54 protein-coding genes (1 of these 54 only partly in view) are annotated in these 55,665 nt (G+C 73.3%); 34 read left to right on the top strand and 20 right to left on the bottom strand.

All coding sequences use genetic code 11. From position 1 onward, the window contains the following. The 10 genes in view from AC156L_RS39160 to AC156L_RS39115 are tightly spaced (at most 11 nt apart) and all read left to right on the top strand, a layout consistent with a single transcriptional unit that may run on beyond the window. On the top strand, positions 1 to 577 hold the 3' portion of the coding sequence (locus tag AC156L_RS39160) for a polysaccharide deacetylase family protein (RefSeq protein ID WP_330873734.1). It extends 389 nt beyond the left edge of the window; only the last 577 of its 966 coding nucleotides appear in the window; its start codon lies off the left edge, out of view; its stop codon occupies positions 575 to 577. Then, positions 574 to 1,791 (top strand): O-antigen ligase family protein, encoded by a 1,218-nt coding sequence (locus AC156L_RS39155; RefSeq protein ID WP_330873733.1) that lies wholly within the window; start codon positions 574 to 576, stop codon positions 1,789 to 1,791. Before AC156L_RS39160 ends, AC156L_RS39155 begins: the two co-directional genes overlap by 4 nt. Continuing rightward, positions 1,760 to 2,824 carry a glycosyltransferase gene (locus AC156L_RS39150; RefSeq protein WP_330873732.1) on the top strand — a complete coding sequence of 355 codons (1,065 nt, stop codon included), beginning with the start codon at positions 1,760 to 1,762 and terminating at the stop codon, positions 2,822 to 2,824. Before AC156L_RS39155 ends, AC156L_RS39150 begins: the two co-directional genes overlap by 32 nt. After that, positions 2,821 to 3,732: a YveK family protein gene (locus AC156L_RS39145; protein ID WP_330873731.1), complete on the top strand. Its 912-nt coding sequence runs from the start codon at positions 2,821 to 2,823 to the stop codon at positions 3,730 to 3,732. Before AC156L_RS39150 ends, AC156L_RS39145 begins: the two co-directional genes overlap by 4 nt. After that, complete coding sequence (locus AC156L_RS39140) at positions 3,729 to 3,938, top strand: hypothetical protein (RefSeq protein ID WP_330873730.1); 210 nt, start codon at positions 3,729 to 3,731, stop codon at positions 3,936 to 3,938. The genes AC156L_RS39145 and AC156L_RS39140 overlap by 4 nt, the downstream gene beginning before the upstream one ends. Next, entirely contained in the window at positions 3,935 to 4,117 is a 183-nt protein-coding gene (locus AC156L_RS39135) for a hypothetical protein (protein WP_330873729.1), read from the top strand. Before AC156L_RS39140 ends, AC156L_RS39135 begins: the two co-directional genes overlap by 4 nt. Beyond that, positions 4,114 to 5,367, top strand: coding sequence for a glycosyltransferase family 87 protein (locus AC156L_RS39130; protein ID WP_330873728.1), 1,254 nt, complete (start codon positions 4,114 to 4,116; stop codon positions 5,365 to 5,367). Before AC156L_RS39135 ends, AC156L_RS39130 begins: the two co-directional genes overlap by 4 nt. Further along, positions 5,364 to 6,785, top strand: a complete 1,422-nt coding sequence (locus AC156L_RS39125; RefSeq protein ID WP_330873727.1) for an oligosaccharide flippase family protein — start codon at positions 5,364 to 5,366, stop codon at positions 6,783 to 6,785. Before AC156L_RS39130 ends, AC156L_RS39125 begins: the two co-directional genes overlap by 4 nt. Positions 6,786 to 6,796: 11 nt before the next feature. Further along, positions 6,797 to 7,888 (top strand): glycosyltransferase, encoded by a 1,092-nt coding sequence (locus AC156L_RS39120; RefSeq protein ID WP_330873726.1) that lies wholly within the window; start codon positions 6,797 to 6,799, stop codon positions 7,886 to 7,888. Then, entirely contained in the window at positions 7,885 to 8,979 is a 1,095-nt protein-coding gene (locus AC156L_RS39115) for a glycosyltransferase family 4 protein (protein ID WP_330873725.1), read from the top strand. The genes AC156L_RS39120 and AC156L_RS39115 overlap by 4 nt, the downstream gene beginning before the upstream one ends. 52 nt (positions 8,980 to 9,031) lie before the next feature. Here AC156L_RS39115 and AC156L_RS39110 read toward each other — a convergent pair whose 3' ends face one another. Next, positions 9,032 to 10,228 carry a putative glycoside hydrolase family 15 protein gene (locus tag AC156L_RS39110; RefSeq protein ID WP_330873724.1) on the bottom strand — a complete coding sequence of 399 codons (1,197 nt, stop codon included), beginning with the start codon at positions 10,226 to 10,228 and terminating at the stop codon, positions 9,032 to 9,034. A 44-nt stretch (positions 10,229 to 10,272) separates the two neighbouring features. Beyond that, positions 10,273 to 11,694: a sugar transferase gene (locus tag AC156L_RS39105; protein ID WP_330873723.1), complete on the bottom strand. Its 1,422-nt coding sequence runs from the start codon at positions 11,692 to 11,694 to the stop codon at positions 10,273 to 10,275. Between the two features lie 415 nt (positions 11,695 to 12,109). Here AC156L_RS39105 and AC156L_RS39100 point away from each other — a divergent pair, with 415 nt between their 5' ends. Together AC156L_RS39100 and AC156L_RS39095 are read left to right on the top strand one after the other, a co-directional pair. Next, positions 12,110 to 12,937, top strand: coding sequence for a glycosyltransferase (locus AC156L_RS39100; RefSeq protein ID WP_330873722.1), 828 nt, complete (start codon positions 12,110 to 12,112; stop codon positions 12,935 to 12,937). 6 nt (positions 12,938 to 12,943) lie between these two features. Further along, a complete protein-coding gene (locus AC156L_RS39095) occupies positions 12,944 to 14,263 on the top strand; it encodes an NAD(P)/FAD-dependent oxidoreductase (RefSeq protein ID WP_330873721.1) in 1,320 nt (439 codons plus the stop codon). A 43-nt stretch (positions 14,264 to 14,306) separates the two neighbouring features. Here AC156L_RS39095 and wecB read toward each other — a convergent pair whose 3' ends face one another. Next, positions 14,307 to 15,368: a non-hydrolyzing UDP-N-acetylglucosamine 2-epimerase gene (gene wecB, locus AC156L_RS39090; RefSeq protein WP_330873801.1), complete on the bottom strand. Its 1,062-nt coding sequence runs from the start codon at positions 15,366 to 15,368 to the stop codon at positions 14,307 to 14,309. Positions 15,369 to 15,547: 179 nt separating this feature from the next. Between wecB and AC156L_RS39085 the strand changes: the two genes are divergently transcribed. Further along, positions 15,548 to 16,477 (top strand): lysyl oxidase family protein, encoded by a 930-nt coding sequence (locus tag AC156L_RS39085; protein WP_330873720.1) that lies wholly within the window; start codon positions 15,548 to 15,550, stop codon positions 16,475 to 16,477. Between the two features lie 6 nt (positions 16,478 to 16,483). On the opposite strand, the gene AC156L_RS39080 is transcribed toward AC156L_RS39085, so the two are convergent. After that, positions 16,484 to 17,902, bottom strand: a complete 1,419-nt coding sequence (locus tag AC156L_RS39080; protein WP_330873719.1) for an FAD-dependent monooxygenase — start codon at positions 17,900 to 17,902, stop codon at positions 16,484 to 16,486. A 45-nt stretch (positions 17,903 to 17,947) separates the two neighbouring features. Here AC156L_RS39080 and AC156L_RS39075 point away from each other — a divergent pair, with 45 nt between their 5' ends. The 3 genes from AC156L_RS39075 to AC156L_RS39065 all read left to right on the top strand — a co-directional run bounded on the left by AC156L_RS39075 (position 17,948) and on the right by AC156L_RS39065 (position 22,505). Next, on the top strand, positions 17,948 to 18,562 hold the full coding sequence (locus AC156L_RS39075; RefSeq protein ID WP_330873718.1) for a TetR/AcrR family transcriptional regulator: 615 nt from the start codon (positions 17,948 to 17,950) through the stop codon (positions 18,560 to 18,562). A gap of 80 nt (positions 18,563 to 18,642) precedes the next feature. Beyond that, positions 18,643 to 20,070 (top strand): FAD-dependent oxidoreductase, encoded by a 1,428-nt coding sequence (locus AC156L_RS39070; RefSeq protein ID WP_330873717.1) that lies wholly within the window; start codon positions 18,643 to 18,645, stop codon positions 20,068 to 20,070. A gap of 152 nt (positions 20,071 to 20,222) precedes the next feature. Further along, positions 20,223 to 22,505: an NACHT domain-containing protein gene (locus AC156L_RS39065; RefSeq protein ID WP_330873716.1), complete on the top strand. Its 2,283-nt coding sequence runs from the start codon at positions 20,223 to 20,225 to the stop codon at positions 22,503 to 22,505. On the opposite strand, the gene AC156L_RS39060 is transcribed toward AC156L_RS39065, so the two are convergent. The 5 genes from AC156L_RS39060 to AC156L_RS39040 form a co-directional block, all read right to left on the bottom strand. Then, on the bottom strand, positions 22,492 to 22,698 hold the full coding sequence (locus tag AC156L_RS39060; protein WP_330873715.1) for a DUF397 domain-containing protein: 207 nt from the start codon (positions 22,696 to 22,698) through the stop codon (positions 22,492 to 22,494). The two genes, AC156L_RS39065 and AC156L_RS39060, sit on opposite strands and share 14 nt — an antisense overlap. A 26-nt stretch (positions 22,699 to 22,724) precedes the next feature. Then, positions 22,725 to 23,573 (bottom strand): helix-turn-helix domain-containing protein, encoded by an 849-nt coding sequence (locus tag AC156L_RS39055; protein WP_330873714.1) that lies wholly within the window; start codon positions 23,571 to 23,573, stop codon positions 22,725 to 22,727. A 253-nt stretch (positions 23,574 to 23,826) separates the two neighbouring features. Continuing rightward, positions 23,827 to 25,515: a phytoene desaturase family protein gene (locus AC156L_RS39050; protein ID WP_330873713.1), complete on the bottom strand. Its 1,689-nt coding sequence runs from the start codon at positions 25,513 to 25,515 to the stop codon at positions 23,827 to 23,829. A gap of 442 nt (positions 25,516 to 25,957) precedes the next feature. Next, positions 25,958 to 26,737, bottom strand: coding sequence for an ABC transporter permease (locus tag AC156L_RS39045; RefSeq protein ID WP_484407756.1), 780 nt, complete (start codon positions 26,735 to 26,737; stop codon positions 25,958 to 25,960). Beyond that, entirely contained in the window at positions 26,734 to 27,693 is a 960-nt protein-coding gene (locus tag AC156L_RS39040) for an ATP-binding cassette domain-containing protein (protein WP_414719775.1), read from the bottom strand. The genes AC156L_RS39045 and AC156L_RS39040 overlap by 4 nt, the downstream gene beginning before the upstream one ends. 55 nt (positions 27,694 to 27,748) lie before the next feature. Between AC156L_RS39040 and AC156L_RS39035 the strand changes: the two genes are divergently transcribed. Both AC156L_RS39035 and AC156L_RS39030 read left to right on the top strand, forming a co-directional pair. Then, complete coding sequence (locus AC156L_RS39035; protein ID WP_330873711.1) at positions 27,749 to 28,489, top strand: TetR/AcrR family transcriptional regulator; 741 nt, start codon at positions 27,749 to 27,751, stop codon at positions 28,487 to 28,489. Between the two features lie 141 nt (positions 28,490 to 28,630). After that, on the top strand, positions 28,631 to 29,503 hold the full coding sequence (locus tag AC156L_RS39030) for a LuxR C-terminal-related transcriptional regulator (RefSeq protein WP_330873710.1): 873 nt from the start codon (positions 28,631 to 28,633) through the stop codon (positions 29,501 to 29,503). A gap of 12 nt (positions 29,504 to 29,515) precedes the next feature. On the opposite strand, the gene AC156L_RS39025 is transcribed toward AC156L_RS39030, so the two are convergent. Beyond that, on the bottom strand, positions 29,516 to 30,493 hold the full coding sequence (locus AC156L_RS39025; protein ID WP_330873709.1) for an NsdA family TPR-like regulatory protein: 978 nt from the start codon (positions 30,491 to 30,493) through the stop codon (positions 29,516 to 29,518). Positions 30,494 to 30,726: 233 nt separating this feature from the next. On the opposite strand from AC156L_RS39025, the gene AC156L_RS39020 reads away from it, so the two are divergent. Further along, complete coding sequence (locus AC156L_RS39020) at positions 30,727 to 31,593, top strand: hypothetical protein (RefSeq protein WP_330873708.1); 867 nt, start codon at positions 30,727 to 30,729, stop codon at positions 31,591 to 31,593. A 105-nt stretch (positions 31,594 to 31,698) separates the two neighbouring features. Next, positions 31,699 to 32,283, top strand: a complete 585-nt coding sequence (locus tag AC156L_RS39015) for a copper resistance CopC family protein (RefSeq protein WP_330873707.1) — start codon at positions 31,699 to 31,701, stop codon at positions 32,281 to 32,283. A gap of 7 nt (positions 32,284 to 32,290) precedes the next feature. Here AC156L_RS39015 and AC156L_RS39010 read toward each other — a convergent pair whose 3' ends face one another. Next, entirely contained in the window at positions 32,291 to 32,707 is a 417-nt protein-coding gene (locus AC156L_RS39010; RefSeq protein ID WP_330873706.1) for a hypothetical protein, read from the bottom strand. A 230-nt stretch (positions 32,708 to 32,937) separates the two neighbouring features. Here AC156L_RS39010 and AC156L_RS39005 point away from each other — a divergent pair, with 230 nt between their 5' ends. Continuing rightward, positions 32,938 to 33,717 carry a PRC and DUF2382 domain-containing protein gene (locus AC156L_RS39005; protein ID WP_330873705.1) on the top strand — a complete coding sequence of 260 codons (780 nt, stop codon included), beginning with the start codon at positions 32,938 to 32,940 and terminating at the stop codon, positions 33,715 to 33,717. Between the two features lie 114 nt (positions 33,718 to 33,831). On the opposite strand, the gene AC156L_RS39000 is transcribed toward AC156L_RS39005, so the two are convergent. Continuing rightward, on the bottom strand, positions 33,832 to 34,695 hold the full coding sequence (locus AC156L_RS39000) for a GlxA family transcriptional regulator (protein ID WP_330873704.1): 864 nt from the start codon (positions 34,693 to 34,695) through the stop codon (positions 33,832 to 33,834). 101 nt (positions 34,696 to 34,796) lie between these two features. Further along, the gene (locus tag AC156L_RS38995; RefSeq protein ID WP_330873703.1) at positions 34,797 to 35,885 is read right to left on the bottom strand and encodes a DNA alkylation repair protein; all 1,089 of its coding nucleotides are present in this window, start codon (positions 35,883 to 35,885) and stop codon (positions 34,797 to 34,799) included. 124 nt (positions 35,886 to 36,009) lie between these two features. Between AC156L_RS38995 and AC156L_RS38990 the strand changes: the two genes are divergently transcribed. Together AC156L_RS38990 and AC156L_RS38985 are read left to right on the top strand one after the other, a co-directional pair. After that, entirely contained in the window at positions 36,010 to 36,363 is a 354-nt protein-coding gene (locus AC156L_RS38990) for an ArsR/SmtB family transcription factor (protein WP_330873702.1), read from the top strand. After that, positions 36,360 to 36,818 (top strand): SRPBCC family protein, encoded by a 459-nt coding sequence (locus AC156L_RS38985; protein ID WP_330873701.1) that lies wholly within the window; start codon positions 36,360 to 36,362, stop codon positions 36,816 to 36,818. The genes AC156L_RS38990 and AC156L_RS38985 overlap by 4 nt, the downstream gene beginning before the upstream one ends. 58 nt (positions 36,819 to 36,876) lie before the next feature. Here the strand turns inward: AC156L_RS38985 and AC156L_RS38980 are convergent, their stop codons facing one another. Then, positions 36,877 to 39,675: an AfsR/SARP family transcriptional regulator gene (locus AC156L_RS38980; RefSeq protein ID WP_330873700.1), complete on the bottom strand. Its 2,799-nt coding sequence runs from the start codon at positions 39,673 to 39,675 to the stop codon at positions 36,877 to 36,879. Between the two features lie 309 nt (positions 39,676 to 39,984). On the opposite strand from AC156L_RS38980, the gene AC156L_RS38975 reads away from it, so the two are divergent. From AC156L_RS38975 to AC156L_RS38965, 3 genes are all read left to right on the top strand, one after another. After that, the gene (locus AC156L_RS38975) at positions 39,985 to 40,497 is read left to right on the top strand and encodes a sigma-70 family RNA polymerase sigma factor (protein ID WP_330873699.1); all 513 of its coding nucleotides are present in this window, start codon (positions 39,985 to 39,987) and stop codon (positions 40,495 to 40,497) included. Positions 40,498 to 40,900: 403 nt separating this feature from the next. Continuing rightward, complete coding sequence (locus AC156L_RS38970) at positions 40,901 to 41,383, top strand: RidA family protein (RefSeq protein WP_330873698.1); 483 nt, start codon at positions 40,901 to 40,903, stop codon at positions 41,381 to 41,383. A gap of 62 nt (positions 41,384 to 41,445) precedes the next feature. Then, positions 41,446 to 42,282: a helix-turn-helix transcriptional regulator gene (locus AC156L_RS38965; RefSeq protein ID WP_330873697.1), complete on the top strand. Its 837-nt coding sequence runs from the start codon at positions 41,446 to 41,448 to the stop codon at positions 42,280 to 42,282. On the opposite strand, the gene AC156L_RS38960 is transcribed toward AC156L_RS38965, so the two are convergent. Beyond that, positions 42,279 to 42,794: a hypothetical protein gene (locus tag AC156L_RS38960; RefSeq protein ID WP_330873696.1), complete on the bottom strand. Its 516-nt coding sequence runs from the start codon at positions 42,792 to 42,794 to the stop codon at positions 42,279 to 42,281. The two genes, AC156L_RS38965 and AC156L_RS38960, sit on opposite strands and share 4 nt — an antisense overlap. Before the next feature lie 222 nt (positions 42,795 to 43,016). Here AC156L_RS38960 and AC156L_RS38955 point away from each other — a divergent pair, with 222 nt between their 5' ends. Further along, positions 43,017 to 43,145, top strand: a complete 129-nt coding sequence (locus tag AC156L_RS38955; RefSeq protein ID WP_330873695.1) for a hypothetical protein — start codon at positions 43,017 to 43,019, stop codon at positions 43,143 to 43,145. Between the two features lie 92 nt (positions 43,146 to 43,237). Next, a complete protein-coding gene (locus AC156L_RS38950) occupies positions 43,238 to 43,468 on the top strand; it encodes a hypothetical protein (RefSeq protein WP_330873694.1) in 231 nt (76 codons plus the stop codon). Positions 43,469 to 43,498: 30 nt separating this feature from the next. On the opposite strand, the gene AC156L_RS38945 is transcribed toward AC156L_RS38950, so the two are convergent. Beyond that, entirely contained in the window at positions 43,499 to 44,065 is a 567-nt protein-coding gene (locus tag AC156L_RS38945; RefSeq protein ID WP_330873693.1) for a DUF3455 domain-containing protein, read from the bottom strand. 416 nt (positions 44,066 to 44,481) lie between these two features. Between AC156L_RS38945 and AC156L_RS38940 the strand changes: the two genes are divergently transcribed. The 3 genes from AC156L_RS38940 (at position 44,482) to AC156L_RS38930 (ending at position 48,944) form a co-directional block, all read left to right on the top strand. Continuing rightward, on the top strand, positions 44,482 to 45,204 hold the full coding sequence (locus tag AC156L_RS38940; protein WP_330873692.1) for a TetR/AcrR family transcriptional regulator: 723 nt from the start codon (positions 44,482 to 44,484) through the stop codon (positions 45,202 to 45,204). Then, positions 45,201 to 47,618, top strand: coding sequence for a PEP/pyruvate-binding domain-containing protein (locus AC156L_RS38935; protein ID WP_330873691.1), 2,418 nt, complete (start codon positions 45,201 to 45,203; stop codon positions 47,616 to 47,618). The genes AC156L_RS38940 and AC156L_RS38935 overlap by 4 nt, the downstream gene beginning before the upstream one ends. 129 nt (positions 47,619 to 47,747) lie before the next feature. Further along, positions 47,748 to 48,944, top strand: coding sequence for a cytochrome P450 (locus tag AC156L_RS38930; protein ID WP_330873690.1), 1,197 nt, complete (start codon positions 47,748 to 47,750; stop codon positions 48,942 to 48,944). Here AC156L_RS38930 and AC156L_RS38925 read toward each other — a convergent pair. Together AC156L_RS38925 and AC156L_RS38920 are read right to left on the bottom strand one after the other, a co-directional pair. Continuing rightward, positions 48,924 to 50,015 carry a threonine aldolase family protein gene (locus tag AC156L_RS38925; protein ID WP_330873689.1) on the bottom strand — a complete coding sequence of 364 codons (1,092 nt, stop codon included), beginning with the start codon at positions 50,013 to 50,015 and terminating at the stop codon, positions 48,924 to 48,926. The two genes, AC156L_RS38930 and AC156L_RS38925, sit on opposite strands and share 21 nt — an antisense overlap. Positions 50,016 to 50,047: 32 nt before the next feature. Further along, a complete protein-coding gene (locus tag AC156L_RS38920; RefSeq protein WP_330873688.1) occupies positions 50,048 to 50,737 on the bottom strand; it encodes a hypothetical protein in 690 nt (229 codons plus the stop codon). A 366-nt stretch (positions 50,738 to 51,103) separates the two neighbouring features. Between AC156L_RS38920 and AC156L_RS38915 the strand changes: the two genes are divergently transcribed. Further along, complete coding sequence (locus AC156L_RS38915) at positions 51,104 to 52,246, top strand: alanine--tRNA ligase-related protein (protein ID WP_330873687.1); 1,143 nt, start codon at positions 51,104 to 51,106, stop codon at positions 52,244 to 52,246. Between the two features lie 63 nt (positions 52,247 to 52,309). After that, positions 52,310 to 53,347, top strand: a complete 1,038-nt coding sequence (locus tag AC156L_RS38910) for a zinc-binding dehydrogenase (RefSeq protein WP_330873799.1) — start codon at positions 52,310 to 52,312, stop codon at positions 53,345 to 53,347. 18 nt (positions 53,348 to 53,365) lie between these two features. Here the strand turns inward: AC156L_RS38910 and AC156L_RS38905 are convergent, their stop codons facing one another. Then, complete coding sequence (locus AC156L_RS38905; protein ID WP_330873686.1) at positions 53,366 to 54,163, bottom strand: SAM-dependent methyltransferase; 798 nt, start codon at positions 54,161 to 54,163, stop codon at positions 53,366 to 53,368. Between the two features lie 63 nt (positions 54,164 to 54,226). Beyond that, positions 54,227 to 54,700, bottom strand: coding sequence for a DUF2000 domain-containing protein (locus AC156L_RS38900; RefSeq protein ID WP_330873685.1), 474 nt, complete (start codon positions 54,698 to 54,700; stop codon positions 54,227 to 54,229). 113 nt (positions 54,701 to 54,813) lie between these two features. Between AC156L_RS38900 and AC156L_RS38895 the strand changes: the two genes are divergently transcribed. Then, entirely contained in the window at positions 54,814 to 55,296 is a 483-nt protein-coding gene (locus AC156L_RS38895; protein ID WP_330873684.1) for an Lrp/AsnC family transcriptional regulator, read from the top strand. Positions 55,297 to 55,665 lie beyond the last annotated feature (369 nt).

Genomic DNA, 55,665 nt, shown 5'->3' with positions numbered 1-55,665 from the left:
GCTGCTGGAACTGCTGGTGGAGCGCGGCTACTCCTACGACGCCAGCACGTGGCCGACGTGGATCGGCCCCCTCGCCAGGGCGTACCACAACCGGTCGGTGTCCGAGGAGGCCGCGTCGGACGAGCTGTTCGGCGGCGTGTCCCGCGTCCTCGCCCCCGTCGGCGCCTACCGGTGGCGCGTCGGCACGTCGGCGTCGCTGGTGGAGCTGCCGGTCACGACCATGCCGCTGCTGCGCACCCCGATCCACGCGTCCTACCTCCAGCAGCTCAACCAGGCGTCGCCGACGCTGGCCCGCGCCTACTTCCGCACGGCGCTGCGGCTGTGCCTGCTGCGCGGGGTCGGCCCGTCGCTGCTGCTGCACCCCACGGACGTGCTGGACGCGACCGAGGCGCCGGGCATGGAGTTCTTCCCCGGCATGGCCGTGCCCAGCGCCCGCAAGACCGACCTGCTCGGCTGGGTGCTCGGCGAGCTGCGCCGCCACTTCGACCTCGTCGGCACCGGCGAGCACGTGGCGCGGGCGCGCCGGGCCGGGCTGGACCGCGAACGGGACGCGCGCCGTCTGGGGTCACGGGGGTGACGGCACTGGTGGCGGCGCGGCGGGACCTCCTGATCCCCGAACGGTCCCTGCGCGTCTTCGCGTGCGCGACCGTGGCGCTGGCGCCGGTCGAGGGCTACCTCCTCGCCGCGCACGGCCAGCTCGCGAAGCTGGCGCCCGCGCTGCTCGCGCTGGCCTGGCTCGCGATCCGCGTCCGGGACCGCCAGTGGCCGAAGCCGCACCCGGTGCACGCGCTGCTGGCGCTGTTCGCCGTCGTCGTCCTCGTGTCGGCCGGTGTGCACGTGGCCGAGCCGTTCGCGCTGGAGTACACCCAGCGCTGGCTGCCGTTCCTGCTGGTCACCGCGATCCTGGTCGACGTCGCCTCCCGCGAGGTGCCGGTCAGGGCGCTGCTGGTGTCCGCCGTCGCAGGCGCCGCCGTCGCGGGGACGGGCGCGCTGTACAGCCTCGTCGCCGAGGGCGAGTCGCGGGCGAGCGGCCCGCTGGACGACCCGAACGACCTCGCGCACGTGCTGGTCGCCGCGCTGCCGCTGGTGCTGCCGATCGTGGCGGCCCGCCGCAGGCCGGTGTCGGCGCTCGCGCTGCTCGCGGGCGCGGTGCTGGTGGCGGGCGCGGCGGCGACGTTCTCGCGCGGCGGCGGGCTCGCGCTGGGTGCCGCGGTGCTCTGGCTCGTCGCTCGCCGCGCGCTGTCGCCGCGCGTGCTGGCCGCCGCGGTCGGCGTGCTCGCCGTGCTCGCGCTGGGCGGCGCGGCCGTGGCCCAGCAGGAGCTGGACAAGGCGTTGCGGGAGAAGAGCTTCATCGCCTCGACCAACGTGGACACCCGCGAACTCCGCTGGCAGGCCGCCGCCCGCATCCTCACCGACAACCCGGTCTTCGGCGTCGGGCCCGGCGGGTTCCGCGCGGAGTACCCGGCCTTCTCCCACAACGCCGAGGTCGACGAGCAGTCCCCGGTGGCGCACAACATGTACCTGGAGGTCGCGGCCGAACTCGGCGTGCCCGGCTTCCTGCTCTTCGCCTGCCTGATCGGCACCGCCGTCGTGGCGAGCGAGAGAGCGCTGCGCCGCGGCGCGGACCGCACGCAGATGATCGCCGTCCAGGCGAGCCTGCTGGCGACCGCCGTCGCGTCGACGTTCCTGTCCGAGCAGTACTACCTGCCGCTGTGGCTGATGATCGCGGTCGCCTGCGCGGCCGAACTACGAACCGGGAGTGGGAGTGCGGGTCCTGCACGTGATCAGTGAGATGGGCACCGGCGGCGCCGAGGCGCTCGTCGCGGGCATGGCGGGGGCGGGTGAGCGGTACGGCTGGGAGTCGGCCGTCGCCAGCGGCGGCGGCCACCGGGCCGACGCCCTGCGGGTACCGCACTTCGAGGTGCCCGTCGCCCGCCGCCGCGCGGGCGGCGTCGTCCGCGCCGCCAAGGCGACCAGGACCGCGTACCGCGCGTTCCGGCCGGACGTCGTGGTGGCGCACAACGTCGGCGCGTCCGCCGTGGCCAGGCTCGCGATGGCACCGCTGCGCCGGGCGCCGCTGATGACGGTGTTCCACGGCGTCTCGGCGACCGACCACGGCAGCGCCGTCCGGGTGCTGCGCCGCACGTCCGACACCGTCGTCGCCGTCGCCTCGTCGACCGCGGACCGCCTGCGCGCGGCCGGGCTCGACGAGGTCGTGGTGATCCGCAACGCGGTGTTCCCCGCACCGCCGCGCGTCGACCGCTCCACGGTCCGCTCCGCGCTCGGCCTGTCCGACGACGTACCGGTCGCGCTGTGCCTGGCCCGGATGGAACCCCAGAAGCGGCACGACGTGCTGCTCGACGCGTGGGCCGCGCTCGGGGGCCGGGACGCGGTGCTGCTGCTGGCCGGTGACGGCAGCCTGCGCCCCGACCTGGAGCGCCGGGCCCGCGACCTGGGCGTCGCCGACCGGGTCCGGTTCCTGGGCAACCGCTCCGACGTGGCCGACCTGCTCGCCGCGGTCGACCTCACCGTCCTCACCAGCGACTGGGAAGGCATGCCCATCGCGGTGCTGGAGTCGCTGGCCGCCGGGGTCCCGGTGGTCGCGACCGACGTCGACGGCGTCGCCGAGGCGCTCGCCGACGGCGGCGGCGTGGTGGTGCCGCGCGGCGAGCCGACGGCCGTCGCGGACGCCCTGCGCGCCCTGCTCTCCAACGCCGACACCCGTGCCGCCGTCGCGGTGGCCGGGACCGAACACGACGGGCACACGCTGATGAAGTCCTACGACGAACTGCTCCGCACGATGGTGGACGGGGGCAGGCGGTGAGGCTCCTGACCCGACGCACCGCGGAGTGCGCCGCCGTCGCGCTGGCCGTGGGCGCGCTCGTGCTCGTGGTCGGCGTGCTCCGGCCCGCCGAGCACCAGGGCCGGGTCGGCCTGCTGGCCGAACCGGTGGTGGCCGCGGACAGCGGGACCACCGCCCAGTACGGCGAGGTCGTCTCCCTCGCCCTGCCCGCGCTGGTCGAGCTGTCCCGCAGCCCCTCCGTGCTCCAGGCCGCCGCGGGCGTGTCCGGGTACCCGCCGGCCGAACTCGCGGCGCACGTGTCGGTCGAGCTGGTGCCCGCCTCGGGTCTGGCGCGGCTGTCGGTGCGGGCGAGGTCCCCGCAGCAGGCGGGTGCCGCCGCGTCCGCCATCGCCAGGAGCCTGGTCGAGGCGGACCTGCTGGCTCCCGTCGGCAGGCTGAAGGTGCTCGACGACAAGCCCGACGTCGTCCAGGTCGCCCCCGACGGCCCGCTGTCGATCGGGCTGGCGCTGGCCGCGGGCGTGATGGCCGGTGTCGCGCTGGCCGTGGTGCGGCGACTGCGCACCACCAGGGGGCAGGAGGACGTCCGCAGGGCGCTCGCCGCCGCCGGGACCCGCCACCCCGTGCTGACGGCCGACTGGGCCGACCCGGCGCTCGCCGAGCGCCTCGCCCTGCTGTGCCGGGCGGCCGGTCGTCCCGCACGGGTCGTCGCCGCCACACCCGAGCTGGTGGCGCGCGCGGAGGAGCTGTCCGACCGGCTCGTGCTGGCCCACCCCGCGCGGGTGCTCGTGCCCGACCTCGGGGGCCGCCACGAGCGGGGCCGCGGCGACGCCGTGGTCGCGCTGACCCGCCGGGGCGCGCAGGACGACCTGACCGCCGCCGTCGGCGTGCTGCCCGAGGACGCCGTGCTCGTCGCGGTGGTGTTCGCGTGACCGCCCGCGGAGGCCTGGGCAGCGCGTTCGCCGCCGCCGTCGGCGAGTGGCCCACCGCGTCGAAGCGCGTGGTGCGGGTGACGGCCACCCCGGAGGGGGGCTGGCGGGCGCTGCTGACCGAGCCCGTCCCACCCGTGCTGCCGGATGTCCTGGACATCCCCGTCCCGCCCGTTCGTCCCCAGCCGAGCACGGAGGTGTTCGCATGACCGCCCGTGGGTTCGCGACCGTGGTGGGCGTCTGGCCCGCCGCGTCCAAGCAGGTGGTCCGGGTGACCACCGCGCCGGACGGGGGGTGGAGGGTGATCCCGGTCGGACCCGTTCCCCCCGTGGCCTCCGACGTCCTCGACGTGCCCTCGCCACCGCGGCAGGGCCCGGTGACCGGATGACGCTGCGCGAACTCCGCAGGCCGGGTTCCGCGGTCGCGGTCACGACGGTCGTGCTGGCCGTCGTGGGCGCGGTGAGCGCGTGGTGGGCGCTGCGGCCGTCCTGGCAGGTGCCGCTGCCGACCTCGGCGACCAAGGCCGAGGTGCGGATGCAGGACTTCCGCGACGCGACGTACTACCCGCTGCGGGAGTTCCTCGCGGGGGGCAACCCCTACGACCCGTCGGTCATGTTCGCGCACTGGCCGGTGCGGCAGGACTTCAACCTGTACCAGCCGTACCACCTGGTGCTGCACCTGCCGTTCGCGCTGCTGGACTACCGGGCGGGCGCGGTCGCGTTCGTGCTGGTGTCGCTGCTGCTGCTGGTGTCGCTGTCGTTCCTGGCGGCGTACGGGATCCGGCGGCACGCCCCGCTCGCGCTCGGCACGGCGGGCATCGCGACGCTGCTGGTGACCAGCCAGGTCGGCAAGGCGCAGCTCTACCTCGGGCAGGTCAACCCGCTGGTGGCGCTGGGCGCGGCGGGCGCGCTGGCCGGTCGGGACCGGCAGCCGCGCTGGGCCGCGGTGGGGCTCGCGGTGGCGTGGCTGAAGCCGCAGTTCGGTCTGCCGCTGGCGGTCCTGCTGTTCGCGCGCGGATCGCGGCGGGTGGCGCTGGCGGGCACGGCCATCGCGGCGGTGGCGAGCCTGCCGGTGGTCCTGCTGCTGGTGTTCCGCGGCGGCGGGCTCGGCGCGTTCGTCGACGTGGTCGCGGCCAACCTGGCGCACGCCACCAGCACGGACTACGGCGCCGTGGACTCGATGACCGCGCAGCGCGTCGACCTGCCCGCGGTGTTCTTCCGCACCACGGGCTGGCTGCCGCCGCTCGTGGAACCGGTGGCGCTGCTGGGGGTCCTGGCCGGGAGCGCGGTGCTCCTCCGCAAGCTGGACCGGCTCGGCGACGGCGTCGTGGCGGACCTGCTGACCTGCCTGGCCGTCGTGGTGTGCGTGGTGCACCAGCCCGGCGACGTGCTGATCGCCGTGCCCGCGATGGCCGCGCTTGCGGCGCTGTGGTGGCGCCGCCGCCGCGAACCGGGGTGGTGGGCGGCCGGGGTCGCGCTGACGGCGACGGCCTTCCCGTTCCTGCACCTGCACGTCGTGGACACCGCGATCGTCTCCCTGTTCGGGGCGAGGGTCGGGGTCACCGCGGACGGGCTGGCCCTCGTGGCTGCGTGGGTGCTGCTCGTCGTGTTCGCCGCTCGTCGGCGGGGCGGTTCGTGACCGGCGGCCTCGCCGTCCGCGGGTCGCTGTGGCTCGGCGCGGTCAACCTGGTCAGCAAGAGCAGCCAGGTGGTCGTGACGCTGGTCCTGGCGGCGCTGCTGACCGAGGGCCAGCTCGGCCTGGTCGCGCTCGCCGTGGCGCTGGTGAACCTCGGCCAGGTCGTGCAGTCGATCGGCGTCTACGACGTGATCAGCCGCACCGAGCACGACCCGCGCCGGATGGCGGGCACGGTGCTGGTGATGAGCGTCGGCGCGGGCGCGCTGCTGGCCGTGGTGCTGGCGTCGGCCGCCGGGCCGATCACCGCGCTGCTCGGCTCGCCGGAGGCGGAGCCGCTGGTGCGGCTCGCCGCGCTGAGCCTGCCGTTCTCGGCGGCGGGCGGCGTGCAGATGGGCCTGATGCACCGGGACCTGGACTTCCGCCGCCGGATGCTGCCGGACGCGGGCGGCGCGGTGCTGGGTGCCGTCGTGACGGTCGTGCTGGCGCTGCGGGACACCGGTCCCGCAGCGCTGGTGGTCGGTCTGCTGTGCACGGCCGTCGCGCAGCCCGTCCTGGGCGTGCTGGCGGGTGGCGGGGTGCGGCCTGGCTGGCACCCCGCCGCGGCGGCCGAGGCGCTGCGCTGGATCTCGGTGGTGGGTCCGGCCGCCGTGGTGGCCGCGCTGGTGGTCAACGTGGACTACCTGGCGATCGGGCACGTGCTCGGGCCGGAGGCGGTCGGCGTGTACTCGCTGGCCTACCGGATCGCGTGGGTGCCCTACGTCATGGTCGCCGTCGTGCTCGGCGCGGTCGCCTTCCCGTTGTGCGCCAGGCTGGTCCGGGCTGGCGAGCGGGACGGGATCACCGCCGTCATGGACCGCTTCACCCGTGCCGTCCTCGTCGTCACGGGCGGGCTGTACCTCGCCGTGGCCCTGCTCGGCGACCGGGTCGTCGTGCTCGGCGCGCGGTGGGAGGCCGCCGCCGCGCCGCTGGTGCTGCTGAGCGGCTACGGGCTCGGCATCAGCGTGCTGCACATCTGGTACCAGGCCGTGAAGGCGACCGGCCACGCCGTGCTCTACCTCGTGCTGGAGGTCACCCACCTGGTGCTGGTCGTCGTCGCGCTGGTCGTGGCGACCGGCCACGGCGTCACCGCCGTCGCGGGCGCGCAACTGGCCGTCGCGTGGGTCGTGGTGCCGCTCACCTGGTTCCACCTGCGGCGGCTCGGCGTCGCTCCGGCCGTCGGCGGTGCGGCGGCACGGGTCGCGGTCGCCGCGCTGGTCGGCGCGGTCCCCGCGGTGCTGCTCGACCGGTTCGGCGTCTTCGGCCCGGCGGACTCGCCGGTCGGCGCGCTCGCCGAGGGCGCCGTGCTGCTGCTCGGCTACGGCGTCGGCACGCTGCTCGCGCACCGCGCGGCACTGGACGAACTGCGCGGAGGTCTGCGGTGAGGGTCGTGCACGTGACGCAGCCCGTGGAAGCGGGGGTGGCGGCGGTGGTCCTGGACCTGGCGGTCGCCCAACGCGCGCGCGGGTGGTCGGTCGTGGTGGTGTGCCCGCCGACCGGCTGGCTCGCCGACCGCGCCAGGGGGCTCGGCATCGACGTGCGGGCCTGGCGCGCCACCCGCGGGCCGAGCCCGCTGCTGGTGAAGGAGGTCGTGTCCCTGCGGAGGGTGCTGGCGCGCCTGGCGCCGGACGTGGTGCACCTGCACAGCTCCAAGGCCGGTCTCGCGGGCAGGCTCGCGGTGCGCGGGCGGGTGCCGACGGTGTTCCAGCCGCACCTGTGGTCGTTCCAGACCGCGCGCGGGGCCCTGCGCGCGGTGAGCGAGGTCTGGGAGCGCCGGGCGTCGCGGTGGACGGACCTGGTGGTGTGCGTCAGCGACGACGAGCTCGTCATCGGCCGCGACGCGGGTGTGTCGGCCCACGCCGAGGTGGTCTGCAACGGCGTCGACACCGACCGCCTGCGCCCCCGTGACAGCGCCTCGGCACGGGCGTCGCTGGGACTGGGGCCCGCAGGGCCGCTGGCCGTGTGCGTCGGCAGGCTCGCGGTGCTCAAGGGCCAGGACCAGCTGCTGTCCGCGTGGCCCGAGGTGCTGGCCCGCGTGCCGGACGCCCGCCTGGTGCTCGTCGGCGACGGTCCGGAGGGCCACGGCTGGCGCGGCTCCCACCCGACGGCCGACCACGGGTCGGTGCGCTGGTGGGGCCACAGCGACGACCCGGCCCCGTTCTACACCGCCGCGGACGTCGTCGTGCTGCCCTCCCGCGCCGAGGGCATGGCGCTGGTCCCGCTGGAGGCGATGGCCTCCGGCCGCCCCGTCGTGGCGTTCGACGTCGGCGGCGTGCGGCAGAGCGTCGGGGACGCGGGCGCGGTCGTGCGGGCGGGCGACGTCGGGGCGCTCGCCGCGGCGGTGGCCCACCGGCTGGCCGATCCCGCGCTCGCCGCCGCCGAGGGCGGACGCGGCAGGCAGCGCGCCGAGCTCCTCTTCGACCGGAGCCGGATGGCGGACCAGATCGCCACGCTCGTCGACGAACTCGCCAGGGGACGGATCTCATGAGTGGACGGCTGCGCGTCGCTTACCTGCTGACCCAGGACCGCGGCGGGCCGGTGGACGTGACCGTCCGCCTGGCCACGACCCTGATCGACTCGGGCGCGGTCGACGTCCGGGTGTTCGGCCCCACCCCGGCGCGCGGGGCCGACCTGCTCGCGGGCCACCACGAGGAGATCACCGTGTCCCGCAAGGGGGACGTGGCCGCGGGCAGGCGCACCAGGGGCGTCGTGCGCGCGTGGCGGCCCGACGTCGTGCACGCCCAGGACCGGCGGGCGGGCCTGGTGTGCACCGGGCTGCGCTCGGCCGCCGTCGTGCACACCTACCACGGGGTTCCCGACGACGTGGGCGAGCCGTGGTTCCGCGGCATCCCCGGAGCGTCCTCGCCGTCGGCCTACACCCGCGCCGTGCTCGCCGCCGACGCCCTGGTCGCCAGGGCGCTGCACCGCACCGTCGTGCCCGCGCCCGCGATGGGCCGGTTCCTGGCGGACCGCCTGCGGGTGCCCGCACGGCGGCTGACGCAGATCGACAACTGCGTCGCGCCCAGCGCCGTCCGCCTCCCGGCGGGACCGGTGCGCAGGCTCGCCTTCGTCGGTCTCCTGGTGGCGCGCAAGGGGGTGCTGGACCTGCTGACGGCCCTGGCCATGCCCGGTGTGATGCCCGCCGACGCCCGGCTGTCGGTGATCGGCGACGGTCCGCAGCGCGCGGCGGCCGAACGGCTGGCCGAGGAGGAGCCGCTGCGCGGGAAGGTCGACTTCCTCGGCTTCCGCGCCGACGTGCCGGACCTGCTGCTCGCGTGCGACGCGCTGGTGCTGCCGTCGAGCATGGAGCAGCAGCCGCTCGTGGTGGCCGAGGCGATGGTGGCCGGGAAACCGGTCGTGGCGACGGACACCGGGGGAGTGGCGGACATGGTCGGCGCCTCCGGCTACCTCGCGCAGCCCGGTGACGTGCCGGGGCTCGCGGACCGCCTGCGCACCCTGTTCGCCGATCCGGACCCCGCGGGGACGGGCCGGGAGCTGGCCACCCGCGCCAGGGCCCGGTTCACGCCGGAGGTGTGTGCGCGCAGGCACCTGGAGCTGTACGAGGACCTGCTGGGGTAGGGGCCGCGTCGGTCGGTGGTCCAGCGGACTGGACCACCTCGGCCGGGTGCCGCTACGACCTGGGCTTGAGCAGGACGACGCCGTCGGCGGCGGGGAGTTCCAGCGTGGTCACGGGGTCGCCGTCCGGGGTGACCAGCCCTTCGGGGGGCGTCACCGCCAGCGGCGTGGCCGTCGGGTTCACCGCCACCCAGCCGCCGGTGAACCGCCTGCTCCACAATCCGTCGGCCCGCCTGGTGGCCGTCTCGACGGCCTCGCCGAGGCCGGACGCCTGGAGCTGCGACCACTCCGGGTCGCGGTAGTCGTCGGTGGTGGCCGAGGTCCAGCACGTGCGCGGCCCGGCCAGCAGGGCCGCGCTGGCGTACCCGGCCCTGTTCTCCCGTTCCTCGCGGGTGCGCGTCACCAGCAGCAGCAACGACTCGCCGAGCGCGGCCTGGGCGCGCAGCTCGTTGAACTCGTTGCCCCGGAACGTCAGCAGCTCGCCCGTCCCCCCTGCGTCCCGGAAGCCGAAGTTCTCCTCCACGGCCCCGCCGAACCGCGAGTGCGCGGTCCAGCGGCCGGGTGTCAGGTGCGTCTCGGACACGTTGGGCACGAACAGCTTCCCGGCGCCGGTGAGCGCGTCGCCCGCCACGCCGAGGAACTCGTCCAGCCCGTCGCGCAGCAGCCGGTCGGTCGCCCTGACGTCGGAGGTGCCCGCCAGGACGGCGGGGGAGTAGTGGCTCAGCGAGTTGAAGTCGTTGTCCGCCAGCACCCCGTCCCACCCCTCGCGGGTCACCTCGGCGGTCACGGCCTCGGTCCACGCCCGCTGGTAGGCCTTGTCCCACACCGTCATCTGCCAGTGCATCGGGTAGCCGTTCCACTCGATGCGCTTCCCGGCCGTGTCCAGCGCGAACCACTCGGGGTGCTCGCGCTGGGAGCTCTGGTGGCCGAGACCGGACGGCAGGTAGGCCGCGTCCTGGTCGCCGACGACCGCGCCCTGGTAGTTGCGGGTGCTGGAGAGGTCCTTGTACACCAACACCTTGATCTTCGGGTTCAGCTGGTGGAGCTGCCGCATGGCCGCGGTCTCCACCGCGTTGAGCACCACGACGTCGTAGCGCTGCGCCGCGAGCCGGACGTCCCGCGCCGTCGGCGAGTCGCCGATGCCGTACCACCACGCGCACGGGGCCGCCGCCTTCGACGGCGGGCCGTCGTTCCCGGTGGCCGCGCCGAGCGCGCACGCCTGCGCGGAGAGCAGCGCGGCCAGGGCCGCCACCCCGGTGACGACCCTCCGCGTCCTGGAGGGGCCACCGCACCGGGCTACCGCTGTTTGCGACACACCAATTCCCCCACCGTCAGCACCAGGATCTTCAGGTCCAGCCACAGCGACCAGTTCGCGATGTAGTAGTTGTCGTACCGGGAGCGGTCGGCGATCGAGGTGTCGCCGCGCAGCCCGTGCACCTGGGCCAGGCCGGTGAGGCCCGCGGGCACCCGGTGCCGCGCCCAGTAGAGCTCGTGGATGGCGGAGAACTCGCGCACGAACACGGGTCGCTCCGGCCGGGGGCCGACGATGGACATGTCGCCGCGCACGATGTTCCACAGCTGCGGCAGCTCGTCGAGCGACGTGCCGCGCAGCAGCCTGCCGACCGGGCCGACGCGCGCGTCGCCCTGCACGGACCACTTCGTCTGCGAGTCGTCCGTGGTGCCCGGCCGGACGCTGCGGATCTTGTAGATCCGGAACTTGCGGCCGTCCATGCCGATGCGGACCTGCCGGAAGATCACCGGCCTCCCGCTCTCCACGAGCACGGCGAGCGCGCACAGGCCGATCACGGGGGACAGGACGGCCAGCGCCACCGCGGCCAGCAGCACGTCGATCGCGCGCTTGAGCCACCAGCTCGGCCTGCTCGTCGGGGCGGTGCCCAGGCGCACCAGCGGGTAGCTGCGCAGCCGCTCGACGTCGTGGTTGTCCTGGTACAGCTCGAACATCCGCGGCACGACGAGCGTGGTGCAGCCGAGCCGGTGCGCGGTGATGGCCGCGTCGACCGCCGAGGTGTCGCGGGTGTCGGAGAACGCGAGGATCACCGTGCCCACGCCGAGCCGGGTGATGGCCGACGCCAGGTCGTCCGGCAGCAGGTCGACCGGCAGGTCCTCGTGGTCGAGGACGGGGTCGTGGTCGACGAACCCGACGGGCCGCAGGCCGAACTGGGGGTGCTCGATCATCGTGGTCACGAGGTCCACGCCGACCTTGCCCGCGCCGACGACGAGCGTGCGGTCGCAGCGGCCGAAGCGGCGGCGGCCCCAGCGGCCGAGCCAGAACATGGCGAACCGCACCGGTTCGCCGCAGACGACGAAGAGCACCAGCAGGTGCTGGAGCGCGGTGATCACCTGGCCGGGCTGGCCGGTGACCACGGCCCAGGACGCGAGCAGGGCGAACGTCGTCGCCGTCGTGGCCAGGGAGCGCGGCAGGTCCTGGAACCACGAGAGCCACAGCCGCCTGCGGTAGATCCGGCCGCTCGACCGGACGACGAGCAGCAGCACCGCGGTGAGCACCGCCGCGCCCCACCCCGGCCGCGTCCACAGCGCCGCCGCGACGAGGGCGCCCGCGTCGACCAGACCGAGGGCCAGGGCGACCGCGTTCACCCGCGCGGAGAGGGGCCGCGTTCGGGAACCGCCCGGCGCCTTCAGCGCGTGCCGCCCTTTCCCGTGCGCGGGCGAACTGACGGCCGAGACCAGATCAGTCATCGAAATTCACCCTTTCGTGGGAATTCCACAGTGCCACGCGATGGGTTGTTCCCGGTATTCGCGGCGGCAGCCACGCCGCGCCATGCCACATCCCGAACGACTTCCTCTCGAATTCGGCTCGGAGGCTGCTTCGGCAGCCGTTCCCGCGCCATATCCAGGCACCCGATGGAGTTCACCCATTCGGTGTTATCGGGCCTCCTTGGCGCGGAAACTGGAGAACAATCGAGCAAAAATCACTCTTTCGATGGACAAGGAGCCCTCCTAACGGTGATGGATGTGTGTGTTTCTGTTGCCTCGGTTACCGCGCTTGTCCGGACCAGGTTAAAGAAGGGTCGGAACGTGGCCGAATATGACTCGACGACGCGGAGCGCGATTGTCTCCGCCGTCGGACCAGCGAGCAATGGTGAGGGGCACTGTGGCACTCGAAGAGGCCGAGGTGCGGATCAGGCCGGTGTCGGTCGTTCCGCAGGCGGGCAGCACGACGCTGACCTGCGGGCGGGCGCACGTCGTGCTGCCCGCGTTCAACGAGGAGGGTTCGCTGCCGCCGCTGCTGCGCAGGCTGGCGGACCTCTCCCTGGCGGGCGGGCTGACGGTGTGGGTCGTCGACGACGGCTCGTCCGACTCGACCGCCGCCACCGCCGAGCGCGGTGCCGAGGGGCTCGACGTCCGGGTCGTGCGCCACCGGGTCAACCTCGGCCTCGGCCGGGCGCTGCACACCGGTCTGCGCGCGGCCATCGAGGCGTCCGGCGACGACGACGTGGTGGTCGTGATGGACGCCGACGACACCCACGACCCCGGCCTGATCCCGTCGCTCCAGAAGAAGATCGCGGCGGGGGCCGACGTGGTGATCTGCTCGCGGTTCGCGCGCGGCGGCGACGACGCCACCGCGCCGCTGGGCCGCAGGGTGCTCTCGCGCGGCGCGGGCGCGGTGTTCCGCCACGCGCTCGACGTGGACGGCGTCCGCGACTACACCAGCGGGTTCCGCGCGTACCGGGCGTCGCTGCTGCGCCGCGCCTCCGACCACTGGGGCGAGCGGCTGGTCGAGGAGCAGGGCTTCGCCTGCATGGTGGAGCTGCTGCTCAAGCTGCGGCACTGCGACCCGGTGATCGCCGAGGTCCCGCTGCCCCTGCGCTACGACCGCAAGAAGAGCGTCAGCAAGCTCAGGCTGCGGCGCACGATGGGCCAGTACGCGAAGTTGCTGATGCGCGACCGGCTGAGCCCCGCGCCGTTCCGGAAGCTGTGACGCCTGATGAGTGATTCGACCCGCCACGTCGTGGTCGTCGGCGGTGGCATCTGCGGCCTCGCCGTCACCCACCGCCTCGCCCGCGCGGGCACCCGCGTGACGCTGCTGGAGAGCAGCGATCAGCTCGGTGGCCTCGGCACGTTCTTCCCCTCGGGCGACCGCTGGGTGGAGCGCTTCTACCACTGCGTGATGCCGACGGACGACAGCCTGCTGGCCCTGCTCGGCGACATCGGCGCGCGCGACGCGGTCCGCTGGAAGCCCACCCGCATGGGCATGGTCGTCGACGGCGACTTCTACGGGTTCAACTCCGCGCTCGACCTGCTGCGGTTCACGCCGCTGCGGCTGCGCGACCGGGTCCGCTTCGGAGCCGTGTCGCTGCTGCTGCGCAGGCTGGGCAAGGGCAAGGACCTCGACAACCTGCGCACCGAGGACTGGCTGCGCGCGCTGTACGGCGAGGCCATCTGGTCGCAGCTGTTCGGGCCGATGTTCGGCTCGAAGTTCGGCGACGCGTTCGGCGACGTGCCCGCGCTGTACCTGTGGCAGCGGCTGGGGCGCGAGAGCAACGTGGCCACCCGCGGGTACCCCGAGGGCGGCTACAAGGCCGTGATCGACGCGCTGCGGGCCTCCATCGAGGCCGCGGGCGGCGTCGTGCGGACGAGCGCCCCGGTGCGGGGCCTCACGAGCACGCCGGAGGGCTCGTGCGTGACGCTCGCCGACGGTGAGGTGCTGGAGGCCGACCAGGTCGTGTCGACGGTCCCGCTGCCGCTGCTGCGCGGGCTGGCCGACGCCGAGCTGGCCGACCGGCTGCCGACGCTCTCGCTGCCGTACCAGGGCGTCGTGAACGCGCTGTTCTTCCTGAAGCGACCGCTGACCGGCAACTACTGGGCCCCGGTCCTGAGGTCCGGCACGGAGTTCGACGGCGTCATCGAGATGTCGGCGCTGTCGGGGGCCGAGACCTACGGCGGCAGGCACCTCGCGTACGTCATGCACTACACGAGCCGGACCTCCGCGCTGTACCAGGAGGACTCGGACGCCATCGCCGAGCGCTGGACCCGGCAGTTCCTCGACCTGCACCGGGGGCTCGGGCTCACCGAGGACGACGTCGACGAGGTCAGGGTGTTCAAGGCGCCGTTCGTGGAACCCGTGTACCCCTTGGGCTTCCTGGAGCAGCGGCCGTCGGTGGACGTGCCGGGGACGTCGGTCCTGCTGGCGACCACCGCGCACATCTACCCGGACGTGACGAGCTGGAACTCCAGCGTCGCCCTGGCCGACCAGGTGTCCGCGAAGATCCTCGCGGCCGTGGACCCGGTGACCGAGCGGGTGTGACGGCGGTGCGCGCGGCGGGGGTCGGTGAGCGACCCCCGCCGCGTCAGAGCAGCTTCTCCACGGCCATCGCGATGAGCTTCGACGTGGAGTTGTCCCCGTAGGGCGAGGGGATCCCCGCCAGCCGCGTCCGGTGGCCCGGCACGTCGTCCAGCCACCGCAGCACCTCCTCGCGCAGCCGCGCGGGCGGGACGAGCGTGCCGAACGTGCCCTCGATCTCCGGCCGCTCGGTGCTCCTGCGCACCACGACGACGGGCCGCTTCAGCACGCTCACCTCCTCCTGGATGCCACCGGAGTCGGACACCACGACGGCGGCGCCCCGCGCCAGCGCGAGGAAGGCCGGGTACGCCTGGGGTTCCACCACGCGCACGCCCTCCAGCAGCCCCTCCAGCCCGAACTCCCGCACCCGCTTGCCGGTGCGGGGGTGCAGGGGCAGCACGACGGGCAGCGGCAGCGCCGCCAGCTCCCGCAGGACGGTCTCCAGGTTCGCGCGGTCGTCCACGTTCTCCGGGCGGTGGATCGTGGCGACCACGTAGCCGTCGGCCACGAGACCGTGCCGCGCCAGCTCGGCGCACTGTTCGTCGGTGTCCGGCAGCGCCGCGTCCAGCGCCTCCACGACCGTGTTGCCGGTGAGCGCGATCCGTTCCGCCGCAACGCCTTCCGCGAGCAGGTTGCGCCGGTTCACCTCCGTCGGCACGCAGCACAGGTCGGCGACGTGGTCGATCATCACCCGGTTGTGCTCCTCGGGCATCGCGCGGTCGTGGCTGCGCAGCCCGGCCTCGACGTGCACGAGCGGCACGCCGTTCGCGTTGGCCGCCAACGCCCCGGCCAGGGCGGACGTCGTGTCGCCCTGGACGATGACGGCGGTCGCCGCGTGGGCCGCGAGCACCTCGTCGACGGCCTGCACGGCCCGGCCGAGCTGGGCGCCGCGGCCGACGCCGCCGACCGCGAACTCGTGGAACCGGCCCGGTTCCGGCAGGTCGTCCAGGATCTGGGAGTACATGGACCTGTCGTAGTGCTGCCCGGTGTAGACCAGTGCCGCGCCCTGGCCGAAGTGCCGGAGCAGCGGAGCGAGCTTGATCAGCTCGGGGCGTGTCCCGCACACCATGGTGATCACTAGGTGTTTTCCTTTCGCCCCAACGTGATGCTGACACGCTACTGAGTGGTGCACGGTGATTTCCCCCATCTCAGCCCATCGGGTGAACGGCGGCCTTCGCGTGCGGGTGCGGGGGCGCGGGCTCTCTAGGGTTGGGGAGGAACGTCGACTACGGAACGGGAAGTCTCAGCGTGTGGAGGAAGTACGGGGCGCTCCTGGGCGTCGTCGTGGCCGCGGCGGTGGCGGTGCTCGTGCCGCGGGCGGCCGCGGCCGCCTCGCCGATGCTGCCGGACCTGCGGCAGGCCCCGGTCGGCTGCCCCGGCGGGTTCGGCGGTGACCCGCTGACGTGCTCCGACTGGGACGTGTGCCTGGTGTCGGGGCCCGCGGCGCCGCGCGACGAGTGCCTGCGGTCCGGGCCCGCCAAGTCCGCCCGCCTCCGCTTCACCAGTTCGGCGGACAACGTCGGCGACGGGCCGCTGCTGCTGTTCGGCCGCCGCGACAGCACGGACGAGCCGACCATGCGGGTGCGGCAGGCGTTCCAATCCGGTGTGGACGGTCCGATCCCGGACGGGTTCGCGACCGCGCAGGGCCCCACGACCGCGTTCGCCCACTACGACGCGGAGGTGCCGCACGAGCACTGGCGCCTGATGGGGTTCGAGCTCTTCCAGCTCCGCACGGCCGAGGGGGCGTCGCTGTCGGTCGACCGCAAGAACGGCTACTGCCTCGGCGACCGCTACCCGGCGCACGACGTGGGCAGGCTGACCTACACGCCCGCGCACGGGACGCCCGCGGGCCGGGTCGCGGACCTGCTGGGCGGCAACGCCTGCGGGCACGGCGACCGGGACCGGCTCGACGTCGTGGAGGGCATCTCCGTCGGCTCGGGCGACGACCACCGCCACGACGTCGACCTCCAGTGGCTCGACATCACCCACGTCCCGTCCGGCGTGTACGACCTCGTGCACACGGTGAACCCGGACCGGTCGCTGCTGGAGAAGGACTACGCCAACAACTCCTCGTCGGTGTCGGTGTCCGTGCTGTGGCCGGACGAGCCGGGGCCGCTGACGACGCCGCCGCGCGTCGAGTTCCTGCGGAGCTGCCCCGGCCAGGCGCGCTGCTCGTGACCCGCGTCAGTCCGCGAAGGTCGTCCCCAGCCCGGTGAGACCCGCCGCCACCTCGGTGTCGTCGTCGGTCGCCCACCACACGTGCCCGTCCGGCCGCACCACGACCGCGCGGGCGTCGGGCAGGTCGGGGCGCACGGCGGTCTCGAAGCCCAGCCCGGCGGCCACGGCGGAGGCCTCCGGCAGCGCGGTGCGGGTCAGCAGCAGCGGACGGCCCTCGGGCAGTGCGACCGAGGGCACCCGCGTGCCCGTCAGAGGGTGCGCGCCCGCCACGGGGTAGGCGACGTCGAGCGCGGCGAGCTTCTCGGCCAGCGCCGCGGCGAACGCCGGGACGGTGCCGACGAGGTCGTTCACGAGCGTCCGCAGGGCGCGCTGCTCGGGTGTCGTCGCGCTGATGAGGGCGGTCTGGGCCAGGGTGTGCTCGGCGAGCGCGAGCCCGACGGGGTGGCGCTCGGCGTGGTAGCTGTCGAGCAGGCCGGGGGCCGCGCGGCCCCGGACCTCGGCGGCCAGCTTCCAGCCGAGGTTCGTCGCGTCCTGCACGCCGACGTTCAGGCCGACGCCGCCCGCCGGGAAGTGCATGTGCGCCGCGTCGCCCGCGAGCAGCACGCGGCCCTTCCGGTACGCGGCGGCGATCCTGGTGGCGTTGCCGAACCGGGAGAGCCAGCTCGGGTCGTGCATGCCGAAGTCGTCGCCCGCCACGCGCCGGGTGGTGGCGCGCAGGTCGTCCAGGGTGAACGGGTCGTCGCGGTGCTGGCGGTGCGCGTCCATGCCCGCGATGCGGTACCGGCCGCCGCCCAGCGGGACGCTGATGAGCGCACCGTCGTCGGTCTGGGCGCTCACCACCGGAGGCTCGGTCAGCGCCACCTCGCCGACGTACCCGAACGTGGTCGCGTCCGAGCCGGGGAACTCGATCCCGGCGGCCTTGCGGACGGTGCTGCCCGCGCCGTCGGCCCCGACGACGTGGGCGGCGGTGAGGGTGCGGCCGTCGTCCAGGGTGAGGGTGACCGACGAGGAGTCCTGCGCCAGGCCCGTGACGGCGTGGCCGCGCAGGACCCGGACGCCGAGGTCGAGCGCGCGCCGCTCGAACACCTCCTCGGTGCGGACCTGGGGGAACGCCAGCATGTACGGGTAGGGCGTGTCGAGGCCGCTGAAGTCGAGCCGGTTCTCCAGCATCCCGAAGTGCCAGTTCGGGCGGGGGACCCCGTCGGCCAGGAACTCCTCCTCCACGCCGCGGAGGGCGAGGACCTCGATCGTGCGCGGGTGCATCCCCATCGCCTTGGAGTGCGGGCTCCGCTCGACGGCGCGCTCGACCACGAGCGTCGACACGCCCGCGAGCGCCAGCTCCGCCGCGGTCCAGAGCCCGACCGGGCCCGCGCCGACCACGATGACCTCGTACGTCTCAATTGATTGGTTAGAACCTAGATTCATAGTAATGACCATACTCTGAAATCAGGTGGGCCCTATCATCGGCCCATGGCAACGCGGGAGTACCGGTCGTCCGTGCGAGCCCGGCACGCGGAGGACACGCGGCGCACGATCGTGGACGCGGCGGCCGCCCTGTTCGCCGAGCAGGGCTACGCGCGGACCAGCGTGGCGGCGGTCGCCGCGGCGGCCGGGGTCGCGCTGAACACCGTGTACACCAGTGTCGGCGGCAAGTCGGCGCTGGTCATGGCGTTGAGCGACGACGGGGCCGAGGACCCGGTCGCGGTCGAGACGGTGCGGCGGATCGTGGAGTCCGACGACGCGGGGGAGATCCTGCGCCTCACCGCCGAGGGCACCGCACGGGTGCGCCGCGCGCGCTGGCGGGCGGTCGGGATCCTGCTCGACAACCGCACGTCCGACCCCGACGTGGCCGCCGCGGCGACCGCCGCCACCCGTGTCGTGCGCGACCGGCTCGACCGGGTCGCCCTGCGGCTGGTGGAGGTCGGCGGCCTGCGGCCGGGCCTGGACGCCGACCGGGTGGGGCAGGTCCTGTGGTTCTACTTCGGGTTCGAGGCCTGGCGGACCGCCCGCGACCTGGGCTGGGACTGGGACGAGGCGGCGGGCTGGCTCGCCGACCAGGCCGCGGGCGCGCTGCTGGCCCCCTGACGGACGGGGTCCGGCCGAGCGCTCCGGGGCGGACGGCTACGGTCGGGGGTCCACGTGATCAACACCTCGGAGGGGCCCGCATGCCCGAGTCCGCCGCCCGCGTCTTCGACCGGCTCGCCACCACCGAGCCGCCGACGCACACCAGGACGCTGTTCGACCGGGCCGTGGTGCTCGGCGGCAGCGTGGCGGGCCTGCTGGCCGCGCGCGTGCTCGCCGACCACGCCGAGCGGGTCGTGGTGGTCGAGCGCGACGAGCGGACCGAGCGGGCGGAGGAGCGCCGGGGCGTGCCGCAGTCGGCCCAGGTGCACACGCTGCTGCCCGGTGGGCGCAGGCAGCTCGACCGCTGGTTCGAGGGGTTCTCGAAGGAGGCCGTCGCCGAGGGCGCGGTGCTCGCGAAGCCGGGCCGCTTCCGCGCCTACTTCAACGGCGAGGAGAAGGTCGACGACCCGACCGCGGAGCTGATCACCGGGAGCAGGCCGTTCCTGGAGTCGCTCGTCCGCCGCCGGGTGCTCGCACTGCCGAACGTCACCGCGGCGCGGGGCAGGGCGACCGCGGTCGACGTCGTCGACGGGCGTGCCGTCGGCGTGCGGCACACCGGTGACGACGGGGTGGAGGTCACCGAGGAGGCGGACTTCGTCGTCGACGCGATGGGCCGGTCGAGCAGGCTCGGCGACTGGCTGGAGGCGACCGGGTGGGAGAAGCCGTCGATGGAGCGGATGCCCATCGACATCAACTACACCACCGCGTACTTCCGGCGCTCGGCCGAGCCCGAGGTCGTCGCGGGCATCTCGTTCTGGGACGAGGACGAGAGGCCGGACGGCGTCGCGCCCGCCGCGTTCCAGGCGGTCGAGGGCGGTCGGTGGATGATCATGTTCGGCGGGTACGGCGACGACAGGCCCGGTGCCACGCCGGAGGAGTTCCGCCGGATCTGCGACCGGCTGCCGGAGCCGTTCCGCACCGCCGCCTCGGAGGAGATGCTCGGCGACGTCCGCCAGTACAAGCAGGCGGACAGCAGGAGGCGCGCCTACCACGCGCTGGAGCGGTTCCCGGCGCGGCTGGTCAGCGTCGGCGACGCCGTGGCGTCGTTCAACCCGATCTACGGCCAGGGCATGACGTCGGCCGCGCTGCACGCGTCGTGCCTGTCCGAGTGGCTGCGCTCCGAGCCCGCCCTCGACGCGCCCGCGACGGGGTTCTTCGCCCTCCAGAAGGTCGTCGTGGACTCGGCGTGGCAGACCTCGGCCACCCCGGACCTGGCGCTGCCGCACATCGGGGGTCCGTACCCGCGCGGCTACCGGGTCGCGCGGTGGGTCACCGGGCAGATCCTCGACGCGACCGTGACGGACGTGGAGGTCGCGAAGCGGTTCAACGCCGTCACGTTCATGACGGCCCACCCGAACACGCTCGCCACGCCGGGCACCGTCCTGCGGGCGGTCAGGACCAACCTCGGCAGGCGCCTCGGGCGCCGCTCCTCCCGCCGGGCAGGCGAGCCGCGTCCGGATAGGGGTTGACGTCGCCGGAACGCGGCCGGCGACAATGACCGGGTAGTAGTCGACCGCCCGATTCGGCCGCGCGCAGCGGCCGATCGGGCTATCGAGTCGCGCGCACCTACCACCGATGGCCGGTTCGCCACTACGGTCGGTTTCCGACGTGGGAGGTGATCATGGTGTGGAGATCCGCGGCCAGGACTGTGCGGGTAGTCGCGTTCGTCGTCGTGGGGGTCGTGACGATCCTCGGGCTGCTGCCGGTCGCCATCAACGTGGCCACCGGAGGAACGGCCCCCGAGGTGCTGGGGCCGGTGGTGGACTGGCTCTGGCCCGTGATCGTCCTGCTCACCGGGGTCATGGTCGGGCTCGTGCTCTGGGACCGCGGCAGCGACCAGGGCGTGCGGTTCATCCCGAGGCGCCCCGGTCACCCGTCGCACCGGGTGGACGCGGTGGGTCGGGTCGAGGGCGAGGTGCTGCGCCGCAGGCACGGTTCGTTCGCCGAGCAGATCGTGGTGAAGCTGGGCCTGACGACGCCGCCGCACCCCGTGCTGGCGCGGATCGACAGCGGTGAGAGGCCCGACCCGGACGAGCCGCCGTCCGGGATCGCCGAGGTGTTCGCCGAGACGCGGGAGGTGCTGCTCGTGCTGGGCGCCCCCGGTTCCGGCAAGTCCACTCTGCTGGTCGACCTGTGCGCCGACCTGCTCAGCCGGGCGCGGGCGGACGACGACCAGCCCGTGCCGGTGCTGGTCGACCTGTCGTCGTGGTCCGCGACCGCGCTCAAGCCCAAGGACCGCGGTCGGTCCGCCACCCCCGACGACTTCGTCGAGTGGCTGCTGCGCGAGGTCCAGCGCCACTACCGCATCCCCGTCGCCGTCGGCCGCGTGTGGCTCGCCGAGGGGAGGCTGGCGCTGCTGCTCGACGGGCTGGACGAGGTGGCGCCCGACGACCGCGACCGCTGCGTGGAGCAGATCAACGCGCTGGGCAAGCGGTCCGCCGTGCCGCGCATCGCGGTCGCCAGCCGGATCTCGGAGTACGAGCGGCTGAAGACGGCCCTGCGCTCGCAGCACGCCGTGCGGGTCGAACCGCTCGACCGCGACCAGGTCGAGGAGTACCTGGAGTCGGTCAGCCCCCGGCTCGACGGCCTGCGCAAGGCGCTGGAGCGCGAGCCCGAGCTGTGGAACACCGTGAAGACGCCGCTGATGCTGGACCTGCTGGCGCTCACCTACCGCACGGGCCGGGTCGGCCGCGACGTCCACGTCGGTGACGAGCGCGACCTGCTCGACACCTACCTGGTGGAGATGGTCGCGCGCGACTCGGCGTCGATCTCCGCGCCGTCCCCGGAACGCGCCTTCCGCTCGCTGCGGTTCCTGGCCAGGCTCGCCGCGAGTCCACTGTGGAACGACCTGGTCGCGCGCGGCAGGCTGCCCAGCAGGGTGGCGTGGCTCGAACTCCTGCCCGCGACCCCGATCTGGCTGCTGTTCCAACGGGTCCAGCCCGCCGTGCTCGCGGGGGCCGTCGGCGCGCTGACCACCGTGGTGGGACTCCGGCTCGGCCTGCTGTCCGGGCTGCTGACCGGGGCGAGCCTGACCGCGCTGGTCATCGTGGTCAACCACTTCCTGGTGACGCACCTGTTCGTCTTCAAGCGCCCGGACGGCACCAGGACGTGGGGGCTGCTCGCCGCGGCGGCCGGGCTGGTGCTGGGCGCGCTGGTCGGGCTGGTGCTCGGCGTGGTCGGCTCGTGGATCGGGCTGCTGCTGCACCAGCTGCCGGTGCCGCTCGCGTTCGCCGCGGTCATCGTGATCACGTTCCTGGTGGCGCTGAGCGCCAGCGTCCACCTGGAGGCGGTGAAGGACGCGCCCTACTGGGCCGTCGCGGTGTCGCTGCTGCCCGCCGCCGTCATGGTGTGGACGGGTCCGTCGCGGGAACTGCTGGTGGGGCTGGGGATCGGACTGCTCGCGGGGCTCGCGACGAGCCTGTTCGTCAGCGGGTTCTTCGGGGTGTGGCGGGCGCTGCACGTCGACCAGTCGACGGCGCTCGCGGGCCGGGGCCGCTGGTGGCTGCTGGTCGCGCTGCCGTTCGGCGGGATCGGCACGCTGGTGGGGACGGGGCTGGCGTTCTGGTCCGGCGCGTCGCTCACCACGGCCGTGCTGGGGCCGATGACCGGCGTGCTGATCGGGCTGTTCAGCGCGCCGACGTCGGCGCGGGAGCACCTGCTGCCGTTCGAGATGATCTCCACCGGCATGGCCGAGGCGCTGTCCCGGCCGCTGGTCCTGGGGGAGTTGCCGTTGCGCCGCAAGGCGTTGCTGAGCTTCGCGGGTGACCGGATGCTGCTGCTGCACGTGGAGGGGCAGTACCGGTTCGCGCACTCCCTGCTGCGCGACCACATCGCGACCTGCGACCCGGCTGAACTCGGCGCGGCGGTCGAGCGGCGCCGCGCCGAGCTGGTCAAGTCCGGGTGACCTGCGACAGGAACCGGACCCAGGCCCCCTTCGGGAACGCCAGGGTGCCCGCGGTCCGGTTCTTGGTGTCGCGCACCCCCACGGCGGCACCGAGGTGGCCGATCTCGACGCACGACTGGTCGGGGTTGCTGTAGGTCGCCTTGCGCCACCCGGAGATCGTGGGGGCTCGCGGCGTCGGGCGGGTGTCGGTCATGTGCGGGTCACGTTCCTTCCTGGATGTCACCTCGCGAGCAGGAAGGTGCGGGACTGCTCGGGCCCCAGTGCGGCGGCCTTCTGCTGCTCCCACACTTCGAGGAAGTCGGCGACCTCTTCCTCCTCGGCCGTGACCTTGCCGTCCCTGACCCCTTCTACGTGGACCACCTCGACCGGTGGCTCGCTGTCGAACCCGAAGACCGTGTAGTTCGACTCCTGGCCCCAGTAGTACCCGACTTCCCACGGCACGATCTGGACCTCCACGTTGGGACGGTCGATCATCCCAGCGATGTGGTCCTTCTGACCACGCCGAATCGCGTTGCTGCCGGACATGTTGGCCATGCGCTCGAACGCGGCCTGGTCGATGATGAACCAGAACCGGCGGTCGGGGTTCTCCAGCACCTGTTGGCGCTCCAGCCTGTTCACCGTCGCCTCCTCTATCGCCTCGGCTGTTCGCGACGGTCGGACCGAGCGCATCAGGTGCCGCGTGTAGGCCTCGGTCTGGAGCAGCCCCGGAATGGTCATCGAGGTGTGCTGCCACAGGTAGTGCGCGCTGTTCTCCAGGTCGACGACCTCGCGCATGGTGCCGTGGAAGCGGGCGCGCAGGGACTTCGGGGAGTACCTGCCCTCCCGGCCGCGGGCCATGTCGAGCAGGTCGTGGCGGAGGGGGGCGTCGGTGTGGTAGCCGTCGAGCAGCGTCGTCAGGTCGGGGATCTTGACGCCGCTCTCGCCGCGCTCGATGTTGCCGATCTTGTTCTGCGTGCAGTCGAGCAGCTTGCCCGCCTCCGCCTGGCTCATCGAGCACGCGTTGCGCAGTGCTTCGAGCTTGCGCCCGATGATGATGTTGACGACCCGCTTGGGGATGGCGGCGGTCATCGGGGCCTCCGTGGTACGTGTGCGTCACTGGTGATGACGGAAAGTAGCAGGCCACGACGCCGGATCGGATGAGGATTCGGCTTGGTTAAACGGATTCAGGAGCGCGCGCCGGAGCCGCCGGGGAAGTCGCAGGTGACGTGCGGACCCGGTGGTGCGATTCCACCGCGGGAGGGGAATCGCGGCCCGAACGCCGGGCACGCCGAAACGGGGGACCGCCGAGGCGGTCCCCCGTTGGACGGGAGGGGCGGTGCGGTCAGGCCAGCGTGGCCAGGCCGCGCGCGTTGGCGCGGGCGGCGCCGCGCGAGACGGCCACCGGGTCCCAGCCCGCCGGGCGCTCCGGCAGGAGTTCCCTGTTGCCGACGACCGAGCCCTTCGCGATCTCGCCGAACAGCAGGGGCCTGCCGATGATCTGGCCCGCGCACACCACGCCGCCCGCCATCACGCCGGTGATGCCGCTGCCGAACTGCGTGCTCTGGCCGACGACGTACAGGCCTCCCACACCGGTCTCGAACACCGGCCGCTGGCCCGCGTCGCCCCACTTGGCCATGCCGAACGGGGTGCCGCCGGACGAGCGGGTGTAGCGCTCCTGCGTGAGCGGCGACGCCATCTCCAGGTGCACGATGCTGTCGCGGAACGGGCCGAGCGCCCGTTCACCGGCCTTCACGACGGCCTCGGTGAAGCGCTCCTTCTCGGCCAGGTAGTTCGGGTCGCGGCGGTACTTCCCGCCGTCGGCGGGGCCGCTCTCCACACCCCAGCCCTCGTAGCCGGGCGGGCACAGCGTGATCAGCTGGAACGTCGAGTGGCCCTTCGGGTGCATGTGCCGCGAGTCGCCGTCCTTGCGCGAGGCGAAGGAGATGAACAGGTGCTTGATCTCCTCCGGCTGCCCGTCGTTGTGCAGGCTCTCGTACAGGTGCTCGATGTCGTCCCCGGCGTACCACCACATGTTGGCGTCCTCGGGCCGCGTGTCCAGCTCGCGGTCCAGCGCCACGTAGACCGTCGCGAACGGCAGGCCCATCGACGCTTCCTCGGTGTCGCGCACCAGTTCCGGCGAGAAGTGCTCGGGCCCCACCAGGTCGAGGATCGTGCGCCGGTAGTCGGCGTTGGAGATCACCAGCGGGGACGTCAGCTCGGTGCCGTCCTCCAGCACCACGCCCCTGACGGTGTTGTCGACGACCTGGATCCGGTCCACCTGGGAGTTGGTGCGCATCTCGCCGCCGTGCGCCTCGATGACCTCGGTCAGCGTGGCCGCGATCATCTGGCCGCCGCCCACCGGGTGGTAGGCGCCTCGGATGTAGTGGTCGGTGATCATCGAGTGCGTCGCGACGGACACCTCGGTCGGGCCGAGGCCGTAGTTCGGGGACTGGGCGGCCAGCACGGTCCGCAGCCGCGTCGAGAGCTTGCAGTGGTCGAACAGCGTGACCAGCTTGTGCCAGCCCCAGCCCTGGAGGTACTGCGTGCCCTCCATGATCTCCTCGAACGGCATGTCCGGCGCCCAGCCGAGCGCGAAGTGCTGCTCGCCGCCGGTCGCCCGGACGACCTCGCAGTACTCGCGGATCCCCTCGACCTCGTCGGGGAACGCCGCTTCCAGGCGCTGCCGGTACTCCTCCCAGTCCGACGGCACGTCGAACGTGAGGCCGGGCATCACGATCTTGTCGAACCCGTCGGGGTTGAGCTGGTGGAACTCCACCCTGCCCTCGGCCCCGAGACCGCGCAGCACGGTCGGGATGATCCCGTCCTCCCCGCAGTCGCCGAGGTAGTGGACGCCGACGTCGAACTCGTACTTCCTCCGCCTCCGGAACACGTGGCTGTTGCCACCCGCCCAGTCGTGTTGCTCCAGCACGAGCACCTTGCGTCCGCTGGCGGCCAGGTACGCGGCGCTCGTCAGGCCGCCGAGACCTCCACCGACGACGATGGCATCCCAGTCACTTCGTTGTGTCGTCAACGCGACTCCGCTCGAAGATCGGAGCAACCCCTGTCTGGCTGCTCTCCGGTAAGGGCACCCCACTGAGATTCCTCCCTTCGGCGCAGTACTCCTACCCCTGCTAACCCCTAAAACATCGTTATATGACGCCGTTTTTTGGTGAATATCATTCGCGTTCAGGGGTGTTCTACGGGTGTCTCCAGTCGCTGTCCTCGCAGGTGGGAGGGTGTTGGGGAGCGGAGTCGCGTCTCGGATCGGATGCGATCACGCGGTTCCGCCACCCCGAGCCGGTACAGCTCGGGGTGGCGGCCGAGGAGGCCCCCCGGAGCCCCGCGGAGGGCGGGCGCGATCGTCCTGATGCCGTAGCGCCCGCCCCGCGCGGATTGCTACCTCCGGGTGATGGCCGACCGCCCGTTCCCCCGCGACCCCCTCCGCGGCCGGGGGACGCGTAGGGGTTTCGTCGTCACGCCGCGGCGCGGCGGCGGAACAGCCACGTGGCGAACGCGACCGACGCCGCGAGCAGGCCCGTGCACCACAGGACGGCGAGCAGGCCGTTGTCGCCGACGGGGGTGCCGGTCAGCAGCGCCCGCACGGTCTCGATCACCGGGGTGATCGGCTGGTGCTCGCTGATGCCCCCGAGGAAGGCGGGCATGGTGTGCGTCGGGACGAAGGCGCTGCTGAGGTACGGCAGGAACAGCATCACGAAGGTGAGCGCGCTGGCCGACTCGACCGACTTCGCGATCACGCCCAGGCCCGCGGCGAGCCAGGAGAGAGCAAGGACGTAGAGCAGCAGCAGGCCCGCCACCAGCAGCCACTCCACGACGGTCGCGCTCGGCCGGAACCCCAGGGCGACGGCGGCGGAGACGACGATCGTGGTGGACGCGGCGTTGCGGACGACGCTGGCCGCCACGTGCCCGGTGAGCACGGCCGAGCCGCGGACGGGAAGGGTCCTGAGCCGGTCGATCATGCCGGTCGTCATGTCGTTCGTGACGGCCATGGCGGTGGAGGCGGCCCCGTAGCCGGTGCAGAGCAGGACGATCCCCGGCACCACGTAGTCCAGGTACGCGGTCCCGGTGGTGATCGCGCCGCCGAAGACGTAGACGAACAGCAGCATCATCAGCAGCGGGAGGGCGATCGACATCACCAGCGTCTCGGTGTTGCGCCGGGTGAGGCGGACGCAGCGGCCGATCAGGGTCAGGTGGTCGGAGAGGGCGTTGGCGAAGCCCGTGTGCGCGGCGGTCATCGGGTCGCTCCACCGGTGAACGCGAGGAACACGTCGTCCAGGGTCGGGCGGTGGGAGCCGACCGTGGCGACCGGCACCCCCGCCGCGCGCAGGGTGTCCAGGACGTGGTGCTGGTGGGCGGCGGTGCCGTCCGACGGGAGGCCCAGGGTCAGCGGGCCGTCCACCTGCTGGGCGGACAGCAGTTCCGCCGCGCGGGCGGCGTCCGGCTCGGCGGTGAAGCCGAGGGTCAGGCGGTGGCCCCCCACCCGTGACTTCACCTCGTCCGTGGTGCCCTGCACCGCGACCCTCCCGCGGTGCAGCAGGGCGACGTGGTCGGCCAGCCGGTCGGCCTCCTCCAGGTACTGGGTGGTCAGGACGACGGTCGTGCCCGAGGTCACCAGGTCCTTGACGGCGTCCCACACGGTCGACCTGCTGACCGGGTCGAGGCCGGTGGTCGGCTCGTCCAGGAAGATCACCTCGGGGTTCGACACCAGGCTCATCGCGAGGTCGAGGCGGCGCCTCATGCCGCCGCTGTAGGTCTTGACCCGCCGGTCCGCGGCGTCCACGAGGTCGAAGCGGTCCAGCAGGTCGGCCGCGCGGCGCCCGGCCGCCGGGCCCAGGTGCATGAGCCTGCCGATCACGACCAGGTTCTCCCGGCCGGTCTGCTGCTCGTCCACGGCCGCGAACTGGCCGGTGAGGCTGATGGTGGCGCGGACCTTCGCCGGTTCGCGCACGACGTCGTGGCCCGCCACCCGTGCGGTGCCCGCGCTCGGCCTGGTCAACGTCGTCAGGATGCGGACGGTGGTGGTCTTGCCCGCGCCGTTCGGGCCCAGCAGGGCGACGACCGTGCCCCGCTCGACCCGCAGGTCGACACCGTCCAACACCGTTGTCGCGCCGTAGCGCTTCGTCAGGCCCTCTGCTTCGACGATCACCGGTCCCCCTTGTGCGTAGTGCGTACGCTTAAAAGCGTATCTCATACGCATAAGCGATCGGAAGGGGCTTTCCTAGACTGGCTCGGACGAGAGGGAGCGGATGACCGAGGAGAACGACCTGCCCGCCGAGGTGGCCCTGCTCTGGGGGCTGCGCGACACCGCGCGGCGCGGCCGGAAACCGTCGCTCACGGTCGCCGACATCACCCGCGCCGCCGTCGAGGTCGCGGACGCCGACGGGATCGGCGCGGTGTCGATGGCCAAGGTCGCCGAGCGGCTCGGCAACGCCACGATGGCGCTCTACCGGCACGTGAAGAGCAAGAACGACCTGCTGCTGCTCATGGCCGACGCGGCGATCGGGCCCGCGCCCGCGCTGCCGGAGGGGCTGGAGTGGCGCGCGGCGCTGACGGTCTGGGTGCGGGGCGTGCTCGACGCGCTGCGCGAGCACCCCTGGGTGGTGCACCTCCCCATCAGCGGACCGCCGGTCGGTCCGAACAACCTCTCCTGGTTCGACCGGGCGCTCGGAGCGCTGGGGGACAGCGGGCTGTCGGAGGACTCCAAGGTCGGCGTGGTGATGGGGCTGCTGACCTACGTCCAGGGCGAGGCGCGGCTGAGCACCGACCTGGCCGCGGGCTACCAGGAGAACCCGGAGGCGTTCGGGCGGCAGTACGGGCGGGCGCTGGCGGCCGTGGTCGACCCGGAGCGGTTCCCGGCGTTGAGCAAGCTGGTCGCCTCCGGCGTGTTCGACGCGGACGTCCCCTACGACGAGGAGGTCGACGGGCTGTTCGGGCTGAACCTGTACCTGGACGGCGTCGCGGCCCTCATCGAGCGCACGACGCGGTAGCGGCCCGGCCGTCGCGCGACGTGGCATTTTCCCCACTCCGGCGGATTCGTCGGCCCGAACACGTATTTGTCACCCGTCTGGTCCCTCTGTGTCTGGTGGTATGGCTATGCCCGACCGTCGAACAACTGATGGGGGCCTGGGATGAGCATCGCTGTCCACGGTTCGGTCGAACCCCTGCCCGATCCGACCGCCGCGGAGCACGACGCGGCGTCGGACCTGTTCGCGAGCCTGCTGGCGAGCGACGACCGGCCGGGGGTGAGGGTGGTCCCGGTCGCCGAGCGGTCGGACCTGGCACGGACGCGGCTGCTGGACGCGTACGCGCTGCTGGCGGGCGGCAACGAACTGCCGGTGCTGCGCGGTCGCGCCGACGAGCGGTCGTCGCCCTACGGGGTGTTCGCGGACGCGTTCGAGCACGCCACCGGGAACCCCGAGGAGTTCACGGAGCTGGAGCAGGACGCGAACCTGCTGCTGCGCGGGCTGTTCCGGTCGCTGCGCACACCGGGTTGGGCGCGGGAGGCGCTGGGCGTGGCCGACGCGGAGCACCACCGGCTGCACCGGGCCGTGGCGGCGACGCTGGACGCGATGTCCGGGCCCGCGGGGACGGTGGTGCTGCTCGACGGCGTCCACCACGCCGACCCCGCGTCGATCGCGCTGCTCGACCACCTCGTCCGGCGCGGGCCCCGCACCCCGATCCTGCTGGTCGTGGCGCACGACCCCCACCGGGCCCCCGCGTCGCTGGCGGCCGTCCTCGACGAAGCCGGGCGGTACCGCCCCGACGACGCGATCGCGCCGGTGGTGCGGTTGGTCGACGCGGGCCGCCACCGCCTGACCCAGCGGGAGCACACGGTGCTGGCGGTGCTCGCCGAGGGCCTGACCGCCGACGCCATCGCCCGCAGGCTCGACATCTCGCCGCGCACCGTCCACCGGCACCTCCAGCACCTGTACCGCAAGCTCGGCACCGCGGACCGGCTCGCCACCGTCCTGCACGCCAAGTCCCTCGGCATCCTGCCGTGAGGTGCCGGCCGGTCAGGCGGCACGGGTGAAGCGGTCGATCCGCTCGACCAGTGCGCGCATGTCGTCGTCGGCGAAGAGGGACACGAGGCCGCGCAGCGCGCGCAGCCGGTCCTTGGTGCGCGTCGACGAGACCTTCGCCGAGGAGTCCACGGCCTGGAGACCGACCTTGGCCGCGTGCTCGAAGTCCCGCTCCAGCGCGTGGTTCAGGGTCAGCGCGATCTGGCTCAGCGCCCGGCTCCTGGTCATCCCCTCCGGGTAGTTGGCGATGGCCGAGGTGAGCGGCGGGATCGCGAACGACGTGTAGGCCGGGTCGACCGAGCGCGCCAGTTCGGTGTAGACGATCCCGGTCATCGCCTCCAGGTCGACCTCGTCGAAGAACGCCGACCACGTCGGCGGCGCACCGCGGTCGGCCGCCTCGAAGGCGTCCCGCGCGGTGCCCATCCGCGTCAGCGCCAGGTCCCTGTCGCCCATCCTGGCGTGCGTCCACGCCTGGTTGACGCACAGGATCGCCACGCTCAGCCCGCACTCCGCCCTCCGCGCCGTCACCTCGCCGAGCCGGAACGCCGTCAGCGCCTCGTCGAGGACGTCGTGGTGCAGGTGGAAGCGCCCCGTCCGGTAGAGGATGTTGGCGGTCAGGTCGTGGTTGCCCACCAGCGCGGCCAACTCCGAGGCGCGGCGCACGTGGATCCACGCCAGGACCTCCTCGGCCGAGTCGAAGCACGTCCACGCCGCGAGGTTGTGCAGGTCCGCCATGGCGGAGCCCAGTTTGCCCCGCACGGTCTCCGTGGTGCTGGAGTGGGAGAGCACCCGCTCGCTCCACGACGAGAGGGTGAGGACCGCCTCGCGGCAGGACTCCCCGCCGAACCGGTAGTCGAGGGCGCGGAACTGCTTCGTCGCCGACTCCACGTGCCGCACCTCGGCCATCCCGCTGTGCTGGTGCACCGGACGTGAAGCGTCGTCCCCCGGTGCGCCGGTGTCGAACTCGACCATGGTCGAACCTCGCTCACATACTCGGAGCCGCTCGAGTGGTACTCCCAAGGTAGGGATCCCGTAGCCCGAACGTCCGCGCCGCGATCGACACCACCCGAGCGGGCTCGGCCGTTCGAAGGACGCGTGGGGTGCGCGACTGACCCCGATCTGTCAAGGAAACGACCCGGAAGCGCCGTTCCCGGCGTGGCAAGGTTGATCGCGGTCATTCGACGACGACGAAGAGGGTGGCGACCATGGCGATGCTGTCGCGAGCGGTGTGGGGGATCCTCCGGGGCCGGAACCGGGACGACCGAAGACGGAGCCCCGAACCGGAGCGAAGACAGGTCGAGTTCTCCCAGACCCCGCCCGCCGACCCGGTCGTGCTCGACCCGGTCGAGCCCCGCGAGCCCCCGGAGATCGAGGAACTGCTGGTGATGGCCGACGTCGAACTGGCCGAGAAGCAGGAGCAGCTCGACGAACTGGACCGCAGGTACCGGGAGGCCGTGCGGGACCAGCGCAGGCTGGAGGAGGAGAACAGCAGGCTGCGGGGCAGGCTGACCACCGTCTACCGCGGCCTGGTGCCCGAGGAGGTCACCCCGGCGCGCGACCTGCCCGTGACCGCGGAGTCGCCGTCGCACGCGGCGGAACTGGCGCGCCTGCACCTCGCCGACCACCTCAGCCTGCCGGTCGAGGCGTGCGTGCAACTGGACAAGATCGACAACGTGCCGGGGTCGCGCACCTGGGGGGAGAACGCGTGGCGCGGTTTCCTCGCCCTGCACGCCTACGGCGAGGCGCTGGCGGCGCAGGAGAACCCCGGCAACTTCCGCGCGTGGTGCGAGAACTCCCACCACCCGCACGTGTGGCCGCCGAACGCGAAGAAGCTCGCCATGAGCGAGAGCAAGACCGTCGGCAGGTCCGGCCGGATGAGCGCGAAGCGCATGTTCCCGGTGGACCGCGCCTACGACCCCTCGGGAGCGGTCTTCATGGAGGCCCACCTGAAGATCGGCGTCGGACGCGGCACGCTGCTGCCCCGCGTGTACTTCGTCGCGGACCGCGGGACGGCCAAGGTGTACGTCGGCTACTTCGGCCCGCACCGGAACGTGCCGAACACCCTCACGTAGTCCTCCCGCCTCGCCGTCGTCGCGAACGGGTCTTCGGGAACCGAGCGGCCACCTGGTACGACTACCGGGGGGATGCCCTGCCTCCGGACCACGAAAGGCCCGCCGATGAACCTCCGACGCCTAGGCGCCGCGCTCCTGCTGACCGGCCTGGCGCTGGTGGGCACCGCCGCGCCCGCGTTCGCGCACGCCGAGCTGATCAGCAGCGATCCGGCCGCGGGCGCGTCGCTGCCCACCGCGCCGACGCAGGTCGTGCTGACCTTCAGCGAACCGGTCGGCCTGGCCGCCACCCCGATCACCGTGACCGGGCCGGACGGGGTCACGTGGAACGTGGCCCAGGTGAACGCGGCGGGGGCCGTGGTCACCGCGGTGGTCGAGCCCACCGGTCCCGCGGGCGAGTACGTCCTGGGCTACCGCGTGGTGTCCGACGACGGCGACGAGGTCGGCGCCGACCTCCGCTTCACGCTGGCCGCCGCGGCCACGCCCAGCACCACCTCCGCCGCGCCCACCACCACCACCGCGCCCACCACCCCGCCCCCGGCCACGTCCAGCGCGCCCGCGGCGTCGACCGCCTCCGAGGAGGGCGACGGCGGCGGCGTCCCGGTGTCGGTGTGGATCATCGGTGCCGTTGTGCTGGCGGGAGCGGGCGCGTTCGCCGCCACGCGCCTCGGCAGGACCAAGAAGGCGGAGTAACCCCTGGTCAACGCGGCGACACCAGCGGGTTGACCTGCCAGTGGCCGTCGTCGTTCGTGGTGGGCAGGTGCACGACCGGCCCCCGGTCGTCGTTGACGGCGAGGAACGTCGCACCGTCCAGCTCCACCGCCGCCACGTGCCACCTGCCCTCGTGCGGCTGCCCGACCAGGTAGTCCGCGACCTCCTCGTCACCCGTGACCGGCCCGCCCAGCAGCGGCACCACCCCGTCCGCGTCGCCGGAGTTCAGCGCGGACCCGTACGCGCGCGCCAGCTCCGCGGGCGACGCCGAGCCGGGGGGCGGCTCGGAGTGGATCCGCAGCGCGATGAACAGGATCCACCCGAGCACCGCGCACAGCGCGAGGACCCGCAGGACCCTGGTGCTCCTCCGCGACTGGGGACGCGGCTCCGAGCCGATGCCGTACATGCCCCGAATCATCCCCTCCGGCGCGCTCGCGGCCCAGTGCTGTGACCGAAGCCCGGTCCGATCCCCTGGGCGTGGCCCTCGAACAGGGGGGTGGCCGACTACGGACAGTCGGCCGACCGGCGATCTTGTTCACGTCCGGGTGGCCTTGGGGTCGATCCCGAGTCGACTCCGCCGGCCTGGGTAGCCAGAGCTGGCGAGACGAAGAGTCCATTCGGGAGAGAGGTTGTCCGATGATCGACCAGAAATCGGTGGAGCGCCTGTACGAGTGCGACGTCATCGACGCGCGCGGTGACCGGATCGGTTCCGTCAAGCAGGTCTGGTTGGACGAGCAGAGCGGCGAGCCGGTCTGGGCCTCCGTCCACACCGGAATCTTCGGGATGCGGGAGAGCTTCGTCCCGATCCAGGGCGCCAAGGTGTCGGACAAGCACATCACCGTGCCGGTGGAGAAGCAGAAGGTCAAGGACGCCCCGGAGGTCGACGCCTCGGGCGGCAGGCTCTCCGACGCCGAGCAGGCCAACCTGTACGAGTACTACGGGATGCCCACGCCCGCCAGCGGCGACCACGACCGGCTCGACGGCGACCGCGCGTCGGCGGCCGGGCGGGACCGGTCCGCGGGGCGCCGGGACGAGCAGAGCATGGTCCGCTCCGAGGAGCACCTGAAGGTCGGCACGGAGCAGGTCGAGACCGGTCGCGTCCGGCTCGTCAAGCACACCGTCACCGAGCAGCAGAACGTCACCGTGCCCGTCTCCCACGAGGAGGTCCGGGTCGTGCGCGAGCCCGTCACGTCCGCCGACGCGGGCACGCGCGACAAGGCCTTCCGCGCCGAGGAGAGCGAGGTCGTGCTGCACGAGGAGCGCCCGGTGGTGGACAAGGAGACGGTCGCGGTCGAGCGCGTCGGCCTCGGCAAGGAGACCGTGACCGAGCAGCGCACCGTGGCCGGCGAGGTGCGCAAGGAGCGCGTCGACGTCGTGGACGACACCGAGCGCGCGCGGGACGACCGCCGGCGGTGAGGCGTCCGCCCCGGCCGGTGGCGACCGCTCGCCACCGGTCAGGGGCGCTCCCCGGCATCGGCTGCCAGCAGGGGGGTGGTGGTCGCTCGACCGGCCACCTGAACCGCCGTGCCGCTAGGCGCGCAGGGCGCGGAGCGCGCGGGCGTCGGTGAGGCCCACCGCCCGTGCCGCCGCGTCCACGGTCGCGCCCCGGCCGATGAGCTGCTCGGCCCGCTCCACCCGCAGCAACTGCTGGTAGCGCAACGGGGTCAGGCCGGTCGCCCTGCGGAAGTGCCGGGTCAGCGTGCGTTCGCTGAAGCCCAGTTCGCGGGACATGTCGACGAGCCGCAGCCGTTCGGTGAACCGGTCCTCGATCAGGTCCTGCAAGCGGTGCGTCAGGTCGTCCACGTGCGCGCGGTGCCGCAGCGGCACGCCGGGGGGCGGCTCGTCGCCCGCGCCCCTCGGGTACACCAGCAGGTCCCTGGCGACGCGCGCGGCGACACCGGGACCCCTGCTCGCTGCGAGCAGGTGCAGCGCCACGTCGAGGCCGCTCGCGCCGCCCGCCGAGGTCGCGATCCTGCCGTCCACGACGTGCAGGACGTCGTCCACCACGGTCGCGGCCGGGGTGGCGTCGGCGAGCACGCGCCCGTGGCCGTGGTGGGTGGTGGCGCGCCTGCCGTCGAGCAGGCCCGCGCGGCCGAGCGAGTCGGCGCCCGTGCCCACGGCGACGACCGTGCCGCCGGTCGCGTGGTGGCGGCGCAGCACGGCGAGGCTCGCCGCCGAGACGGAGCCGCCGCCCGGCACGAACACCAGGTCGGCGGGGGAGAGGTCGGGCCACGTCGCCCCGGCCCGCAGGCCCAGGCCCTCCGCGGTGACCAGGTCCGGCCCATCGGCCACAAAGGACAAGCGGTAGGGCAGGCCGCGGGCGACGGCGGCCCGGTAGACCGCGACCGGGCCCGCCAGGTCGAGCAGGGACAACGCTTGCGGGAGCAAGAACACGACTTCGGTCACGGTGGAGCGCGTTCTCATGGACGATAGATACAAGATCCACTGCCTGGGGACAAATCCGGGGCGGTGCGGTGGTCGTGACCGGGCGTCCGCTACGGCAGGAGCGTGAAGGTCGACCTCCCGAACGCCTCGCCGTTCACCTGGAGGGCGATGGCGTGCTCGCCGGGGTGGTAGACGCGGGTGGTGATGACCTTGAACGAGTGCGTGCGGGCGACCGTCAGCCGCTCACCGGCGGCAAGCGTCCTGGTCGTCAGCTTGAACACCTTGGGCGTGGTCGACCCGTTGGCCTTCCGGTGGTGGACCACGTAGTCGATCGCCAGCCGCGCGGGCGCGGGCCCGGTGTTCTCCACGGCGAAGGAGAAGCCCAGCGCGCCGCCGACCTCCACGGCCGTCGTGTCGAGCAGCGGACCCTCCACCAGCAGACCGGGGACGGGCGGGAACCCGAGCAGCGCCAGCGCCCGCGGGTGGCCCTGCTTGACCAGCGTGCGCAGGCCGTGCCGGACGAGCCGCAGCGTCTCCGGAGCGGGCTCGCCCTCCAACCAGCGCGCCGCCGTGGCCGCGGCGAGCGCGGGGTCGCGGCGGCTGATGTCGTTGAGGTGGTTGGCCACCGAGCGCCGGACGTACTCCGACGGGTCGCGGTGCAGCGCGTCCAGCACCGGCACGGCCGCCGCCGGGTCCTCGACGATCGCCCGCACCCGCTTCGCCCACGGCAGCAGGGGCCGCGTGCCCTCGCTGGCGAGCCTGCGCACGTGCTCGTCGGCGTGGTCGGTCCAGGTCAGCACGATCGGCAGGGCGCGCCCGAGGTCGGCGTCCAGCAGGCGCCGGATGCCGAACTCGGCCGTCAGCCTCGGCGTGAGCTCCGCCAGCAGCGCGAGGGCCCGGTCGAAGGCCTCGGTGCCGCCGTCCGCCAGCGCGCGGCTGGTGACCGCCTCCGTCACCGGCCAGATCATCCAGCCGGTGAACCCCGGATCGCGCAGGGCCTCGCGCACCACGGCCTCGAACCGCGGGAACGCCGGGGGCAGGTCGGCCAGCAGCGCGTCGTGCACGAGGTCGGTGCGCTCGCGCAGACCGAGCCCGCCCAACCTCCCCGCGGCGGCCGTGACGGCCGGAGCGGGCACGGAGAGGGTCCGGGCGAGGCCGGTGACGGCGGCGGCGTCGAGCAGTTCGTCTGCGGTGGGCACGGAACTCCTTGTGGTGGCGGGGAGCCCGAGTCTAGGAGCGGGGTACGACAGTTCCCGGTGGGCTTGACATCGGCGCGGTCCCGGCTATGTTTAACAAGTCGGTTAATTAACGAGTAGGTTAAACATGGCGAGCAGTGATCGGCTCAGCACCATCTTCGCGGCGTTGGCGGACCCCACGCGCCGGGCGATCCTCGCCCGGCTCGCGGACGGGGACGCGACCGTCTCGGAGCTGGCCGAACCGTTCGACATCAGCCTCCCGGCGATCTCCCGGCACCTGAAGGTGCTGGAGGGCGCGGGGCTCATCTCCCGCAGCCGCACGGCCCAGTGGCGGTCGAGCAGGCTGGAGGCGGGACCGCTGCGGGAGGCGACGGACTGGATGGAGCGGTACCGCCGGTTCTGGGACGCCAACTTCGACCGACTCGACGCCCACCTGCGTCGCATCCAAGCCCGAACGGACACCGAGAGGACCCAGACATGACCGAGGCGCCCAACACCGAACTGGTGATGACCCGAGTGTTCGACGCTCCCCGCGAGCTGGTCTACCGGGCCTTCACCGACCCCGACCAGCTGGCGCAGTGGTTCGGGCCGGTCGGGTTCAGCGTGCCGCGCGAGTCCGTCGACCTCGACGTGCGGGTCGGCGGGCACCAGCGGTTCACGATGGTGAGCGACGAGGACCCGTCCTTCACCTCCCCGGTGGACGCGACGTTCCTGGAGGTGGTGCCCAACTCGCTGCTCGTGGGCGCGGAGGCCTGGAACGGCGCGGGGAACCAGCCGCCCGTCGACCGGTTCTCGCTGCGGGTGGAGTTCCACGACGAGGGCGGGAACACGCGGGTCGTGCTGCGGCAGGGACCGTACACGGAGGAGATGGAGAGCATGGCCCGCCTGGGCTGGGAGAGCTCCTTCACCAAGCTGGACCGCCTGCTCGCGGGCTGAGGCGTCGGCCGGGGGATCGCGCCGGTGGTCGGAGGCGCGATCCCCGTGGTCGGAGGAGCTAGCTCGCGCTCGCCGCGGGCAGCGGGAACGGGAGCGGCTGCCCCAGCACCGTCGCCGCCAGCCTCGCGCAGTCCTCCGCGGACCTCGCGTCGCCCATGGCCAGGTGCGACGCCGAGAGGTTCCGCAGCGTCACCGCCTCGTTGTACACGTCCTGGAGGTCCCGGTGCGTCTCCAGCGCGTGCTTGTAGCACTCGACCGCCGTCGGGTACCGCCCCGCCCGGTGGTGGATCCTGCCGAGGCTGTCCTGCGACGCCGCCTCCAGCGGGCGGTTGCCGAGTTCCCGCGACCGCAGCAGCGCCAGTTCGCACAGGACGATCGCCTGCTCGTGGTCGCCGAGGTCGCTGTGCGCGCAGCCGACGTTGTTGAGGCAGTCGGCCTCCATCAGCTGGTCGCCGAGGATCCTGGCGATCTCGTGCGACCGGACCTCGTGCTCCAGCGCCTGCTGGTACATGTTCTGCCGGGTGCACAGGTCCGCGATGTTCTGGTGGGTGCGGCCCTCGCCCCTGAGGTCGCCGAGTTCCACGTACAGCTCCAGCGCCGAGCGGAAGTGGCTCGCCGCGCGCACCAGGTTGCCGAGGTGCTTGTGGGCGAAGCCGAGGCTGCGGTGGACGTACGCGCTGCCCTGCGCCTCGCCGGTCCGCTCGGTCGCCGCGAGCGCCGCCTCCTGCGCGACGACCTTCTGGTGCCAGTGGCCGTTGCGGTCCAGGTACGGGTCGAACGTCCAGCCGAGGCGCCAGGTGTGGTCGTCGAGGTGGTGTTCGGCCGCCATCTCGATGGCCGCGAACAACGTCGAGGAGGCCGCCGTGGTCCACGCCTGGGCGGCCGTGCGGTCGTCGATGACCTCCACCACCGAGCCCTCGCTCATCGGTCGCAGGGCGATGCGGGGGCGGTGCGGGTCGATCAGCGCCGCCGCGGTGAACGCGCTGTGCAGGTAGTGGTCCAGGACGCGGACGCGGGCCGCCCTGCGGTCCTCCGCCGGGTCCGTCGCGGTGGACAGCTCCGTCGCGTAGACGCGCACGAGGTCGTGCATGGTGTAGCGGCGCGGGGCGTGCTGGGTGACGAGGTGGCCGCGTTCCAGTTCGTCCAGCAGCGGCACGGCCTTCGCCACCGGCAGGCCCATGAGGCTGGCCGCCGCCCTGGTGGGGATCTCGGGGCAGGGGTGCAGGGACAGCAGGCGGAACACGTCCGCCGCGGCCGGGCTCAGCGCCTGGTAGGACCAGGTGAACGCCGCACGGGCGTCGATGATCGAGTCGGCGTCGGAGAAGCTGTCGAGGCTGTCGCTGGTCTCGCGCAGGGCCGCCGCCACGGCGCTGAGCGGGTGCAGCGGTTGGAGGGCGGCGCGGGCGGCGACCATCGCGAGCGCCAGCGGGAGGCCCGCGCAGAGTTCGATGATCTCCGAGACGGCCGCCGGGTCCGAGCCCACCGAGCGGCTGCCCAGCCTGCGGGCGAGGAACTCCCGCGACTCCGCCTTCGACAGCGGGGTCAGCAGCAGCGGGCGGGCGCCCTCCACCGCCACCAGCGACAGCAGCTGGTTGCGGCTCGTGACGACGACGTGGCAGCCGGGGGCGCCGGGCAGCAGCGGGCGGACCTGCTCCGCGTCGCGGGCGTTGTCCAGCACCACCAGGACCCGGCGTTCGGCCAGGACGCTGCGGTAGAGGCTCACCTGGGCGTCGAAGCCGACCGGGACGCGGGCCGACGGGACGCCCAGCTCGTCCAGGAAGCGGCGCACCGCGTCCTCCGGCTGCACGGCGTCGCCGGTCTGGTCGAAGCCGCGCAGGTTGAGGTAGAGCTGGCCGTCCGGGTAGAGGTGGGCGATGCGGTGCACGTAGCGGACCGCGAGGGTGGTCTTGCCGACGCCCGCCATGCCGCGGATGAGCGTCACGGCGGTGGCGCCGTGCGGGTCGTCGTGCTCGGCCAGCAGGTGTTCCAGCTCGTCCTTGCGGCCCGCGAAGACCGTGAGGTCGCGCGGGAGCTGGGCGGGCATCACCGACGGCGCGGGAACGGGGGCGTCGGCGAGCGGGGCGACCTCGTGCTGGACCTCCGGCCGCGGCGGCTCCACGTCCTCGCGCAGCACGGCCTCGTGGGCGGCGCGCAGCTCGGGGCCGGGGTCGATGCCGAGCTCCTCGGCCAGCCGGGCGCGGATGGTGGTGTGGACCTCCAGCGCGTCGGCCCGGTAGCCGGCCGCGGCGAGGGCGAGGATCAGCCGGGAGTGCGACGGTTCGTCGAACGGGTGCTGCGACGTCACCCGCTGCAACGGTACGAGCACCGGTTTCGGCAGGCCGCACCGCAGCGCGAGGTCGGTGGCCTCGTTGACCGCGGCGACGTGCTCGCGTTCCAGCGCGGTGAAGACGGCGTGCGAGCGGACCGGCGCGGGCGTGTTCGCCGCCACCGGTCCGTCCCACAGCGCGAGGGCCTCGGCGAACGTGTGGACGGCCTGGCGCTCGTCGCCCGCGTCGCGCTCGGCGCGCGCCCGCGCCATGAGGTCGCGGAAGCGCAGCAGGTCCAGCGTGGCGGCGTCGGTGGTGAAGCGGTAGCCGCCCGCGCCCCTGATCAGCCACCGCCCCGTCTCGCGGTGGCCCAGTTCCGGTTCCAGCGCGCGGCGCAGGGAACCGACGTAGCGGTGCAGCAGGTTGACGGCGCTGCCGGGGTGCTCCTCGCCCCATAGGGCGTCGACGAGCGACGCCACGCTCACGGGCTGCCCGCCGTGGGCGAGGAGCAGTGCGAGGACCGAGCGCTGCTGAGGTGGCCCCAGTTCCACCTCGACACCGTCGAGCCACGCGCGAAGGGGACCGAGCACGGCCAGTCGCAGGTTGCTTCGAGTGCTTTCTGGGAACAACTTCGCTCCGCCGCGGTAGGTGCCTCCCCCGAGGGGGGCACGTGGTCACACTTTAGTCATTGGTCGTCAAGTCGGGCGAACTACGGTGTGCGGGCAGTGGTTGGCCTTCTCCGACACAGGAGCGGCCCGGCGCGCCCCGGATACGCATTCGCCGGAAATCACGTCGCGCGCCGCGTCTCAACAGCGAGCACCACGTGTTTCCAGGGGTGAGGAAGACCGTTGCGGGACGGCGTGCCGTCCGACCGCCGGCGGTCTGGACAGGGGAGGACCGTGACGTCGCGACGCACCGGGGCCGATGCGCTGGTACGCCAGCTCTACTCCGAGCACGTGGGCGCGATCTTGGCCCACACCACCAGTTTGACCAGGGACAGGGGCGCGGCCGAGGACGTGACCCAGGAGACGCTCGTGCGCGCGTGGCAGCACAGCGAAGCGCTCTCCAACGGGCGCGGGTCGGTCAGGGGCTGGCTCCTGACGACCGCCACGAACATCGTGATCGACCTGTCGCGGCGCAGGAAGGTGCGTCCCCACGAGGTGTCGATCACACGGGACGGGGCGTCCGAGGCGCGGGCGCCGGGCGACCACGCCAAGTCCGTCGTGGACGGTGTGACGGTCCGCGAGGCGCTCGTCCGGCTGCGGCCCGAGCACCGGGAGGTGCTGGAGGAGGTCTACCTGCGCGGCAGCAGCATGGCCGAGGCGGCCGACACGCTGGACCTGCCCATCGGGACGGTGAAGTCGCGGTCCACCTCCGCGCGCCGGGCGATGCGGGAGCTGCTGGCGAACTAGGGGTTCGTTCACCCGGTCAACGATCCGGCTGGCGTGCGGTCGCTGGACCTCCGGGCCGAGTGGTCCGGTCCGCGGTGGGCACCTCCCGTGCGTCGACCGTTCAGGTCACGGGTCGCGACCGGGAGCCGCCGGAGCGCGTCCCGCTGACGGATGATCCGGGCGGTGGACGACCCGCACTGGGTGGCTGCGGTGATCCGGCGCGGCGGCCAGGACGTGCGCGCCGTTCTCGTCGCCGGGGGCCGGGGCGGGGGTGCTGCCCGCCGTCGGGAAGCCGTCCCTGGAGCAGGGCCGCACGCGGAGCAGCTCCGACGGGCCGTTCGAGGACCCACCCGTCCTCGGGCGCGGGCAGGCGGACCGCACGCGCTACCTGGAGGACCGCGGGCGCGGGGGTTAGCCTCGGTCGGTGCGCATCGAGTACAAGCTCGCGGAACTCGGTCTCCTGCTGCCCGAGCAACTCCGGCTGCCACCCGGCGTCTTCCTGCCGTTCCCGTGGGTCAGGGTGCACGGGAACAGGGCGTACGTCTCCGGCCACGGCCCCCTGAACCCCGACGGGACGCTCGCGGGCCCGTTCGGCAAGATCGACGTCGACGTCACCCCCGAGCAGGGCTACGTCTCGGCCAAGCTGACCGCGCTGGCGGTGCTGTCGAGCCTGCAACGGGAACTCGGCGACCTGGACCGCGTCACGGCGTGGCTGCGGGTGTTCGGGATGGTCGCCGCGTCCCCCGGCTTCGACACCGCGCCCGCCGTCGTGAACGGCTTCTCCGACCTCGTCCTCCAGCTCTGGGGGCCCTACGCGGGCAGCCACGCGCGGTCGGCCGTCGGCGTCGCGGAACTGCCGTTCGGCATCCCCGTGGAGATCGAGGCCGAGGTCGCCATCGCGGGCTGATCCCCTCATCGGGGGATCAGCAGTCCGGGGATCGGCTTGCGGAACCCTGTGACAATCGGGGTGTGGACCGCTCCGAGCTGGCTTCGTTCCTGCGCGTGCGCCGCGAGGCGCTCCGACCCGCCGACGTGGGCCTGGTGCCGGGCGCGCGGCGGCGGACACCGGGGCTGCGGCGCGAGGAGGTGGCGCTGCTCGCGAACATGTCGACCGACTACTACGAGCGGCTGGAGCAGGCGCGCGGCCCGCACCCGTCGCAGCCGCTGGTCGCCTGCCTGGCCCGCGCGCTGCGGCTGTCGACCGACGAGCGCGACCACCTGTACGTGCTGGCGGGCTACCCGCCGCCGGTGGCGCACGCGCCGAGCGGGTACGTCGACCCTGGGCTCATGCACGTGCTCGACGCGCTGACGACCGTGCCCGCGCTGGTGTGCGACGACCTCACGACGGTGCTCGCGCGCAACCCGTTGGGGGCGGCGCTGTTCGGGCCGTCTGCGGGCACGGCGGGCCGCGAGGACAACACGGTGTGGCGCTGGTTCACCGACCCGGCGAGCCGGGCCGTCTACCTGCCCGCGGAGCACGAGCAGCTCGGCCGGGGGTACGTGGCGGACCTGCGCGCGTCGGTGGTGCGGCGGGGGAAGGACCCGGTGGCCGCCGCGCTGGTCGCCGACCTGCTGGAGGTCAGCCCCGGGTTCGCGGCCGTCTGGGGGCTGCACGAGGTCAGGCCGATGCGGTCGAGCCGGAAGACCTACGTGCACCCGAGGGCGGGCGTGCTCCAGATGCAGTGCGACGTGATCGTCAGCCCGGACACGGGGTTGCGGCTGGTGTCCCTGCGCCCGCAGCCCGGCACGGGCAGCGCGGAGCGGCTCGACCTGCTCCGGGTGCTCGGCACCCAGGCGTTCGCCTAGCGCCGGACCCCCTGGAGCTGCCGGTAGGGCAGTGTGCGGCGGGCGCGCGGTGGCGGGCCCGCCGACGACTCGGAGACGGCCTGGAGCACCGCCAGCACCGCGGTGGCCGACGGCAGCCAGCGGCGCTCGTTGTGGGGTTCGAGCAGCCAGTTCGACCCGGCCTTCGGCGGCAGCGGCACCGTTCCGGGCGTGCGCAGCAGCGTGACGCCCTCCGGCATCTGCGCCTGGCTGAACACGCAGTCGTTGGTGTCGGCCAGCGCGGCGGCCCTGGGCTCCACCTCGTCGAGGTAGCCGATCACCGGACCCTGCACGTCCATTGTGGACATCAGTGACGCGGCGAGCGGGAACCACGTGCGGGGGAACAGGAATCCGGTCATCCCGTGCGTCAGGGACAGGGCGGGGACGCCGTCGACCAGCCGGACGTCCCAGCCCATCTGGTTCCGGTACCAGGTCAGCGCACGGCCCGCGTCGGTGTCGGGAGGTGCGTCGCGGCGCGGTGGACGTGGTGACATCGGCTGCCTCCTCGGTCTGGTGCGGATCGAGTTGAGCACAGAACCCCACGGCGGCGGACGAACTCTGCCCGAAAGACCCACGTGCCCTGCCCCCGTGTCAACCCGTGGGGCGATGATGTGAGCAATCACATGTCGCGTCAAGTCCCGGTAATGGTGCTCCGGCCTGTTGAGACGGCACCCTCGGACCTCCCGGTGACGTGGTTGGTACCCGTCGAGGACGAATTGATCTCTTCTCCCGAACGGGGGAACGTGCCGCGGTGGCCACCGGCGGGCGTCACCTGGCCGGTGCCGGGGGTGGTCGCGACCGAGCAGCTCGGGACCACCGGCCCGGAACTGCCGCCGCAGACCTGATCGGGGAATTGACGTAGCCGCTCCGGATCGCGCAAGTTGGTGGGCGGTGCCGCCGCGGTGCCGTTCGCCACCCCGCCGACCCGAGGAGACGCGTGCCCATCCACTGCCGGACCGTGTCGGGGAGAACAGCGGAGGCTCGGGTGGGCATCGACCCCGACTCCGGCAAGGCCATGATCGCGATGCCGCCTCCGGGGACCGGCGTGTTCGACTGGTACGAGCTCGACCAGCTCGCCGCGGCCATCGCCGAGGTGCGCAGGCGCATGGCCGTGCGCCCCGGCTCGCCCCGCCCGCCCGGAGACGCCCCGAAGCCGCGCCAGGTCTGATCCTCGACCCGGCGCGGCTCCGGTCCGCCGTCAGCCCTTCTTGTAGAAGTAGTACGTCGCGCTGTAGTAGACGTTCTTGAACGACTTGTCGGCCGGGTCGCACGTGCCGCTGGGCGCGAGGCCGCCGACGGTGTTGAGCCGGTGGATGTAGGTGACGTCGGCGAACGCGCCGGTGCCGGTGCTGTCGAGCCCGGTCAGGCGCAGCAGGGGGATCGCCCCGTCGCGCGCGGGCGAGCTGACCGCGCCGCCGCCGTGGACGCGGCTGCCGTCGCGGAGCGACTGCCAGTACGGGCCCGCCGGGAGGGTCGCGTCGACCCCTCCGAAGTGGACCCCGATGTCGCCCCTGGTGGAGAGCCTGGCCTTCGGGGCGTGCAGCGTCCACGTGCCCGCGGCGCTGCACTCGTACACCTGGTAGCCGACGGCGTCGTAGCGGGAGCTCACGTGGTTCCCGGCGGGGACCGAGAGCTCCGAGGGCACGGCCGGTGCGGCCACGGCGGGAGCGGCCTGCGCGACGGCCGGGGCCAGTGCCACCAGACCGCCCGCGACCGCCACGGCGGCGGCCGTCAACCTGGTGCTGGAACGGCGTGCGGAAATCATCAGCAGTTCTCCAAGGGTGTGGAAACCGATCGCCGACAATCTAGGGGTGTTCGGACGGAATTGCTCCTGTTGAGACAGGATTCCAGGCGAGCGCCGTCCGGGTAGACCGATCGATTCGCGCTGGTGACAGGGGTTGCGCGGTCCGTGAATGTCCGATTCGCCCTGGTCGGCCGTAGCGTCGGTGAAGGCGATTTCCCTGGCAGGGCGCTGTTTTTCCGGGGTTGTGGGAATCGTTGCTCGGCAGTCTCGGAAAACCGTCGCCCTCGCTGCGGAGAAATGGTGATCCTCAGCGTTGAACCATTTCCGCGACGCGTACGTAGGCCATGACCGGGCGGGTGATTGGTCCAGGTTCGACACTGCGGTTGACCTGTTGACTGAACTTGTACATCTGGTCAATTGGGTGCACGATGGTCGCTGTGACGAGCAGGAGAGTGCGGACGGACGACGTCGAGGGGCGTCGGGCGCGGGCCGAGGCGGTGCTGGCGGCGGCGAGCGGGCTGATCGAGCGGTGGGGCTACGACAAGACCACCGTCGAGGACGTCGCGCGTACCGCGGGCATCGCGAAGGGGACGGTCTACCTGCACTGGAAGACCAGGGACGAGCTGTTCACCGCCGTGCTGCGCCGGGAGCGGCTGCTGATGGTCGGCGCGGTGCGCGACCGCCTGGTGGACCGGCCGGGGCCGCGGGCGCTGTTCCGGCACTTCGCGGAGGCGCTGATGGGCAGGCCGCTGCTGCGCGCGGTGCTGCTCAACGACCTCGCCGTGGTGGGGAGGCTGTCGGAACGGGTGCGGGAGCGCGCCCCGTGGCGCCCCTCGTTCAGCGACTTCCTGGCCATCCTGCGGGCTCACGGCGCGGTCGACGCGACGCGCGGCGAACTCGGGCAGGTCACCCTGGTCAACGCCGCCTACCTCGGGGTGCTCACGACCGCGGCGCTGCTGCCCGAGCCGATGCGGCTGTCCCCCGACGAGCAGGCCGACCTGATCGCCGACATGGTCGCGGACACCCTCCGCCTGACCGGCGGCGACGACCCGGCCGCGCTCGACCGGGCGATCGCCGACCACGTCGAGGCCACGTTCGTCTCCGCGCGACGGGAACTGGCCGAGGTCATGGGCCTCGTACCGGAAGGCGCGGACTCGTGACCGCGACGGTCCTGCCGCTGGCCGACCCGGCCGCCGACCTGCTCACCGCGGGGGGCAAGGGCGAATCGCTGGCGAAGCTCACCACCGCGGGCCTCCCGGTGCCGCCGGGCTTCCACGTCACGACGGCCGCCTACCGCGCGTTCGTCGCGCACCACGGCCTGGCCGCCGGGATCGCGGGCGCGTCGCACCGGGAGGTCGTCGACCTGTTCGCCGGGCACGAACCGCCCGCCGAGGTGGCGGCCGCCATCACCCGCGCCTACGCGGACCTGGGGGAGGGGCCCGTGGCGGTCCGCTCGTCCGCGACGGCCGAGGACCTGCCCGACGCGTCGTTCGCGGGGCAGCAGGACACGTTCCTCGACGTCACCGGTACCGATGCGGTGCTGGCCGCGGTGAAGCGCTGCTGGGCGTCGCTGTGGACGGAGCGCGCGGTCGACTACCGCGCCCGCCACGGCGTCGAGCCCGCCGACGTGGCCATCGCGGTCGTGGTGCAGCGGATGGTGCCCGCCACGTCCGCGGGGGTCCTGTTCACCGCCGACCCGGTGACCGGTGCGCGCGACCGGCTGGTCGTGAACGCCGTGCGCGGGCTCGGCGAGGCCCTGGTCTCCGGCGACGCCGACCCGGAGGTGGTCGTGCTGGGCGCCTGCGGCATCACCGAGCGGCACGGCGACCGGGTGCTCTCCGACGAGACCGCGCTGGAGCTTGCCGGGCTCGGCCGCCGGATCGAGGAGCTGTACGGGCGGCCGGTGGACGTCGAGTGGGCCGTGCACGACGGTGAGGTGTTCGTGGTGCAGGCCCGGCCGATCACCGTGGCCGCGCACGAGGAGTGGAACGACAGCCTCGACGGCGACTACCTGTGGACGTGCGCCAACCTCGGCGAGGCGATCCCGAGCGTGATGACCCCCGCGACCTGGTCGCTGGTCGACGTGTTCATGTCCGAGACGATGTCCGTGCCGCGCCTCGGACCGCACCGCATGGCGGGCAACATCGGCGGTCGGTTCTACCTCAACCTCAGCGTCGCCCTCGGCGTGAGCGCGGCGCTGGGCATCGAGGACCTGGCGCGCCGGGCCACCGAGCAGGCCTTCGGTCGCCTTCCGTCCGATGTGGAGGTTCCGCCGCTGCCGATGACGCGGTGGAGCATCCTGCGCGCGGCGGTGCCGGGCGCGCTGGCGTTCCTGCGGCGGATCCGCCCGTACCGGAAGGAGCTGCCCGCGCTCGTCGAGCGGGCCCGCCGCCGGTGCGACGACCTGCGGGCGCGGATCGGCCGGACGACGACGGCCGCCGACCTGGCCTCGCTGTGGCGCGCGGAGGTCGACCCGCTGCTGCGCGACACCAGCCGGATGCTCGGCGCGGGGGCGCGGCTCGACGGGGCCGGGCTGGTGCGGATCCGGCCGTGGCTGCTCAAGCTGGTCGACGAGGGCGACGCCAACGCGCTGCTCAGCGGCCTGCACACCGGCACCGGTCCGCTGGCCAGCCTCGGGCCGGTCGTCGGGCTCGACCAGGTCGCGCGCGGGGAGATGAGCCGCGAGGAGTTCACCCGCGACTGGGGCCACCGATGCCCGGACGAGTTCGAGATCTCCGTGCCGCGCCCGGTCGAGGACCCGGAGTGGCTCGACCGCGAGGTCGAGGGCGTGCGGGCCGCGGTGACCGACGTGCGGACCCTCCTGGCGCGGCAGCGGGAGGCCCGGTCCGCCGCGCTCGACCGGTTCCGCGCGCGGCACCCCGGCAAGGTCGCCACGCTGGAGAAGCGCATGGCCCGTGCCGGGCGCGCGGCGCGGGGGCGGGAGGACGGCCGGTCGGAGGTGATCAGGGCCTTCTGGGTGCTGCGGGTGTTCTTCCTGCGCGCGGGGGAGGTGACCGGTCTCGGCGACGACGTGTTCTTCCTGGCGGCGGACGAGCTGCTGACCGTCCTGGACGGTGACCGCGCGCCGGTCGAGCGGGTCGCGGCCCGCCGCGAGACCCACCGCCGCTACGCCGCCCTGCCGCCGTACCCGACGCTCGTGCGCGGTCGCTTCGACCCGTTCCGCTGGGCCGCGGGCGCGGACCGCCGCGCGGACGTGTTCGACGAGACGCGCGACATCGCCCCGCTCGGCGACGCGGTCACCGGCTTCCCCGGCGCGGCGGGCGTCGTGGAGGGCATGGTCCGCGTGGTGGCGGCCGTCGCGGACGGGGCGGCGCTGCGGACCGGCGAGGTGCTGGTGACGACCGTGACCAACGTCGGCTGGACACCGCTGTTCCCGCGGGCCGCCGCCGTGGTCACCGACATCGGCGCACCGCTGTCGCACGCGGCGATCGTGGCGCGCGAACTGGGCATCCCGGCCGTGGTGGGCACGGGCAACGCGACGACCCGGCTCCGCACCGGCGACCGGGTCCGGGTGGACGGCGGCCGGGGCACGGTGGAGGTGCTGGTGGACTGACGTCGTGCCGGAGCCGCCGCGGACGAACGTCCGCGGCGCGCTCGTGATGGCGGTACTGCTCGTGCTCGCCGCGTCCTATCCTCGCGACCGTCGCCAGACCGCGTGATCGACAACGGTGGAGGAAGTGCCATGACGAGCGTCGCGAAGCCGAGCCTCCTGCCCGACATCTTCTCGGTGGAGTACTACGCCGACCCGTTCCCCACGCTCGCGTGGCTGCGGGAGAACGACCCCGTCACCGAGGTGGCCCTGCCGTTCGCCGACCTGGACCTGTGGCTGCTGACCCGCCACGACGACGTCCGCGCCCTGTCCACGGACCCGCGGCTCAGCGCCGACACCCGGTCGGCGAGCGAGCGGTTCCTGGCGTCGGGGCTCGCGATGGGCGTCGGCACGGGCTGGGAGCGGGCGTTCGTGCTCGACCCGCCGGACCACACGCGCCAGCGCCGGGTCGTCGGCGGGACGCTCACGCCGAGGGTGGTCGCCGGGTGGGAGTCGGTCGTCTCCCGCACCGCCGCCGAGCTGGTGGACGCGATGACGGAGGAGGACGAGCCGGACCTGCTGCACTCGTTCGCCTACCCGCTCGCGATCACCACGATCGGCACGGTGCTCGGCGCGCCCCAGTCGGACCACGCGATGCTGCGCGGCTGGTCCGACGCGGCGACCAGCCCGGACCGCGAGGCCGCCAACGCGGCGCTGCTCGCGACGCTCGACTACGTGCGCGGCCAGATGGAGGTCAAGCGCGGCAGGCAGGGCGACGACCTGCTGTCGTTGCTGCTGCGGGCGTCCGACGGTGAGGACCGACTCGACGACGACGAGGTGGCCGCCGTCGCGGCGAACCTGCTGGGCGCGGCCTACGACACGACGGCGAACTTCCTCGCCAACGCGGTCGTCGCGCTCCTCGACCACCCCGACCAGCCGCGCGCGGCCGTGACGGACCGGGTCGTCGAGGAGTTGCTGCGCCACTCCGGGCCGGTGCTGCTGTCGCCGGTGTTCCGCTTCGCGGTCGAGCCGGTCGAGCTGCACGGCGTCACGATCCCGGAGGGCGCCACGCTCGGGTTCCTCGTCGGGGCGGCCAACCGCGACCCGCACGTGTACGCCGAGCCGGACCGGCTGTCGGCCGCCAGGACCGACCCGCCGCACGTCGCCTTCGGCCACGGCCCGCACCACTGCGTCGGCGCCGCGCTGGCCAGGCTGGAGGCCCGCATCGGTCTGACCACGCTGTTCGCCCGCTTCCCGAACCTCGGGTTCGGTGTCGAGCGCTCGCGGCTCGCCCACCGGGTCTCGCCGTTCATGTACGGCTTCGCCGCGCTACCGGTCACCCTCGACTGAGGCGAGCAGGTCGGCGAACAGCGACGCCGCCTCGGCGTCCGTCACCGCCGAGGTCGCCTCGCCGACCACGACCTCCACCGCGGACAGCCCCGGCACGTCGGTCTCGGCGGCACCGGGGAACAGCCACGTGCCGGTGCGCTCGGCGAGCCGCAGGTGCGCGTCGCGCAGCGCCTCGGGCGAACCGGGCAGGAACACGCGGAACCCGTTGGTCTGCGGCTCGTCGACGGTGACACCGGCGACGCCCGCGAGGGCGGCGGCCAGGGTGATCGCCCGGTCGCGGTAGGCCGACATCCGCGGCAGGTACCGGTTCAGGCCGTCGATCGCCGCGAGCGCGTTCGGGTAGTTCGCGTACACGTCGGCCCCGTGCCGGGTGAGCCACGGCGTGGCCCGCGCCAGGAAGTCCTCCGACCCGACCAGCGCGCACCCCGCGAGCCCGCCGAGTCCTTTGTAGAACGACACGTACACCGAGTCCGCCAGGTCGGCCAGCTCGCTCAGCTCGCGGCCGTAGTGCGCCGCCGACTCCCACAGGCGTGCGCCGTCGACGTGCAGCGGCACCCCGCGCTCGCGGCACCACCGCGACAGGGCGACCAGGTCGTCCCACTCCGGCAGCGCGAACCCGGCGTTGCGCAGCGGCAGCTCCACGGTGACCACGCCGAGCGGCTCACCCGCGGCGTCCAGGTCCTCGACGCCGAACCCGCGCTTCCCGCCCAGCCGCACGCCGCGCAGCGGGTGCAGCCGCTCGAAGGCGCCCAGTTCGTCGGAGTCGATGTGGCTCAACGGGTGCAGAGCCACGGTCGCGACCCTGCTGGTGTCCGTCCACGTCCGCAGCGCGGCCTGCTGGGCGATGACGCCCTTGACCACGAACCGCGCGGCGGGCTTGCCCAGCAGCTCGGCGACCCGGCGTTCCAGCAGGGCCACGGGATCGCCCGTGCCGTAGACGTCCGGGTAGCCCTCGGACTCCGGCAGGGCGATCAGCCCCGCCAGCCGTTCGCGCATCGTCGGCTCGCCGTGACCGGACAGCGACCTGGTGCAGCTCCGGCGGACCCGGAGGCGTTTCTCGACATCGGACACGGATCCACCGTCCCACACCGCCCGGCCCCCGGTCACCCGGATCGGCACGACACCCAGCGCGAGCTGTCCGGCAGCTCCACGCAGAACGGCCGGGCGGCGCTCGTCGCGGTGGTGCGCAACGGGGTCCCGTCGTCGTCCACCACGAGTTCCCCGGTGCCCACGCCCGACGTCCACGGGATGCGCAGCCGCCACTCGACGTCGTCGGTGGTCGACACCGGCCGGATCACGATCTGGTCCGGTTCCGTGCCGGTGACCTGGTACGGGAACTCGGCGGGCTCCCCGTCCGGGGCCAGCAGGACCGTCGGGCGGTCCAGGTCGGCGGTCAGGAAGCCGGGCGGCAGCGCGGCGTCGCACGGCGCGGGCAGGAACACCCCCGGCAGCGCCGGGCGGCGGCTGACCACCTCGACGACCGGCGGCCCCAGCACGATCTCGTCACCGGTCAGGCCGCGCACGGTCACCGTCACCGCGCCACCGCTGCCCAGCACCGACCCCGACGGCCTGCCCGCCATCGGGATCGGCGCGTCGCCGGTGTCCGGCACGACCCACCCGGACGCGCAGTGGTCCCGGACGCCGATGCTGGTCACCGCCGCGACCGCGCCCTCGGGCGCGAGCACCGACGCCCAGACGCAGGCGCTCGCGAGGAACAGCACGGCGATCACCCCGGAGACCGCGAACGGCTCGTGCTGTTCCCGTCCGGGGTCCCCCGCCGTGCTCGTCGCCACGGTGCTGACATCGGGGCCGGTGCCGTGCGCGTAACGGTGCCGTGCCGAATCGTTGCCGGGCCGCCGCCCGTCCCGATCGCCGGTTGTTCGGCGCGACCTGCGTGAACGGTGGCGGACCCGCGTCGCCGCCTTCACCCGGAAGGCCCAGCGGCTCCACAGTGGACGGTTAAACGACTTGCGCCGCGGCCTAGGGTGGGAGGCATGTCGGTCCACCCGCAGCACGTCGCCGCGGCCGCGCGAGCTCCCCGCTCGTCGGTCGCCGCCGCTGCCTGACCTCGACACCCCCCCGGCGACCGGAAACGGTCCGTCCGGTTCCGCCGTGGCCCTTTCCGGTCGTCCCACCACTCCAGGGATCGGACCTCCGCCATGGACACCCAGCACGTCATCGACACGTTCCTCGACTTCTTCACCTCGCGCGGCCACCGCGGGCTGACCGGCACGTCGCTGCTGCCGCCACCCGGCGACCCCGTCCTGTTCACCACGTCCGGCATGCACCCGCTGACCCCGTTCCTCGAAGGCCGGGAGCACCCGCTGGGAGACCGGCTGGTCAACGTCCAGCGCTGCCTGCGGACCACCGACCTGGACGAGGTCGGCGACCCGACGCACCTGACCGTGTTCGAGATGCTCGGGTCGTGGTCGCTGCGCTCCTACGAGGGGCCGCAGAGCCTGAGGTGGGGCTTCGAACTGCTCCGCGACGGGTTCGGCGTCGACCCCGGCCTGGTGCACGTCACCGTGTTCGGCGGTGACGACCAGGTCGGCCCGGACACGGGGTCGCTGAGCACGTGGACCTCGCTCGGCGTCCCGGTCGAGCTGACGGTGTCGGACAACTGGTGGTCCAACGGGCCGACCGGGCCGTGCGGGCCGGACAGCGAGGTGTTCGTGTGGACGGGCGACGGCCCGCCGACCGGCACGCCCACCACCGACGACCGGTGGGTGGAGGTGTGGAACCACGTCATGATGCGCTACCGGCGGCACCCCGACGGCTCGCTCACGCCCCTGTCGGACTCCACGGTGGACACCGGCATGGGGCTGGAGCGGCTGCTGATGGTCCTTCAGGGCACCCGCTCGGTGTTCGAGACCGACCTGCTCACGCCGTGGGTGAGCGGCCTGCCGTGGGACCTGGCGGATCCCCGGCTGGTCGTCGACCACCTGCGGTCGAGCGTCGTGGTGATCGGCGACGGCGTGACCCCGTCGAACACCGGCCGGGGCTACGTGCTGCGCAGGCTGCTGCGGCGCGTGCTCACCGCCCTGTGGCGCGACGATCCCGACCGCACCCTGTCCGACCTGCCGGAACCGCTGGTGCGCTCGACGCTCACGCACTTCGGGCAGGAGCCGGTCCCGGTGTTCGAGGTGCTGCGCGAGGAGGAGCGCCGCTTCCGCTCGCTGGTGACGCGGGGGCGGTCCCTGCTGTCGCGCTACCGCGACCCGCTGACCGAGCGGGACCTCCGGTACCTGCACGAGACGCACGGCATCCCGCGGGAGCTGGTGGGGCTGCTGCGGGAGATGTAGGGGCCCCAGCGCTGCCCCAACCGGCGGGTGGATCACCGGGAGCGCCCCCATACTCGAACCGTGATGCTCGCGGCCCGCCTCAACCTCGCCACGCTGGAGTTCGCCGTCGAGCGGGTGCCGATCCCGGAACCCGGCCCCGACGAGGTGCTGGTGGAGGTGGCGGCCGCGGGCGTGTGCCTGTCGGACCTGCACCTGATCGACGGCACGCTCCGGGTGTGGAACAACGACCGGCCGAAGCTGACCCTCGGCCACGAGGTGTCCGGGACGGTCGCGGTCCTCGGCTCGGACGTGCCGCCGTCGGTCACGGTCGGCCGCCGGGTGATCCTCCAGGCAGGGCAGAGCTGCGGTCGCTGCGAGCTGTGCGTCCGAGGCCGCCCGTGCCTGACCGGTCTGACCAGGGGCGTGAACTACGACGGCGGGTGGGCGCGGTACACGCTGGCCAGGCACGACACGCTCGTGCCGATCCCCGACCACCTGCCGTTCGACGAGGCCGCCATCATCCCGGACGCCGTGTCCACCCCCTACGCGGCGATCAACTCCACCGCGGGCGTCCGGCCCGCGCAGTCCGCGGGCGTGTGGGGAGTGGGAGGTCTGGGCGCGCACGCCGTGCAGGTGCTGCGCACCATCGGGGCCGCGCCGATCGTCGCGGTCGACCCGCTGCCGAGCGCCCGCGACCGCGCGCTGGTGTTCGGCGCGGACCTGGCCCTCGACCCCGCCGCGCCGGACTTCGTCCAGCGGGTCCGCACGGCCACCGACGGCCGCGGCCTCGACCACGCGTTCGACTTCGCGGGTGCCCCGGCGGTGCGCGACCAGGCCGCCGAGGTGCTCGGGCTCGGCGGCGCGCTGGTGCTGGTCGGGTTGGTGGGCGGTCCGCTCACCCTGACCGACGGCATCGGGTTCAGCGTGCGCGGCCAGCGGCTCCTCGGCCACTACGGGTCCGCGCCGGAGGACGTGGAGGCGCTGGTCAACCTGACCGCCTACCACCGCCTGGATTTCGCCGAGTCGATCAGCGGCCACGTCCCGCTCGCGGACGCGGCGGAGGCGGTGCGGATGCTGGCGAACCGGGTCGGCGACCCGATCCGCCTCGTCCTCGTGCCCTGACGGCCGGTCCGCTCGTCCTCAGACCTTGCGGCCGACGCCCGCGTAGACGTCCTCGGGGCTGGTGTCGTAGTCGACCTCGGGCCGCCAGCGCGGGGCGCTGACGACGCCGGGGTCGAGCACCTCCAGCCCGTCGAACATGCCCGCGAACTCGGCGTGCGACCGGAAGTACATCGGGTCGCGGCTGTTCTTCATCGCCGCCACGACCTCCGCCATCTCCTCCGGCTTGCCGTCGGCGGTCAGGTGCGACAGCGCGACGAGGCTGCCGGGCGGCAGCGCGTCGAAGTACTGGGCCAGCACCTCGTGCGGCTCCTTCTCGTCCGGCACGAAGTGCAGCACCGCCACCACGAGCAGCCCGATGGGCCGGTCGAAGTCCAGCATCGTCCGCACCGCGGGCGCGGCCAGCACGCGCTCCGGCCTGGTCGCGTCTGCCGCCACGACGGTCGCGTTGTCGTTGCCCTGCAACAGCAGTTCGCTGTGGGTCACGGCGACCTCGTCGTAGTCCACGTACACCACGCGGGCGCTCGGGTCGGCCTGCTGGGCGATCTCGTGCACGTTGCCGACCGTCGGGATCCCGGACCCGAGGTCCAGGAACTGCGTGATGCCCTGCTCGATCATGAACAGGACCGCCCGCCGCAGGAACGCCCGGTTCGACCCGGCGATCTGGCCGCCGTTCGGCAGTACCCGCAACACCTTCTCACCCACGACGCGGTCGACCGCGAAGTTGTGCCCGCCGCCCAGCAGGTAGTCGTAGACCCTGGCGGCGCTGGGGAGTTCGGTGTTGATGGAGTCCGGCACCCAGGCGGGACGATCGGTCATCGCGCACCTCGCACTAGTCGGGGGCCAGCAGACTAGCGGCCACCCGGCCGCACCGGGCGTCGGTCAGCGCAGCAGCGACAGCTTGCCGACGAGCTTGTCCACCTTGTTGCGCGGCCCCACGATGCTCACCGCGTAGTAGGTCAGGTCGGCGGCCTCGGTGCCCGCCACCGCGGCCAGGTACTCGTCGTACACCCGGCTGGTCTGCGCCTGCTCGGGCATGTCGACCACCAGCAGCCCCTCCTTCGTCATCGCCCTGGACCGGACCTCCCCGACCGTCGCGGAGTCCCCGGCCAGGATCGAGCACCCCGTCCACGGCAGGCCGGGGTGGTGCGTGCCCGACGCGTCCGTCGTGCCGGGCCCGAGCAGCGTCGGGATGGCGTGCCCGACGGCCGCCGCCATGCACACGGCGGCGTTCGCGATGAGCCCCGCGCCGAGCGCGGTGTCCACGACCATCACCCACTTCAGCCTGGCGTTGCGGGTGGGCAGGTCGGTGCGGATCTCGTGGGGCTCCAGGGCGGGAACGACGGCGGTGGTCATGTGACTCCTTCACACGGGCTTTCGCCACACGTATGCGTGTTGATGCGGCGATACTAAGCACGAAATCCGGAGTCCGATATCGTCGTCGAACTTAATTCGGCGGAAGGGGCGGCATGGCCGACTTGGACGAACTTGATCAGGCACTCCTGCGGGAACTGCAGCACGACGCACGGCGCACCAACCGCGAACTGGCCGCCGCCACCGGCGTCTCCCCGTCCACCTCCCTGGAACGCGTCCGCTCGCTCCGCGAACGCGGTGTCATCCGCGGCTTCCTGGTCGACCTCGACCTGGAGGAGGTCGGCCGCCCCGTGCAGGCGCTGATCTCGGTCCGCGTCCGCCCGCCGTCGCGGGTCAACATCGAGGCGTTCCGCGAATGGGCGGCCCGCCTCCCGGAGACCGTCGGCGTGTTCGTCGTGGCGGGCGGCGAGGACTTCCTCATCCACGTCGCCGTACCCGACAACAAGTTCCTCTACGCCTTCGTCATCGACCGCCTCACCCAGCGACCCGAGGTCGCCGACGTTCGCACCAGCGTCGTCTACGAACACATCCGCAGCCCGGTCATCGAACCGGCGACCCCGATCCGCCCGCGCCGCTGACCGCCAGCGACCACGACGAGGCCGGGTGCCGAGATGGCTCCGGTCTCACGCTGACCCCGGTCCTGCGGTGGCCGGGGTTCTGCGGTGGCCGGGGTTCCGCGGTGGCCGGGGTCTTGCGGTGGCAGGGTCTCGCGGTGGCCGGGGTTCTGTCGTGGTCGTGGTGGCGGGGTGTCGGGATAGCCGGGTTCCGCGGTCGTCCGGTGTTCGGGTGACAGGGATGCCGCGCAACCAGGGCCCGCACCGGCCTGGCTTCCGTGACAGCCGGGATGCCGCGACAGCCGGGCTTCCTCGGCAGCCGGGCTTCCTCGGCAGCCGGAATGCCTCAGCGACCGGAATGCCTCAGCGTCCGGCGTTCCGGGGCTTCTGGGG

It is taken from the genome of Umezawaea sp., assembly GCF_057122925.1.
This window is presented reverse-complemented; position numbering and strand designations above follow the sequence as displayed.

What these genes read in the sequence shown, in the direction of transcription:
- AC156L_RS39135 (WP_330873729.1), top strand. Translation starts at nt 3,935, where the DNA reads ATGACCGCCCGTGGGTTCGCGACCGTGGTGGGCGTCTGGCCCGCCGCG.
- AC156L_RS39130 (WP_330873728.1), top strand. Translation starts at nt 4,114, where the DNA reads ATGACGCTGCGCGAACTCCGCAGGCCGGGTTCCGCGGTCGCGGTCACG.
- AC156L_RS39115 (WP_330873725.1), top strand. Translation starts at nt 7,885, where the DNA reads ATGAGTGGACGGCTGCGCGTCGCTTACCTGCTGACCCAGGACCGCGGC.
- AC156L_RS39105 (WP_330873723.1), bottom strand. Translation starts at nt 11,694, where the DNA reads ATGACTGATCTGGTCTCGGCCGTCAGTTCGCCCGCGCACGGGAAAGGG.
- AC156L_RS39095 (WP_330873721.1), top strand. Translation starts at nt 12,944, where the DNA reads ATGAGTGATTCGACCCGCCACGTCGTGGTCGTCGGCGGTGGCATCTGC.
- wecB (WP_330873801.1), bottom strand. Translation starts at nt 15,368, where the DNA reads ATGGTGTGCGGGACACGCCCCGAGCTGATCAAGCTCGCTCCGCTGCTC.
- AC156L_RS39080 (WP_330873719.1), bottom strand. Translation starts at nt 17,902, where the DNA reads ATGAATCTAGGTTCTAACCAATCAATTGAGACGTACGAGGTCATCGTG.
- AC156L_RS39075 (WP_330873718.1), top strand. Translation starts at nt 17,948, where the DNA reads ATGGCAACGCGGGAGTACCGGTCGTCCGTGCGAGCCCGGCACGCGGAG.
- AC156L_RS39070 (WP_330873717.1), top strand. Translation starts at nt 18,643, where the DNA reads ATGCCCGAGTCCGCCGCCCGCGTCTTCGACCGGCTCGCCACCACCGAG.
- AC156L_RS39065 (WP_330873716.1), top strand. Translation starts at nt 20,223, where the DNA reads ATGGTGTGGAGATCCGCGGCCAGGACTGTGCGGGTAGTCGCGTTCGTC.
- AC156L_RS39060 (WP_330873715.1), bottom strand. Translation starts at nt 22,698, where the DNA reads ATGACCGACACCCGCCCGACGCCGCGAGCCCCCACGATCTCCGGGTGG.
- AC156L_RS39055 (WP_330873714.1), bottom strand. Translation starts at nt 23,573, where the DNA reads ATGACCGCCGCCATCCCCAAGCGGGTCGTCAACATCATCATCGGGCGC.
- AC156L_RS39045 (WP_484407756.1), bottom strand. Translation starts at nt 26,737, where the DNA reads ATGACCGCCGCGCACACGGGCTTCGCCAACGCCCTCTCCGACCACCTG.
- AC156L_RS39040 (WP_414719775.1), bottom strand. Translation starts at nt 27,693, where the DNA reads ATGAGATACGCTTTTAAGCGTACGCACTACGCACAAGGGGGACCGGTG.
- AC156L_RS39035 (WP_330873711.1), top strand. Translation starts at nt 27,749, where the DNA reads ATGACCGAGGAGAACGACCTGCCCGCCGAGGTGGCCCTGCTCTGGGGG.
- AC156L_RS39030 (WP_330873710.1), top strand. Translation starts at nt 28,631, where the DNA reads ATGAGCATCGCTGTCCACGGTTCGGTCGAACCCCTGCCCGATCCGACC.
- AC156L_RS39025 (WP_330873709.1), bottom strand. Translation starts at nt 30,493, where the DNA reads ATGGTCGAGTTCGACACCGGCGCACCGGGGGACGACGCTTCACGTCCG.
- AC156L_RS39020 (WP_330873708.1), top strand. Translation starts at nt 30,727, where the DNA reads ATGGCGATGCTGTCGCGAGCGGTGTGGGGGATCCTCCGGGGCCGGAAC.
- AC156L_RS39015 (WP_330873707.1), top strand. Translation starts at nt 31,699, where the DNA reads ATGAACCTCCGACGCCTAGGCGCCGCGCTCCTGCTGACCGGCCTGGCG.
- AC156L_RS39010 (WP_330873706.1), bottom strand. Translation starts at nt 32,707, where the DNA reads ATGTACGGCATCGGCTCGGAGCCGCGTCCCCAGTCGCGGAGGAGCACC.
- AC156L_RS39005 (WP_330873705.1), top strand. Translation starts at nt 32,938, where the DNA reads ATGATCGACCAGAAATCGGTGGAGCGCCTGTACGAGTGCGACGTCATC.
- AC156L_RS38990 (WP_330873702.1), top strand. Translation starts at nt 36,010, where the DNA reads ATGGCGAGCAGTGATCGGCTCAGCACCATCTTCGCGGCGTTGGCGGAC.
- AC156L_RS38985 (WP_330873701.1), top strand. Translation starts at nt 36,360, where the DNA reads ATGACCGAGGCGCCCAACACCGAACTGGTGATGACCCGAGTGTTCGAC.
- AC156L_RS38960 (WP_330873696.1), bottom strand. Translation starts at nt 42,794, where the DNA reads ATGTCACCACGTCCACCGCGCCGCGACGCACCTCCCGACACCGACGCG.
- AC156L_RS38945 (WP_330873693.1), bottom strand. Translation starts at nt 44,065, where the DNA reads ATGATTTCCGCACGCCGTTCCAGCACCAGGTTGACGGCCGCCGCCGTG.
- AC156L_RS38930 (WP_330873690.1), top strand. Translation starts at nt 47,748, where the DNA reads ATGACGAGCGTCGCGAAGCCGAGCCTCCTGCCCGACATCTTCTCGGTG.
- AC156L_RS38915 (WP_330873687.1), top strand. Translation starts at nt 51,104, where the DNA reads ATGGACACCCAGCACGTCATCGACACGTTCCTCGACTTCTTCACCTCG.
- AC156L_RS38910 (WP_330873799.1), top strand. Translation starts at nt 52,310, where the DNA reads ATGCTCGCGGCCCGCCTCAACCTCGCCACGCTGGAGTTCGCCGTCGAG.
- AC156L_RS38905 (WP_330873686.1), bottom strand. Translation starts at nt 54,163, where the DNA reads ATGACCGATCGTCCCGCCTGGGTGCCGGACTCCATCAACACCGAACTC.
- AC156L_RS38900 (WP_330873685.1), bottom strand. Translation starts at nt 54,700, where the DNA reads ATGACCACCGCCGTCGTTCCCGCCCTGGAGCCCCACGAGATCCGCACC.
- AC156L_RS38895 (WP_330873684.1), top strand. Translation starts at nt 54,814, where the DNA reads ATGGCCGACTTGGACGAACTTGATCAGGCACTCCTGCGGGAACTGCAG.